At 33.9% G+C, this 57671-nt stretch carries 61 protein-coding genes and 1 tRNA gene (2 of these 62 cut by a window edge); 26 read left to right on the forward strand and 36 right to left on the reverse strand.

Features of this window, described 5'->3' with window-relative positions; translation table 11 throughout:
- The 6 genes from K8344_RS06815 to K8344_RS06840 form a co-directional block, all read right to left on the reverse strand.
- Positions 1-531 carry the 5' portion of a DUF6268 family outer membrane beta-barrel protein gene (locus K8344_RS06815; protein WP_237607994.1) on the reverse strand. 390 nt of this gene lie to the left of the window's left edge, so the window shows 531 of its 921 coding nt (coding positions 1-531); its start codon is at positions 529-531; the stop codon falls past the left edge of the window.
- Between the two features lie 7 nt (positions 532-538).
- Positions 539-1462, reverse strand: a complete 924-nt coding sequence (locus K8344_RS06820) for a mechanosensitive ion channel family protein (protein WP_237607995.1) — start codon at positions 1460-1462, stop codon at positions 539-541.
- A gap of 5 nt (positions 1463-1467) precedes the next feature.
- Positions 1468-2775, reverse strand: coding sequence for an ABC transporter permease (locus K8344_RS06825; protein ID WP_237607996.1), 1308 nt, complete (start codon positions 2773-2775; stop codon positions 1468-1470).
- A gap of 6 nt (positions 2776-2781) precedes the next feature.
- Positions 2782-3708 (reverse strand): ABC transporter ATP-binding protein, encoded by a 927-nt coding sequence (locus K8344_RS06830; RefSeq protein WP_237607997.1) that lies wholly within the window; start codon positions 3706-3708, stop codon positions 2782-2784.
- 275 nt (positions 3709-3983) lie between these two features.
- Entirely contained in the window at positions 3984-5102 is a 1119-nt protein-coding gene (dnaJ, locus tag K8344_RS06835; protein ID WP_237607998.1) for a molecular chaperone DnaJ, read from the reverse strand.
- A gap of 1 nt (position 5103) precedes the next feature.
- Positions 5104-5652 (reverse strand): nucleotide exchange factor GrpE, encoded by a 549-nt coding sequence (locus K8344_RS06840; protein WP_237607999.1) that lies wholly within the window; start codon positions 5650-5652, stop codon positions 5104-5106.
- Positions 5653-5806: 154 nt separating this feature from the next.
- Here K8344_RS06840 and K8344_RS06845 point away from each other — a divergent pair, with 154 nt between their 5' ends.
- Positions 5807-6460, forward strand: coding sequence for a YceI family protein (locus K8344_RS06845; protein WP_237608000.1), 654 nt, complete (start codon positions 5807-5809; stop codon positions 6458-6460).
- 57 nt (positions 6461-6517) lie between these two features.
- On the opposite strand, the gene K8344_RS06850 is transcribed toward K8344_RS06845, so the two are convergent.
- From K8344_RS06850 to K8344_RS06860, 3 genes are all read right to left on the reverse strand, one after another.
- On the reverse strand, positions 6518-7432 hold the full coding sequence (locus K8344_RS06850; RefSeq protein WP_237608001.1) for a TIGR01777 family oxidoreductase: 915 nt from the start codon (positions 7430-7432) through the stop codon (positions 6518-6520).
- Positions 7433-7577: 145 nt separating this feature from the next.
- Positions 7578-8252 carry a tRNA (5-methylaminomethyl-2-thiouridine)(34)-methyltransferase MnmC2 gene (mnmC2, locus tag K8344_RS06855; protein ID WP_237608002.1) on the reverse strand — a complete coding sequence of 225 codons (675 nt, stop codon included), beginning with the start codon at positions 8250-8252 and terminating at the stop codon, positions 7578-7580.
- A gap of 4 nt (positions 8253-8256) precedes the next feature.
- Positions 8257-8772, reverse strand: a complete 516-nt coding sequence (locus K8344_RS06860; RefSeq protein ID WP_237608003.1) for a DUF4920 domain-containing protein — start codon at positions 8770-8772, stop codon at positions 8257-8259.
- Between the two features lie 110 nt (positions 8773-8882).
- Between K8344_RS06860 and K8344_RS06865 the strand changes: the two genes are divergently transcribed.
- Entirely contained in the window at positions 8883-9953 is a 1071-nt protein-coding gene (locus K8344_RS06865) for a branched-chain amino acid aminotransferase (protein ID WP_237608004.1), read from the forward strand.
- 100 nt (positions 9954-10053) lie between these two features.
- On the opposite strand, the gene K8344_RS06870 is transcribed toward K8344_RS06865, so the two are convergent.
- Positions 10054-10440, reverse strand: a complete 387-nt coding sequence (locus K8344_RS06870) for a nucleoside triphosphate pyrophosphohydrolase family protein (RefSeq protein WP_237608005.1) — start codon at positions 10438-10440, stop codon at positions 10054-10056.
- 142 nt (positions 10441-10582) lie between these two features.
- Between K8344_RS06870 and K8344_RS06875 the strand changes: the two genes are divergently transcribed.
- On the forward strand, positions 10583-10771 hold the full coding sequence (locus tag K8344_RS06875) for a hypothetical protein (RefSeq protein ID WP_237608006.1): 189 nt from the start codon (positions 10583-10585) through the stop codon (positions 10769-10771).
- 76 nt (positions 10772-10847) lie between these two features.
- On the opposite strand, the gene K8344_RS06880 is transcribed toward K8344_RS06875, so the two are convergent.
- A complete protein-coding gene (locus K8344_RS06880) occupies positions 10848-12887 on the reverse strand; it encodes a dipeptidyl peptidase 3 (RefSeq protein ID WP_237608007.1) in 2040 nt (679 codons plus the stop codon).
- A gap of 152 nt (positions 12888-13039) precedes the next feature.
- Here K8344_RS06880 and K8344_RS06885 point away from each other — a divergent pair, with 152 nt between their 5' ends.
- Complete coding sequence (locus K8344_RS06885) at positions 13040-14098, forward strand: SRPBCC family protein (protein ID WP_237608008.1); 1059 nt, start codon at positions 13040-13042, stop codon at positions 14096-14098.
- Position 14099: 1 nt separating this feature from the next.
- Positions 14100-14471 (forward strand): fluoride efflux transporter CrcB, encoded by a 372-nt coding sequence (gene crcB / locus K8344_RS06890; protein ID WP_237608009.1) that lies wholly within the window; start codon positions 14100-14102, stop codon positions 14469-14471.
- On the opposite strand, the gene K8344_RS06895 is transcribed toward crcB, so the two are convergent.
- The 3 genes from K8344_RS06895 to K8344_RS06905 all read right to left on the reverse strand — a co-directional run bounded on the left by K8344_RS06895 (position 14468) and on the right by K8344_RS06905 (position 16099).
- The gene (locus K8344_RS06895; protein ID WP_237608010.1) at positions 14468-15073 is read right to left on the reverse strand and encodes a DUF1684 domain-containing protein; all 606 of its coding nucleotides are present in this window, start codon (positions 15071-15073) and stop codon (positions 14468-14470) included. The genes crcB and K8344_RS06895 overlap by 4 nt on opposite strands.
- A gap of 290 nt (positions 15074-15363) precedes the next feature.
- Positions 15364-15561, reverse strand: a complete 198-nt coding sequence (locus tag K8344_RS06900) for a DUF1328 domain-containing protein (protein WP_139855061.1) — start codon at positions 15559-15561, stop codon at positions 15364-15366.
- 94 nt (positions 15562-15655) lie between these two features.
- Complete coding sequence (locus tag K8344_RS06905) at positions 15656-16099, reverse strand: Lrp/AsnC family transcriptional regulator (protein WP_139855060.1); 444 nt, start codon at positions 16097-16099, stop codon at positions 15656-15658.
- Positions 16100-16216: 117 nt separating this feature from the next.
- On the opposite strand from K8344_RS06905, the gene K8344_RS06910 reads away from it, so the two are divergent.
- Positions 16217-16612 (forward strand): hypothetical protein, encoded by a 396-nt coding sequence (locus K8344_RS06910; protein ID WP_237608011.1) that lies wholly within the window; start codon positions 16217-16219, stop codon positions 16610-16612.
- Between the two features lie 79 nt (positions 16613-16691).
- Positions 16692-17297, forward strand: coding sequence for a hypothetical protein (locus tag K8344_RS06915; RefSeq protein WP_237608012.1), 606 nt, complete (start codon positions 16692-16694; stop codon positions 17295-17297).
- A gap of 78 nt (positions 17298-17375) precedes the next feature.
- Here the strand turns inward: K8344_RS06915 and K8344_RS06920 are convergent, their stop codons facing one another.
- Positions 17376-20801: a methylmalonyl-CoA mutase family protein gene (locus K8344_RS06920; RefSeq protein WP_237608013.1), complete on the reverse strand. Its 3426-nt coding sequence runs from the start codon at positions 20799-20801 to the stop codon at positions 17376-17378.
- Between the two features lie 155 nt (positions 20802-20956).
- Here K8344_RS06920 and K8344_RS06925 point away from each other — a divergent pair, with 155 nt between their 5' ends.
- The 4 genes from K8344_RS06925 to K8344_RS06940 all read left to right on the forward strand — a co-directional run bounded on the left by K8344_RS06925 (position 20957) and on the right by K8344_RS06940 (position 24081).
- A complete protein-coding gene (locus tag K8344_RS06925) occupies positions 20957-21892 on the forward strand; it encodes a T9SS type A sorting domain-containing protein (protein WP_237608014.1) in 936 nt (311 codons plus the stop codon).
- A gap of 163 nt (positions 21893-22055) precedes the next feature.
- Positions 22056-22979: a T9SS type A sorting domain-containing protein gene (locus K8344_RS06930; protein WP_237608015.1), complete on the forward strand. Its 924-nt coding sequence runs from the start codon at positions 22056-22058 to the stop codon at positions 22977-22979.
- 87 nt (positions 22980-23066) lie between these two features.
- A complete protein-coding gene (locus K8344_RS06935) occupies positions 23067-23780 on the forward strand; it encodes a DUF4197 domain-containing protein (RefSeq protein ID WP_237608016.1) in 714 nt (237 codons plus the stop codon).
- Positions 23781-23901: 121 nt separating this feature from the next.
- Positions 23902-24081 carry a Lacal_2735 family protein gene (locus K8344_RS06940; RefSeq protein ID WP_237608017.1) on the forward strand — a complete coding sequence of 60 codons (180 nt, stop codon included), beginning with the start codon at positions 23902-23904 and terminating at the stop codon, positions 24079-24081.
- Positions 24082-24093: 12 nt separating this feature from the next.
- Here the strand turns inward: K8344_RS06940 and K8344_RS06945 are convergent, their stop codons facing one another.
- The 13 genes from K8344_RS06945 to K8344_RS07005 form a co-directional block, all read right to left on the reverse strand.
- A complete protein-coding gene (locus tag K8344_RS06945; RefSeq protein ID WP_237608018.1) occupies positions 24094-24873 on the reverse strand; it encodes an ABC transporter substrate-binding protein in 780 nt (259 codons plus the stop codon).
- The gene (gene pyrF, locus K8344_RS06950; protein ID WP_237608019.1) at positions 24860-25681 is read right to left on the reverse strand and encodes an orotidine-5'-phosphate decarboxylase; all 822 of its coding nucleotides are present in this window, start codon (positions 25679-25681) and stop codon (positions 24860-24862) included. Before pyrF ends, K8344_RS06945 begins: the two co-directional genes overlap by 14 nt.
- A 126-nt stretch (positions 25682-25807) precedes the next feature.
- Positions 25808-26884 carry a peptide chain release factor 1 gene (gene prfA, locus K8344_RS06955; RefSeq protein WP_237608020.1) on the reverse strand — a complete coding sequence of 359 codons (1077 nt, stop codon included), beginning with the start codon at positions 26882-26884 and terminating at the stop codon, positions 25808-25810.
- Positions 26885-27009: 125 nt separating this feature from the next.
- Positions 27010-28014: a DUF3078 domain-containing protein gene (locus K8344_RS06960; RefSeq protein ID WP_237608021.1), complete on the reverse strand. Its 1005-nt coding sequence runs from the start codon at positions 28012-28014 to the stop codon at positions 27010-27012.
- 10 nt (positions 28015-28024) lie between these two features.
- Positions 28025-29203 carry an AIR synthase related protein gene (locus K8344_RS06965; protein ID WP_237608022.1) on the reverse strand — a complete coding sequence of 393 codons (1179 nt, stop codon included), beginning with the start codon at positions 29201-29203 and terminating at the stop codon, positions 28025-28027.
- A 77-nt stretch (positions 29204-29280) separates the two neighbouring features.
- Positions 29281-30795, reverse strand: coding sequence for a carboxypeptidase regulatory-like domain-containing protein (locus tag K8344_RS06970; protein WP_237608023.1), 1515 nt, complete (start codon positions 30793-30795; stop codon positions 29281-29283).
- 30 nt (positions 30796-30825) lie between these two features.
- Positions 30826-32271 carry a CsgG/HfaB family protein gene (locus K8344_RS06975; protein WP_237608024.1) on the reverse strand — a complete coding sequence of 482 codons (1446 nt, stop codon included), beginning with the start codon at positions 32269-32271 and terminating at the stop codon, positions 30826-30828.
- 7 nt (positions 32272-32278) lie between these two features.
- Positions 32279-32641, reverse strand: a complete 363-nt coding sequence (locus K8344_RS06980) for a curli assembly protein CsgF (RefSeq protein ID WP_237608025.1) — start codon at positions 32639-32641, stop codon at positions 32279-32281.
- A 123-nt stretch (positions 32642-32764) separates the two neighbouring features.
- Positions 32765-33556: a CsgE family curli-type amyloid fiber assembly protein gene (locus tag K8344_RS06985; protein WP_237608026.1), complete on the reverse strand. Its 792-nt coding sequence runs from the start codon at positions 33554-33556 to the stop codon at positions 32765-32767.
- 4 nt (positions 33557-33560) lie between these two features.
- The gene (locus K8344_RS06990) at positions 33561-34073 is read right to left on the reverse strand and encodes a hypothetical protein (protein WP_237608027.1); all 513 of its coding nucleotides are present in this window, start codon (positions 34071-34073) and stop codon (positions 33561-33563) included.
- Between the two features lie 187 nt (positions 34074-34260).
- A complete protein-coding gene (locus tag K8344_RS06995) occupies positions 34261-35538 on the reverse strand; it encodes a hypothetical protein (RefSeq protein WP_237608028.1) in 1278 nt (425 codons plus the stop codon).
- A 632-nt stretch (positions 35539-36170) separates the two neighbouring features.
- Positions 36171-38357: a glutamine synthetase III family protein gene (locus K8344_RS07000; RefSeq protein WP_237608029.1), complete on the reverse strand. Its 2187-nt coding sequence runs from the start codon at positions 38355-38357 to the stop codon at positions 36171-36173.
- A gap of 136 nt (positions 38358-38493) precedes the next feature.
- Entirely contained in the window at positions 38494-39447 is a 954-nt protein-coding gene (locus tag K8344_RS07005) for a calcium/sodium antiporter (protein WP_237608030.1), read from the reverse strand.
- Between the two features lie 151 nt (positions 39448-39598).
- Here K8344_RS07005 and K8344_RS07010 point away from each other — a divergent pair, with 151 nt between their 5' ends.
- From K8344_RS07010 to K8344_RS07020, 3 genes are all read left to right on the forward strand, one after another.
- The gene (locus K8344_RS07010) at positions 39599-39955 is read left to right on the forward strand and encodes a BlaI/MecI/CopY family transcriptional regulator (RefSeq protein ID WP_237608031.1); all 357 of its coding nucleotides are present in this window, start codon (positions 39599-39601) and stop codon (positions 39953-39955) included.
- Between the two features lies 1 nt (position 39956).
- Positions 39957-41666 (forward strand): M56 family metallopeptidase, encoded by a 1710-nt coding sequence (locus tag K8344_RS07015; RefSeq protein ID WP_237608032.1) that lies wholly within the window; start codon positions 39957-39959, stop codon positions 41664-41666.
- 61 nt (positions 41667-41727) lie between these two features.
- Positions 41728-41880: an SsrA-binding protein gene (locus K8344_RS07020; protein WP_237608033.1), complete on the forward strand. Its 153-nt coding sequence runs from the start codon at positions 41728-41730 to the stop codon at positions 41878-41880.
- Here the strand turns inward: K8344_RS07020 and K8344_RS07025 are convergent.
- Entirely contained in the window at positions 41877-42389 is a 513-nt protein-coding gene (locus tag K8344_RS07025; RefSeq protein WP_237608034.1) for an adenine phosphoribosyltransferase, read from the reverse strand. The two genes, K8344_RS07020 and K8344_RS07025, sit on opposite strands and share 4 nt — an antisense overlap.
- Positions 42390-42462: 73 nt before the next feature.
- On the opposite strand from K8344_RS07025, the gene K8344_RS07030 reads away from it, so the two are divergent.
- Both K8344_RS07030 and K8344_RS07035 read left to right on the forward strand, forming a co-directional pair.
- Positions 42463-42536: transfer RNA gene (locus K8344_RS07030), tRNA-Arg, on the forward strand.
- A gap of 187 nt (positions 42537-42723) precedes the next feature.
- Positions 42724-42882, forward strand: a complete 159-nt coding sequence (locus K8344_RS07035; protein ID WP_179951778.1) for a hypothetical protein — start codon at positions 42724-42726, stop codon at positions 42880-42882.
- Here the strand turns inward: K8344_RS07035 and K8344_RS07040 are convergent.
- The 3 genes from K8344_RS07040 to truA form a co-directional block, all read right to left on the reverse strand.
- Positions 42879-43154 carry an ATP-dependent Clp protease adaptor ClpS gene (locus K8344_RS07040; protein WP_139855877.1) on the reverse strand — a complete coding sequence of 92 codons (276 nt, stop codon included), beginning with the start codon at positions 43152-43154 and terminating at the stop codon, positions 42879-42881. The genes K8344_RS07035 and K8344_RS07040 overlap by 4 nt on opposite strands.
- A 113-nt stretch (positions 43155-43267) precedes the next feature.
- Positions 43268-44098, reverse strand: coding sequence for a 50S ribosomal protein L11 methyltransferase (gene prmA / locus K8344_RS07045; RefSeq protein ID WP_237608035.1), 831 nt, complete (start codon positions 44096-44098; stop codon positions 43268-43270).
- Between the two features lie 57 nt (positions 44099-44155).
- Positions 44156-44908 carry a tRNA pseudouridine(38-40) synthase TruA gene (truA, locus tag K8344_RS07050; RefSeq protein WP_237608036.1) on the reverse strand — a complete coding sequence of 251 codons (753 nt, stop codon included), beginning with the start codon at positions 44906-44908 and terminating at the stop codon, positions 44156-44158.
- A 149-nt stretch (positions 44909-45057) separates the two neighbouring features.
- On the opposite strand from truA, the gene K8344_RS07055 reads away from it, so the two are divergent.
- Positions 45058-45552 (forward strand): metallophosphoesterase family protein, encoded by a 495-nt coding sequence (locus tag K8344_RS07055; RefSeq protein WP_237608037.1) that lies wholly within the window; start codon positions 45058-45060, stop codon positions 45550-45552.
- A 120-nt stretch (positions 45553-45672) separates the two neighbouring features.
- Here K8344_RS07055 and K8344_RS07060 read toward each other — a convergent pair whose 3' ends face one another.
- Positions 45673-46083, reverse strand: a complete 411-nt coding sequence (locus K8344_RS07060) for a DUF4293 domain-containing protein (protein WP_237608038.1) — start codon at positions 46081-46083, stop codon at positions 45673-45675.
- A gap of 202 nt (positions 46084-46285) precedes the next feature.
- Between K8344_RS07060 and rho the strand changes: the two genes are divergently transcribed.
- Positions 46286-47998 carry a transcription termination factor Rho gene (gene rho / locus K8344_RS07065; protein ID WP_237608039.1) on the forward strand — a complete coding sequence of 571 codons (1713 nt, stop codon included), beginning with the start codon at positions 46286-46288 and terminating at the stop codon, positions 47996-47998.
- A gap of 355 nt (positions 47999-48353) precedes the next feature.
- On the opposite strand, the gene K8344_RS07070 is transcribed toward rho, so the two are convergent.
- Positions 48354-49259, reverse strand: a complete 906-nt coding sequence (locus tag K8344_RS07070) for a T9SS type A sorting domain-containing protein (RefSeq protein WP_237608040.1) — start codon at positions 49257-49259, stop codon at positions 48354-48356.
- A 159-nt stretch (positions 49260-49418) separates the two neighbouring features.
- On the opposite strand from K8344_RS07070, the gene K8344_RS07075 reads away from it, so the two are divergent.
- A complete protein-coding gene (locus K8344_RS07075; protein WP_237608041.1) occupies positions 49419-51176 on the forward strand; it encodes a M14 family metallopeptidase in 1758 nt (585 codons plus the stop codon).
- On the opposite strand, the gene K8344_RS07080 is transcribed toward K8344_RS07075, so the two are convergent.
- Positions 51138-51767 (reverse strand): NUDIX hydrolase, encoded by a 630-nt coding sequence (locus K8344_RS07080; protein ID WP_237608042.1) that lies wholly within the window; start codon positions 51765-51767, stop codon positions 51138-51140. The two genes, K8344_RS07075 and K8344_RS07080, sit on opposite strands and share 39 nt — an antisense overlap.
- 7 nt (positions 51768-51774) lie before the next feature.
- On the opposite strand from K8344_RS07080, the gene pyrE reads away from it, so the two are divergent.
- Positions 51775-52416, forward strand: coding sequence for an orotate phosphoribosyltransferase (gene pyrE, locus K8344_RS07085; protein WP_237608043.1), 642 nt, complete (start codon positions 51775-51777; stop codon positions 52414-52416).
- A 45-nt stretch (positions 52417-52461) separates the two neighbouring features.
- Positions 52462-52854, forward strand: a complete 393-nt coding sequence (locus K8344_RS07090; protein ID WP_237608044.1) for an SRPBCC family protein — start codon at positions 52462-52464, stop codon at positions 52852-52854.
- A 64-nt stretch (positions 52855-52918) separates the two neighbouring features.
- Here K8344_RS07090 and K8344_RS07095 read toward each other — a convergent pair whose 3' ends face one another.
- Positions 52919-53650 carry a biotin--[acetyl-CoA-carboxylase] ligase gene (locus K8344_RS07095; protein ID WP_237608045.1) on the reverse strand — a complete coding sequence of 244 codons (732 nt, stop codon included), beginning with the start codon at positions 53648-53650 and terminating at the stop codon, positions 52919-52921.
- An 89-nt stretch (positions 53651-53739) separates the two neighbouring features.
- Here K8344_RS07095 and rsfS point away from each other — a divergent pair, with 89 nt between their 5' ends.
- From rsfS to K8344_RS07120, 5 genes are all read left to right on the forward strand, one after another.
- Positions 53740-54111, forward strand: coding sequence for a ribosome silencing factor (gene rsfS / locus K8344_RS07100; protein WP_237608046.1), 372 nt, complete (start codon positions 53740-53742; stop codon positions 54109-54111).
- A gap of 15 nt (positions 54112-54126) precedes the next feature.
- On the forward strand, positions 54127-56082 hold the full coding sequence (gene ftsH / locus K8344_RS07105) for an ATP-dependent zinc metalloprotease FtsH (protein WP_237608047.1): 1956 nt from the start codon (positions 54127-54129) through the stop codon (positions 56080-56082).
- Positions 56083-56197: 115 nt separating this feature from the next.
- The gene (locus K8344_RS07110; protein WP_237608048.1) at positions 56198-56818 is read left to right on the forward strand and encodes an LUD domain-containing protein; all 621 of its coding nucleotides are present in this window, start codon (positions 56198-56200) and stop codon (positions 56816-56818) included.
- A gap of 1 nt (position 56819) precedes the next feature.
- Positions 56820-57653 carry a phosphatidate cytidylyltransferase gene (locus tag K8344_RS07115; RefSeq protein WP_237608049.1) on the forward strand — a complete coding sequence of 278 codons (834 nt, stop codon included), beginning with the start codon at positions 56820-56822 and terminating at the stop codon, positions 57651-57653.
- Positions 57643-57671: the beginning of a phosphatidylserine decarboxylase family protein gene (locus K8344_RS07120; RefSeq protein WP_237608050.1), read on the forward strand. The gene runs 622 nt beyond the window's last position; 29 of the gene's 651 nt are visible here — the first part of the coding sequence; it begins with the start codon at positions 57643-57645; its stop codon lies off the right edge, out of view. Before K8344_RS07115 ends, K8344_RS07120 begins: the two co-directional genes overlap by 11 nt.

Here is a 57671-nt window from a genome sequence, read left to right on the forward strand (position 1 = left end):
AATTGGCAATGGCAACCATCTTCCTGGTGTGGTAGAGTAAGTAAGTCCAGCAATTAATCTATATGGATTTTTACCCTTTGGTACATTTTTTCTTTTATCATTAATAGCGTAAACTCCAACTTCATACGTAAAATCATCTGCTATTAAACTACTTTCAAGATCACTCTGAACTTTAGCCCCAACCTTCATTCCTAGGCGCCATTCATCACTATATTTCCATGTATACCCCAAGTAAAGAGATATACGTTTTATAGAACTAACCTGATGTGATCCAAATGCAAGTTTATCATTATCATCTTTAATATTTACATCAAGATAACGATACTCTGCACCAACAACAAAAAAATCACTTCTACCCTTTTTCAAAGGAATTGGAGATTGCATCAAAATTCTATATCTCTGAATGGAATTATCGGATTTTGATAGTGGTACATTCAAAAACTCAACTCTAGCCAAATCGGTAGTTTGAGCATTCACTCCCAAACCGATTAATTCGATAAAGACAATTAACAAATTGAGCCTATAGTTCATAAATGTTTTATTCTTCTGAAGAAATCTTTAAATCTTTATTATTACTTGTTGTTCTTGCGAACATATGTATGTCACTTTGGGGGTAGGGTATTGCAATTTTATTTTCTCTGAGCTTAGCGTCGATTTTAAATCGTAATTCACTTTTTATTTTTGGCTCGGAAAAACTGTCGTTAATAAAGAAATATACACCAAACTCAAGAGCCCATTCCCCAAACTCATTAAAGAAAACAAATGGTTTTGGATTCTTTAGTACTCCTTTTTGAGTAGACACTGTTTCAATTAAAATGCGCTCTACTAACCTTGTATCGCTTCCGAAAGGAATTCTCACTTTAATAAACTCCCGCGTTGTTGTATGATTTTGAGTGTAATTCTTAAAAGTATTAATTAAAAACTTGTGATTAGGAATAATTAATATTTTATCATCACGTGTTATTGCTCTGGTACTACGAAGTTTTATTTCTATAATCCTACAAACCTTATCTTCAATTTTTATAATGTCGCCAATTAAAAGCGACTTATCCATAATGATATAAATTCCTCCAATTATATCTTGAAAAAGTTCTTTTAAAGCTAACCCTAAACCAACTAATAAAGCAGCAGAAGCAGCGAGTATAGGAGTTATATTAAAATTTGCTAAACTTAAAACCGTAAAAAAAACAATTATATAAACGGCTGCTTTAATATATTTAAACAAGCTGATAAATTTTTGCTTATCAGTTGAGTCCATTTGCCTAGTAATAAGCGAACGTGTAATTTTTAAAGCGAAATGAGTTATAATGTAAGAAACTATAAGTAATAACAATAATCCAATGGTGACTCCCACTTGGTTATCACCTTCACCAAAGTAGAACCCTAGATCCAAAAATCTCTTTATTGTACCTAGAATATCTTCTTTAACTACTGCTTCTATTTTAGTTACTTTATTATTCACATCTATTAATACTTAAGCCATTTAAAAATTTCTTTATACGACGGCTTCTTCCCATACATCAAAATTCCTACACGATATATTTTTGCAGCAAACCAAACCATCCCTATGAAAGTACCAAATAAAATTAATACTGATAGAACTTGTTGCCAGATTGGTACACCAAAAGGTATACGCATAAGCATCACTACGGGAGATGTAAAAGGAATATAAGAAAAAACTTGTGATACTGTACCATGTGGATTATCTATCACTGTAAAGAAACCTACGTAAACTGCTAAAATAAGGGGCATTAAAATAGGCATCATAAATTGTTGGGTATCGGTTTCGCTATCAACAGCAGCTCCCACAGCGGCATATAATGAAGCATACAATAAGTAACCTCCAACAAAAAATAGAACAAACATTATAATAAGGTTTGTAATTGGCAAATTATTAATTTCTATTAAAATATCGTTTAAAACCTGCTGAGTCCCTCCGTCTATAGTACTTTCAATTGCTTGTTGAGAGGGTGAGCCAGCTGAAGGGTCTATTCCGAAAATTGATGTCACTACCGTCATTAATACCAATATTAAAATTACCCAAATTAAAAATTGGGTAATACCGGCAAGCGTGGTTCCAAATATCTTTCCTAACAATAATAAACGAGGTTTTACCGATGAAATTATCACTTCAATGACCCTACTCGTTTTTTCTTCAATAACACTTCGCATTATCATATTACCATAAATTATGATAAACATAAACAGCAGATAACCTGCCGCTCCACCGAAGATTAGTTTTAAGCCTGAGCCTAGTTTTGACGTTTCCTCGCCTTTAAAAGTTTCTTGATTAGCATTAATGTTAATACGAAGGTTTTTTATAATATCAGAATCCATTCCGGCTTCTTTTAACTTCAGCGTATTCACTTTACTTTCAAGCATTTTATTAATACTATTCATTAAAGGAAGCGACGGTGATTCTTCAGAAAAAAATGTAATCCCTTTTGAAATAGATTCTAGACTTTCTGAATCGGGAATGTATAAAAGCCCATAAGTTTCATCGGTTTGAGCACCTTTTTTAGCTTCATCTAATGAAATATTTGGCAGTAATTTATAATGCGTTTGTGCTGTACTTTTAAATTCAGTTAAGAACAATCCGCTCTCGTCCAAAACTGAAATCTTGCGAACTGTGTCATTATTTAAATTAGATAAATAAGCAACTAATGCAAAAATCCCAACGAATATAATGGGACTCAAAAAAGTCATAATAACAAACGACTTGTTGCGGACCTTGGTAAGGTATTCTCTTTTTATAATTAATGGAAGATGATTCATCTATAATTAGTTGTTTTGGATGGTTTCAATAAAAATGTCGCTCGCTGATGGAATTACTTCAACAAAGTGAGTTAATTGTCCTTGAGACGTAAGATAGTTCACAAACTCATTAGTAGATACCGAGGCTGGCAACTTCACTTTGTATTTAAGTTCCTCGTTTATACTTTTGAATGTTGTAGGGAAAATTTCAAACTTCTCTTTTAAGGAAGCAGTTGTTGCTGTGTGATTAGGAGTTATTAGTCCAATTTCAAAAATGTTGTTTTTGTATTGTCTTTTAATATCCACTAGCTTCCCATCTAGAATTTTATTGGATTTATTAATTAACGCAATATGATCGCACATTTCTTCTACCGATTCCATTCGGTGTGTAGAAAAAATAACAGTTGCTCCATCATCGCGTAATTTTAATATTTCATCTTTAATTAAATTGGCGTTAATAGGATCAAAACCACTAAAAGGCTCATCAAATATCAATAATTTTGGGTTGTGTAGAACGGTAACCACAAATTGAATTTTTTGTGCCATTCCTTTTGAAAGTTCTTGGATTTTTTTATCCCACCAATCCCCGATATCCAGTCTATTAAACCAATATTTTAATCTTTCCTTAGCTTCTCGTTTTGAAAGTCCTTTTAATTGAGCCAAATACAATGCTTGCTCCCCTACTTTCATGGTTTTATACAAACCTCGTTCTTCAGGCAAATATCCTATATATCTTATATGATCTGGTTTAAGTGGTTCACCATCTAATATTACCGAACCAGTATCTGGCATTGTAATTTGATTGATGATTCGAATTAAAGTTGTTTTTCCAGCACCATTTGGCCCTAACAGCCCAAAGATACTTCCTTTTTCCACCGCTATAGAAACATCGTTAAGCGCCTTGTAATCTCCGTAGTTTTTGGATACATTATTAACTACTAAAAGTTTTTCCATAAAATTTATTTGTAAGATGTAAATATATTGATTTGAGAGCCTAACAGCACTTTTTACAGTTAACTTTTAAGAAATTTTTAGACTCTAGTATAATAACAATATTTGTAGACTAATTGATATAGTTATCTAAAAGACAAAAATGCTATAAATGCAAAACCCACCCAAAAACCTAAGCTTTTGGGTGGGAAAAAAATTGCTATGAAAAAGAAAAATTGCCGCCTCTTAGACGAAGCGACAATTCAAATATATACAAATTATTTTAATTTAACGTTTGTTTAAGAAAACATGTCTTTAACTTTTTCAAAAAATGACTTGTCTTCCTTTTCTGGGTTTGGTTCAAAATGTTGATCGTTGGCCATTTTTTCAAAAAATTCTCTTTGCTCTTTCGAAAGAGATTTTGGTGTCCAAACATTAACGTGAACTAGCAAATCACCAGTACCGTAACCATTTATACTTGGTATACCTTTACTGCGGAGTCTTAATATTTTTCCACTTTGTGTACCCGCTTCAACTTTAATTCTAACTTTTCCTGTTACAGTTTCTATTTCTTTGGAAGTTCCTAAAGCTGCATCAGAAAAACTTATATATAAATCGAAATGTAAGTTGTCGCCTTCACGTTGTAAACTTGGATGCGGTTTTTCTTCAATAGCCACCAATAGATCGCCAGGAACTCCATTTCCCGGAGCATCGTTTCCTTTTCCGGAAACCTTTAACTGCATTCCATCTACAACACCAGCTGGAATTTTAATTGAAACTGTTTCCTCAGTCGCTAACATTCCGTCAGCATCTGCATTTGCAGGCTTTGAATCTACAATTTGCCCTAATCCTCCACAAGCATTACAAGGAGCTGAAGTTTGCATCCGCCCCAGAATTGTATTTTGGATACGGGTAACTTGCCCTTGTCCATTACAAGTAGGACAAGTTTTATAAGTTGTTCCTTGGGCTAGTTTCTTGCGTTTTACTTTAATTTTCTTTTCTACACCGGTAGCAATCTCTTCTAAGGTAAGTTGTACACGAATACGCAAGTTACTCCCTTTTACAGTTCTACGTCCGCCGCCTCCGCCGAAGCCACCGCCTCCGAAGCCACCACCGAATGCGCCGCCAAAGATATCGCCAAACTGGCTGAATATGTCATCCATATTCATACCACCGCCTCCGAAGCCACCACCGCCTTCAAAGGCTTGATGACCAAATTGGTCGTAACGTGAACGTTTGTTGGGGTCGCTAAGCACTTCGTAAGCTTCTGCAGATTTTTTAAACATTACTTCCGCTTCATCATCCCCAGGATTTTTATCAGGGTGATATTGAATTGCCTTTTTACGATATGCCTTTTTTATTTCGGCAGTCGTTGCATTTTTTGAGATTCCTAATATTTCGTAATAATCTTCCTTCATATTATTGTCCTATAACCACTTTTGGGTAGCGGATAATTTTCTCACCTAAAGTGTATCCCTTTTCTACCACATCAATTATTTTTCCTTTTAATTTTTTGTCTGGAGCTGGAATCTGAGTAACTGCTTCGTGTGCTTCAGAATCAAAAGTGTCGCCCTGCTTAACCTCCATCATCTCTAATCCTTTAGAACGAAGAGTTTCACGCAGTTTATTATTGATAAGTTCTACACCCTTAAAGTGATCGTCTCCTATTTTTTCAATTTCTTTTAGCGCTCGTTCAAAGTCGTCTAAAACTGGTAATAATGAAATTATCACCTCTTCACCTGCTGTTTTAAACATTTCTATGCGTTCGCGAGAGGTACGCTTTTTATAATTTTCAAATTCTGCGAAAAGACGCAAGTAGCGATCTTTTTCATTTTGAAGTTGATCTTGCAATTCAGCTAAAGGATCTGTTTCGTTTTCTTCAGCAATCTCCTGCTCATTATTCATTTGTTCGTCTAAACCTACTTCTTCCTGAAATTCGGTTTCTTTGTTTTTATCATTTTTGCTCATAGCGAGAATTCTTTCAGTTTTTCAAGAGGGAGCAAAAGTACTGCCAATTGTTGTAAAATGTCAAAATGTCACAGCTTTTAATTTAATATTAATTTAAGATATAATGATTCAATTAATATTACTTTTGCGCTCCATTAAACATTTAAAATAAACTATGAAACCTACAACCTTAAAAATTACATTACTAGCCTTTTTGGCAGCAGCAACATTCTCTTGTAAAAATGCTGAAAAAGAATCTGAAGTTGCAGTAGAAACTCCAGCAGAGGCAACTGAAGCAGCAGTAGAATACAACGTAGACCCAGCAGCTTCTGAGATTAAGTGGGAAGGTGAAAAGCCTACTACAAAACACTTCGGAACTATTTCACTTAATTCTGGTGTATTCCATTTAAACAATGGAGTTGTTGAAGCTGGAAAATTCGAAATAGATATGAACACAATCAACGTTCAAGACTTAGAAGGTGAATACAAAGATAATTTAGAAGCTCACTTAAAAGGAACAGTTGAAGGTAAAGAAGGAGACTTTTTCAATATTAAAAAATATCCAACTGCAAAATTTGAGTTGACTGGTATGGAAAACAACATAGTGAAAGGTAACTTAACTATTAAAGGTAAAACTAACGCTATCGAGTTTCCTGCAACTGTTGTTACTGAAGGAGATAAAATGACATTAAAGAGTGATGCTATTGAATTGGACAGAACAAAATGGGGTATCAACTTTGGTTCTAAGTCTATATTTGACAACCTAGGAGACAAATTTATTAGCGACATTATGAAAATAGAAGTTTCTTTGGTAGCTAATAAAGCTTAATCAGAAAAAATTTTATAAACTAAAAAGAGGCCATTTTGGCCTCTTTTTTATTTCGTATTATTCCTTCAAAACATCTTCTAGCGCATTGTCTAGATTATAATATTTAAATTGATACCCTAGCTTTTCTAATTTCTTAGAACTAACAAGCTGCCCTTCTAAAACTAATACAGACATTTCCCCTAAAACTAATTTCAACACAAATGCCGGTATGTTTGGCAACCAAAGAGGACTGTCAAGTTTTGAAGCTATCATTCTTGTCATTTTTTTATTCTGAACGGGATTTGGAGCTACAGCATTAAACTTTCCTTCTAACTGATTATTGAGTAAAAAAAGATAAATTGCTGCAATATCTTCAATATGTATCCAAGACTGCCATTGCTCGCCACTGCCTAGTGGAGCGCCTACCCCTAATTTAATAGGCTTAATTATTTGGGGTAATGCACCTGCTCCTTTTGCCAAAACCATCCCCGTACGAACTTTGGTAACCTCCATCCCGGCATTTTTAAATTTTGCTGTAGCAGCTTCCCAAGAAGAGACCACATTTGCTAAAAATGAGTCATCGGTTACTTTATCTTCTTCAGTGTAAAGTTTTGTTTTGGAATTGGGGTAGATATTTATTCCACTAGCGGAAATAAAGTGGACTATATTGTGATCGATCTTTTGAAGCGTATCATAAAGTAAGTTAATTGACATTACCCTACTGTCGATAATAGTTTTTTTATAACTATCTGTCCACCTTTTTGCAATAGATGCTCCTGCCAAATTTATTATAGCAGTAACATTTTCAAAAACTTTAGTGTCTATTTCACCTTTTTTCGGGTTCCAATAAAACCCTTTATAGTTTTCGGTATTTTCAATTTTTTCTTTACTTGTGGTAAGATAATGAACAGCGATCCCATCATTGTGACATTGTTTTACCAATTCACTTCCCACAAGTCCTGTAGCTCCAGTTATCAACACTTTCTTCTTCATAATTTTAAATTTATAAATTCAAAAAGGAACTACAAAGTGTCTTAACGGAAGATTGTGAAATATGCATCGCAATCTAATTAATTGAAGTTTATCAACTACTTTTTAATGAGGAAAACAAAAAAGCAGATTAAGGATTTTCTAACTTTTAAAGTTCCAATTTTGTCGCTCTCATCATTTCTTTTTTTCCTGGAGGACCAGGAATTCGTTCAACAGAAAAGCCAACAGCTTGCATTGCACGACGGGCATTTCCGTTTGCGGCATAAGTAACTAATACTCCGTTGGGTTTTAAAGCATTGTACATTAATTGAAAAATTTCTTCAGTCCATAAATCTGCTTGCACACGGATTCCAAAAGCGTCGAAATAAATTAAGTCTATGCTACTATCAAGCGTAATTTCTGAGAAGTACATTTTATTTTTCAGAAGGTGAAAATTATCTGAAATCGATGATTTTTCTTCCCAAGGAGTATTGTGCAGTGTTAAAAACCCTTCTTCTGAAGTATTTAATAGTTCTGGGTAATTTAAGGTTTCAATTTCAGAAACTTCTAAAGGATAAGCTTCAACGCCAGTGTATGTAATATTGAAATTGTGCGTTTCTGTTTCTAATAAAGTGAGAAATGCATTTAACCCTGTGCCAAAACCAATCTCTAATATAGAAATATCTTTAGATGAATTATTGTCAGTCCAATAAAAAAGCCCTTCTTTTATAAAAACGTGAAGAGCTTCGGCTATCGCCCCGTGCTTGGAATGGTATTGTTCATTCCATTCTGCTATATGCAAAGTGTATGAGCCATCGCCTGTTTTAAGAATTGAACGTTTCAAAATACTATTCCTTTTCTACTTTTGAAATAAGCACACCATCAGCTTCAAAAGCTAGTGTTCTTTTTACTTCGGTAATCGCTGCTATTTCTTCTTTTGATTTTCCACCATCTTCTGCGTAGTGACGCTGATCTTCAATACTCATCTCCTCTATATAGGCTTTTCCGTTAACAATAATTTCTTGTCCTGCAATATCTTTCGGCATGAAAAAACCATAATCTTTAAAACGAACCATAGCTTCATCATTACCTAAATCAAGGTTCATCCAACAGCCTTTTTTCTGGCATACATCTTTTACAGTTGTAGTAAATTTCACATTTATAGTATCTCCAGGTTTTAAAGCGTTGTATTTTTCAATCATTTCAGTCTTTGTCAATACACCTTCATCTGTAATTTCATCTCCAAAAGACTGATAATGTATCGCAACCTCTTCCACTTGCGAATTAGATGACTCCTCTTTTTGCTCATTTTTACAGCTAAAAAAGGCAAATGAAATTGCGAGTACTAATAATATTTTTTTCATTTTTAAATAATTATTATATTATTGATTGTTATTGTATTGCAATTTTAAGGATTTTTTAAATTTTTAATGGTCTAAATTTTACCTATTTTTACCGAATAAATGAAAATTAAATGAATTCTTCAATTACTCCAAAATTAAATATACTTAAAACAGAAACTTCTAGAGTTAAAGAAGTTGATTTTGACAACCTTGTTTTTGGAAGCACATTTACCGATCACATGTTCGAATGCGATTTTAAAGATGGCGAATGGCAAAATCCAACAATTAGACCGTACGGTAATTTATCAATCTCACCTGGTGCGAAAGTCTTTCATTACGGCCAAGCCGTTTTTGAAGGAATGAAAGCCTATAAAGATGACGATGGTAGAGTTTGGTTATTTAGACCAGAAGCAAATTTTGAACGAATTAATAAATCGGCTAAGAGGTTAGCCATACCTGAATTTCCTCGTGATATTTTCTTTGAAGCTTTGACCACACTTGTACGTATGGATAAAGAGTGGATTCAACCAGGACTTGGAAACTCTTTGTACATTCGTCCATTTGTAATGGCGACTCAAGTTGGGGTTTCTGCCTCTCCTTCAGACGAATATAAGTTTATGATTTTAGCAGCACCTGCTCAAGCATATTATACAGGTGATGTAAAAGTTGTTATTGCCGACCATTATAGTCGTGCTGCAAACGGTGGTGTAGGTGCTGCAAAAGCGGCTGGAAACTACGGGGCACAATTTTACCCAACAAACCTTGCACGCGAAAAAGGATTCCACCAAATAATTTGGACAGACGATAGTGAACATAAATATCTAGAAGAGGCAGGTACAATGAATGTTTTCTTTAGAGTAAATGACACTTTGATTACCGCTCCTGTCAGCGATAGAATTTTGGATGGAGTAACCCGAAAGAGTGTTATTGATATTGCAAAACACAATAACATAGATGTAGAGGTGCGTCCTGTTTTAGTATCAGAAATTGTTGAAGCGGCAAAGGATGGAAGTTTAAAAGAAATTTTTGGTGCGGGAACTGCAGCAGTTATAAGCCCTGTAAGTGCTATTGGCCATAAGGAGAATGTTTACGAACTCACTAAACCTGAAGACAGCTACTCTGCTCGATTTAAGAAAGACTTAATGAGTATCCAACACAATATTACTGAAGATCCTTTTGGTTGGAGATTTGAAGTTAAGTAAAAAGAAACCATAAATTAAAAGTGCCGGCTGGGCAATTAAAAATAAAATCCAAATTTCAAAGGTTCTAACCCTTTGAAGTTTGGATTTTTCTCTTTATAATTTATTTTTCAAGTATCTCTTTAATTTTTGGCTCAAAATAACTCGGGCCTTTTAACACCTTTCCATCTTCTCTGTAAATAGGTTTACCATCTGCTCCTAACTTACTCATATTACTTCGTTGAATTTCGTCAAAAACCTCTTCAATTTTATGTTGCATACCATGCTCAATTATGGTTCCACATAAAATGTAAAGCATATCACCCAAAGCATCTGCAACCTCAACTAAATCGTTATTATTTGCAGCTTCAAGGTACTCTTCATTTTCTTCTCGCATTAATTTGTAACGCAACAGATTTTTATTAATTCCAAGATCAGCAGTTGGAGCGTCTTTCAAACCAAGACCAAATGCTTTGTGAAATTCTGTTACTGCAGCTATTTTGTTTTTCATTGTATTCTTTTGAGGTTAGACTTCTTCAATTATTGAAAAAAGAATTAAAATACAGGTTTTCAGAATTTACATTGATTCTTGTGAATCCTGAATCTTGTTTGCACTTTAATCCTTACTTTTACAGCCATAAAACTACAAATTTATGTTCACAACTGGTCAATGGGTTTTTACTGCTTTGTTTTTTATTGTTTTCGTGATTATCATAGCTTTTAGCTATCGAAACGATAAAAAACTTCATAAAAAATACTACAAAGGAAGTATTTGGGTTTTGATTGGTTTTATAGCTTTTGTATTACTCTTAGTTATGGTTAAAACATATTTTAAACCTTAAATTGAATTCAATTTATCTTAAAACAAAAAGCGCTTCGGAATTTCCGAAGCGCTTTTTTTTATGTTGAAAACTAAAATTAGTTTACAGCAGGCAAATTACTATAGTTTTTGGCATAGTATAACATCTGCTCAGCAAATGTTTTTGGCTGCTCAATTGTAAAGCTTTCAATTTCGCCACTATCTTTCATTTTTGGAACAATTACAGGATTAACAAATCCGCTATATGGCGCAGATGTAAACTGCTTGTTACGCTCTAAAATTTCTTTATGAAGGTCGTAATCTACTTTTACACCGTATGTTTCAACAAGTTTTTCTACAGCTGCATAATCTCCTTCACTCTTAATTCTTTGAGTCTCGCGTAATAACTGTCCGAATAAATCGTGTAATTTATCATAATTGTTAATATTGTAGTAGGTTTTGCCATCACGAGTAACTTTTTCAATTACGTTGTCCTCTTTTCCTTTTTCGTAAACCCAAGAAGACACCCACTGACGGTTACGCATATGTGCTTGTACAACATCATCACCAAGGTTAAGACGAATTAACTGCGTCATTAAACCATTTCTGATATAACCATCATAGGCAGCCATTCCCACTTTTTTCCAGTCATCAACTAATCCTAACTCTTGCAATTTTGGAGTGTATAGGTAATATAATCCTACTAAATCTGCACGACCTTCTTCTAATGTTGAAGCGTAATTCTTAAGCGTTTCTTTTGTTTCACCTACACCAGGGTTTAATTGTCCTGAAGCGTGACCAATTACTTCGTGAAGTGCTGTGTGAAGTTTATCGGCTACTTGTCCGTATTCTTTTTCTAATGCTAGCTCTTCGTCATCGTGAACAAATTCTTTTAATCTACCTGAACTACCAGCGTTATTGTAAGCTTCAATAATGTTACCCAATGAAACCGACTTACTTCCTACCGCTGCCCGAATCCAGTTAGCATTTGGAAGGTTTACACCAATTGGTGTACTTGGAGAAGCATCACCAGCTTCGCCTGCTACGTTTACAACTTTATAAGTAACACCTACAACATTTTTCTTTTTGTGCTCTTCCATCAATGTTGAATTATCTTCAAACCATTGTGCGTTTTCAGAAAGAACAGCCATTTTTTCAGACATATCAAAGTCTTTAATCTGTACGATGCTTTCGTAAGTCCCTTTGTATCCTACTGGATCTTGATAAACTTCAATAAAACTGTTGATGTAATCAATATTTCCTTCCGTAGCAGCTGTCCAAGCAACGTTGTAATCGTCCCAAGTTTGAAGATCACCTGTTTTGTAATATTCTATTAACAAACCAATTGCATCACCTTGAGCTTTATTTTCAGCTACACCTTGAGCCTTTTCAAGCCACTCGATTATTCTATCAATTGCTTCGCCATATAGTCCACCCGACTTATACACCAATTCTTTTACCTCACCATTCTCCTTAACTAGTTTTGAGTTTAAGCCAAAAGACAATGGTTTATTCGGGTCTGGAGATTGCTTTTTTGAATAAAAATTTTCTACATCTTTAGTGGTAACATTAGCTCCGTAAAAGTTTACCGCGCTTTTAGCTACGTTATCAATACCTTTAGACTGATCAACTTTTGTAGCATCTTCGTCATTAAAGATTACTTCAAAAGCTTCACCTTCTAAAGTAGTGTTTGTATCATTTAATAATTGCTTTAGATAATCTGAAGAGAACTCAGGTTTTATCTTGTTGCTTGCATAATGATGGTGAATACCATTACTAAACCAAATTCTTTTTAAGTAGGTTTCAAAGTTATTCCAATTATCAGAAGACTTATCACCCTTATAATTTTGATACACATTTTCTAATGCCTTTCTGATTGTAAGGTTGTGTCTATAATTCTGATCCCAGATTATATCTCTTCCTTCTAATCCTGCTTGAGTAAGGTAATAAACTAGTTTTTGTTCTTTCAAAGATAGTTTTTCCCATCCTGGAATTTGGTAACGCAAAACTTTGATATCTGCAAATTGCTCTACTGAATAGTCAAAATCTTTACTCTCTTCAGTTTCGACTTGTGCAGTTGGTTTTTCATCTTTTTTCTCATTACAAGAAAAAAACAACAAACCACTCATTGCCATTGCAATAAATAAGGTTTTCTTCATTTTATTTAAATTTTTATTAAACGCAAATGTACTAAAATAATGGACTCTATATTAATTGGTTTATCACGAATGAAATAGCAGACGTCTATATATAAAAGCTTAGATGAAATTTCCGTATCTTAGCACCTACAACCAACTCCAACCTTAAAAACATGAAAATAATTAAGTATTTACTTTTTCTTATTCTCCTGATAGTAATTGGCGGTGCCATTTATTTTGGAACACAGGACGGCTCTTACGACATTAAAGATTCAATGGTTATTAAGGCTCCTCCAGAAGTGGTATTTAATAAAGTAAATGATTATAGAAATTGGGAAACTTGGGGACCTTGGAAAAAAGAAGATCCTACAATTAGGTTTACTTACGCCGAAAAAACTGCAGGCGAAGGTGCTTCCTATTCTTGGGATGGTGAAATGAATGGTTCAATGACAACTACCAAGGTAATCCCTAATAAAGAGATCGAACAAGATTTAACGTTAGAAACTCCAGGAGGAACGCGTCACCCTAAAGTATTTTGGAGTTTTGAAGAAGTTCCTGAAGGAACCAAAATAACTTGGAAAATGAAAGGAGAACACACCCTACTTGATAAGTTCTTTTTCTCGATAAGTGGAACCGATTTTAAAGCTCAAGTTCACGAAATGAATATTACTGGTTTGGAAGGAATTGCCAAAGAAGTAGTTGAGGATATGAAGAAATATTCAATAAATGTAGATGGACTTACGCAATACGGTGGTGGATATTATATGTACACAACTTCCGTAGCTAGAATGCAAGAATTAGGTGATAAAATGGAACCTATGATGACACAAGTATTAGACTTTGTTTCTAATAATAATTTAAATATGTCGGGGAAACCTTTTACCTTATACAATCAAGTTGACGAGGCAAACAATACTGTTATTTTCTCAACAGGTGTTCCAGTAAGAGAAAAAGTAATTACCCCTGAAGGTAGCCCCGTAGTTTGTGGATTTATGGAGCCTATTTCTGCAGTTAAGATTTCTCTAAAAGGAAACTATAACCACTTGCCAGAAGCATATACCGAAGGTAATGAATATATTAAAAAGAATGGTTTAGAAATAGACCCTGAGGGTAAAAAATTTGAAGTATATATTACAGATCCAAATGAAACTGCGAACCCTGCTAATTGGGTAACAGAAATTTACATACCAATCATAACGACCCCAAAACCTGATTTAGAAGAAGGTATATAAAATGAAGCAACTCGTTTTAGTTTTTATTGGTGGGGGTTTAGGAAGTACAATGCGCTATGGACTTTCTAAGCTTCTAAACAATACTGCAACAGGAATACCTTACGGTACGTTTGCTGCCAATATTCTTGGAAGTTTATTAATTGGAATAATACTAGGACTCGCTTTAAAAAACCAAACCCTTTCTCAGAATACAGTTTTATTTCTAGCTACTGGATTTTGTGGTGGATTTACAACATTTTCAACCTTTGCTTATGAGAATCACTTATTCTTAAAAAGCGGGGATTTTATGTTATTCGCTTTATATACTATCGCTAGTTTTATAGTTGCACTTGCAATGGTTTTTATCGGTTTGTGGACCGTGAAGTTTTTTTAATATTTTTTAAAATTTTTAACCCCAGCTTCAATTCGAATTAATAAATCGTTTTCTTTAGGAGGTATAGGGCAAGAATATTTTGGGTTATATGCACAATAAGGATTATAGGCTTTATTAAAGTCGATAATAATAGTATCTCCTTCAGGAATTCGCTGATCCAAATACCTTCCCCCACCATAGGAGCCGTCTCCGCTTGTTAAATCGGTAAACGGCAAAAATAGATAATCCTCGTATCCAGGTTCATTATAGGGTTGTGTGTTTTTAAAAAGACTTAAAACAAACTCCTTTCCATCTATACTAAAATGGGCTTCTCCATATTTTACATATTCTGGAGTTCTAGCTGTAGTGGTTGGCATTAAAAATGGCTTTTCATCTGGAGTACGCACAAATCTAGCGTTCACAATATATTTCTCATCTATTGGATAAAAATCTAACGCTTTAAAAGTTCGAAAATCTTCGGGAGTGAGAATTGTTGTTTCAGGATTAGCGAATTCACTATTTAGTTTAACCTGTGCCTTTAGACTTTCTAAGCGTAAGGCTTCACTCTGAGCAAAACCTAAGGTAGTGATTAGTAAAAATGAAAAGAGAAATAAATTCTTCATAAAAAGTTTTTAGTAAAATTAGAAAAGAATTTTAAAATTCGTAATTTTTTATCGATAAGACAAAAATTTATAAAACATCTAAAATTCTCATCAGTTTATTTCACTTTTACCGCAAATTTTACACAGAATTTCTTTAATTTGAACACTACTCACCTACACAAAAATGAAGAAAATCGCTATTAGCCAAATGAAAAAAAGCTATAGATTGGGAATAGGAATACAACAAAAATATAGCTCCACCTTAAGCTTAAATTATTCATATAAATAAAAAGGTAGACGAAATTCCGGCTTTAAGATTGTGATTCCTTTTTAAGCCTTTTATTTTTTCGACTAACAATTACCGCATCTAAACAAGAAATCATCAAAGCAATTCCCGCAAACAAACAAATAATTCGAACCAACTTATCACCAGGAAACTCTAATCCTGTAAAACCCAATAATGCTGTAACAATAGTTATAATCAAAAAATGAATCGTATAGTTTTTCATGGTATATGTTTTAATTAGAGAATCAAAAATACTTCATACATAGCTCCACAAGTCTTAACAAGATTCTAATTATAACAATTTTAACATCAGCTAGCTACTTCACAGGTTTTAGTGCATTGTTTTTTACAACATGTGAAAGTACTATCTGAGTTTTAGTTTCACCATAAAAAATAAGTTGGTCTATAAAAGACTCTAAGTGTTTTTGATTTTTTAAAACAACTTCCATTACAATATTTTCATTTCCTGTAATCCGATAGCAGTTTATAACCTCATCGTATGTTTTTACTATTTCAAGAAAAGGTTTCAATTTACCCATAAAAGCGCGAAGAGTGATAATGGCTTTAAATTGATACCCAGCTTCCATAGGAGAAACATCTGTAAAATAACCAGTTATAATATTAGAGTCTTCCATTTTTTTAATACGTTCAGAAACTGCAGGAGAACTAATACCTACCTCCCTCCCGATTTCGGTGTTTGGCTGACGTGCATTTCTTTGAAGACACTTCAGTATTTTCCAGTTTAATGAATCTATACTCATATTAAAGTTTTAATCAATTTTTACTTAATATTTAAAGCAAATATACATTTTTACTTTAATATCAATTATGAATTAAAATTTCTTGTCGCTAAATTTGATACACTTTAAAATTATAAAATGTCAGCTCATACTTACGGAAATAATAAACATTCAGCGATGTACCTAAAAGCAATGGAAATTTTTTCATTAGCTCGTAACATCTCTACATACCTAAGTTATGATTTAGCAGGAATTCAGAAAAACGGAAAAGAAGATCCTAATATTTATTTCAGTGGCGATATTGTTCAACAATCAGTATCACTTGGACCTAAAATTTTAAAAGCAGAAAGTCAACCTTTATCTGAAGAAAAACACAAGCATGCAGCTTCTGTGATTCACTTATCTAATTTGTTATACAAAAACTGCGAACGCTTAGAGAATGTTAATAGCAATGGTAAGGATTTTCTACCGTTATTAAGAAAAGAAATCAAGAAGTTTCGCAAACTTCAACATACCTGGCAATTAACTCTTTAACATTTAGAGCACCACTTTTCATTTTCTATATCAGAAACCTATCGTTACCTTTGTAAAAGGAATATACTAATGCCTTTTTATGTTTGAAGACGACGATTTTGATTCTATGGAGCACCACAACCACGTGAGGCAAATGCCTATTTATATAAAAGCCGAGGAAATTTCAAACCTTGTCTATCACCTTGTAAAATCTGTAGAAAACACCGATATAAATTATAAACGCAAAGGCGAAAAGAAATTAATGGAGTATAATTTGAGTTATATGATGGAAAACTCACTTATTATTCCAACCAAAATTATGGGTGCAGAAAGCGTTGATGCTTACGACCTTAAAATGGAAAATGCCACCATAATTCGTAAATCAGCTCGCGAAATTATCAACGACCTTCAAGGAATTGAAATGTTAGGCTTTGATGAAATTGAATACCTTGATTTACTTCGAAAAGAAGTTGAAAACTTCCGTGTTCTTTTTGCTGAATGGGTGAAGACCTTTGATCCTTGGGATTACACTATAGATCGTTGGGGGCTATTTAATCCGCCAGGTATAAATTACGACGACCACAGTCCTGAAGATGACATCCCTTTTGATTCAGAAAATATTTTTGAAGATTTTTTTGATGATTATGAAGACGAAGATTGGGAAGATCTAGAAGATGAAGATAGTGAAACTGAGGAAGAACAATAACAACAATTTTTAATTTTAAAATATAAACCCCGACAATCTAATTAGAATGTCGGGGTTTATTATTATTAATTATTATTTCTACATATTACGTCTATACTGCCCACCTACTTTAAATAAGGCTTCGGTAATTTGCCCTAACGAACAAACCTTTGTTGCTTCCATAAGTTCTTCAAATATGTTTTTATTGTGAATTGCTGCAGTCTGCACTTTTTCAATTGCATCCGTTGCTTTTCCATCATACATTTTATGAAGACTTTGAAGTGTTTTAATTTGAACTTGCTTCTCTTCCTCAGTTGCGCGAATTACTTCAGCAGGAAGAACGGTTGGCGAACCTTTACTACTTAAAAAAGTATTTACTCCAATAATCGGGAATTCACCATTGTGCTTTAAAGTTTCATAATACAAACTCTCTTCTTGAATTTTGCTGCGTTGGTACATAGTTTCCATTGCACCAAGAACTCCTCCACGCTCAGTGATACTATCAAATTCTTTTAATACTGCTTCTTCTACTAAATCGGTTAACTCTTCAATAATGAAAGATCCTTGAATTGGGTTTTCATTTTTAGCAAGCCCTAATTCCTTATTGATAATTAACTGAATTGCCATTGCACGACGTACACTTTCTTCTGTAGGTGTTGTTATAGCCTCATCGTAAGCATTTGTATGCAGTGAATTACAATTATCGTAAATAGCGTAAAGCGCTTGTAATGTAGTACGAATATCATTAAAGTCTATTTCCTGCGCGTGTAATGAACGTCCAGAAGTTTGAATGTGATACTTCAGCATTTGAGCTCTTGGGTTTGCACCATACTTCTCTTTTAATGCTTTTGCCCAAATCTTTCTAGCTACTCGACCAATAACTGCATATTCAGGGTCGATACCATTACTAAAGAAAAATGAAAGGTTTGGACCAAACTCGTTGATGTCCATTCCACGGCTCAAGTAATATTCTACATAAGTAAAACCATTTGCTAGAGTAAATGCCAACTGAGTAATTGGGTTAGCTCCTGCTTCGGCAATGTGGTAACCACTAATAGAAACAGAATAGAAGTTTCTTACTTTCTTTTCGATAAAATACTCCTGAACATCCCCCATCAATCTAAGTGCAAATTCGGTAGAGAATATACAAGTATTTTGCGCTTGATCTTCTTTTAAAATATCTGCTTGAACGGTACCGCGAACCTGTTGTAATGTTTCGTATTTAATTTTGTTGTAAACATCAGCATTTAATACTTGATCTCCCGTTACACCGAGTAGCATCAATCCTAAACCGTTATTTCCTTCTGGTAACTCTCCATGGTATTTAGGACGTTCAATACCTTTATCCTTGTAAAATTTATTGATTTTCTTTTCAACATCTGCCTCGAGACCATTTTCAACAATGTACTTCTCACAATTCTGATCAATAGCTGCATTCATGAAGAACCCTAAAAGCATAGGCGCAGGACCATTAATCGTCATACTCACAGATGTCATTGCGTGACTTAAATCAAAACCAGAGTAAAGTTTCTTGGCGTCGTCTAAACAGCAAATAGAAACTCCCGCGTTACCGATTTTTCCATAAATATCCGGTCTTAAATCAGGGTCATTACCATATAAGGTAACACTATCAAAAGCAGTAGAAAGCCTTTTTGCAGGCAATCCCATACTTACGTAGTGAAAACGTCTATTTGTACGCTCTGGTCCACCCTCACCTGCGAACATTCTTGCAGGATCCTCACCAGTTCTTTTAAAAGGATATAAACCAGAAGTATAAGGGAATTCTCCAGGAACATTTTCTTGAAGCACCCATCTTAAAATATCGCCCCAAGCTTGATATTTTGGCAAAGCAACTTTTGGGATTTGTGAATGTGAAAGCGATTCGGTATGTGTTTCAATCTTAATTTCTTTGTCGCGAACTTTAAAACTATAGATTGGATTTTTATATTTATTTACTTTTTCATTCCAACCGGTGATTACTTCCCAGTTGTAGGGGTCTAGATTCAACTTTTCACGATCAAATTCAGCAAGTAATAATTTTAATAGATCTTTATTGGCTTCCGAATCGTCAATAAATTCAGAAACTATCCCAGCTTTATCCAATTCTGGTGTTTTTCCAGAAATCGATTCTATAGCTTTGTAGATTCCATAAAGTTTTTGGGCAACTTCAGATTGCTCTGAAGCATTTTTGTCGTAAGCTCTGTTGTTTTCAGCAATTTCAGATAAGTATCGCGTTCTTGATGGTGGGATCACAAAAATCTTCTCATCCATTTCTTCTGGAACTTGAAAATCACTTTTAAGATCTCCCTCAGTTTTTTCTGAAATAGTTTCCATTATTGCTTTATACAGCGTGTTCATTCCAGGATCGTTAAACTGGGACGCTATTGTTCCATAAACAGGGAGCTCGTCTTGTGGAGTTTCCCATAGGTGATGGTTACGTACATATTGTTTTTTAACATCGCGTATTGCATCTAAAGAACCGCGCTTGTCAAACTTGTTAATTGCTACTAAGTCGGCAAAATCTAACATATCAATTTTCTCAAGCTGAGTTGCCGCCCCAAATTCAGGTGTCATAACATATAATGAAACATCACTGTGTTCTAATATTTCGGTGTCGCTCTGCCCAATACCTGAAGTTTCTAGTATGATTAAATCGAAGTTAGCAGCTTTTAAAACCTGAATAGCTTCAGCTACGTATTTAGACAAGGCAAGATTACTTTGTCTTGTAGCCAAACTACGCATATATACTTTTGGAGAGTTAATAGCGTTCATACGAATTCGGTCTCCTAATAAAGCCCCACCCGTTTTTCTCTTTGATGGATCTACAGAAACAATCCCAATAGTTTTTTCAGGGAAATCAATTAGAAATCTTCTTACTAATTCATCAACTAATGAAGATTTACCCGCTCCTCCTGTTCCGGTAATACCTAGTACAGGAGTTGTATTTTTTTCGTTTATTTCGTGAATTTTATCCAACGCATCTTTTGCGATTTCTGGGAAGTTTTCAGCAGCAGAAATTAAGCGAGCAATAGAACCGATTTCCTTATTTGGAAGATTCTCTAGTTCATTATTAAGTTTATCACCAATAGCAAAGTCTGATTGTTTAACTAAATCGTTAATCATTCCCTGCAACCCCATTTCTCTACCATCATCAGGCGCATAAATACGAGTGATACCGTAATCCATCAATTCTTTTATCTCTGATGGAAGAATAACACCACCACCACCACCAAATATCTTAATATGACTAGCCCCTTTTTCCTTTAGAAGGTCGTACATATATTTAAAGTATTCGTTGTGCCCTCCCTGGTAGGAAGTCATAGCTATAGCATTCGCATCTTCTTGGATTGCCGTATTTACCACTTCTTCTACACTGCGGTCGTGACCTAAGTGTATAACCTCAACACCAGTGGACTGAATAATTCGTCTCATTATATTAATAGCGGCATCATGTCCATCAAAAAGAGATGCTGCAGTTACAATACGTACTTTATGTTTAGGGGTATATGGCTTAATGTTTTGCATAATAATTTCTACTTGTAAATTAATAGGCAAATTTAATTAAAACCATACGAACTAAACAGCTATATGTAATAATGATAATTTTAAAAAATATTATGACAATAAATCATTTTATCGTATCTTAGAGTATTAATTTTTTAATCTAAATATAAAATATTATGAAAAAAATCTACTTATTAGCATTTACTTTAGGAGCATTTGCTTTTTCTACTCAAGCTCAAGTAGAATTAACCGACGATTTCGAATCTTATACGGTGGGCGATGTGTCACCACAAGCAGATCATTGGCGTACTTGGTCTGGTAATAGTGGAGGTGCTGAAGATGCAGACGTAACAGACGATGAAGCCTTGTCTGGAATCAAATCATTACATATTGACGGATCTGGAATTACAGATATGATTCTATTAACTCCTACGGCCCCTATGTTTGGAACATATACAATTCAATGGTACTCATATATTCCTGCTGGAGCTTCTGGTTATTTTAACATGCAGGCAGCATTGAGCGCAAGTGGTTCGGCATGGACACAAGCTCTTATGGGAGGAAACGTTTATTTTAATTGTAGTGGTTCAGAAGCTGGACAAGGAGGAGTAACTGGACAAACAGATTGCTCTACCTATGACCAAGTTTTTACTTTTCCAGAAGACCAATGGTTTAAAACAACCTGTGTTTATGATTTAGATAACCAGGTTTGGGACATGTTTATAGATGGACAACAAGTAATTTTCGCACAAGTATTTGAATTTGGAGGTCAAGTATTTACAGAATTAGCTGGAATTGACTTCTATTCCGCCAGCCCAAACAACGATATGTATATAGATGATATAACTATGGCTTCTGGAATTTTAAGTACAGAAAATTTTACTGAAGATAAATTCTCTGTATATCCTAACCCTGTAAAAGACATACTAAACATAGAATCTGCAGCTTCAGTAGATAAAATAACTGTTTATGATGTTTTAGGAAAAGTTGTGCTTCAAGAGAAGCCAGGAAAAATTTCTCCTACAGTTAATATGGGCAGCCTTTCTTCAGGAACATATATGGTTAAAGTAACTATCGGAAACAACTCAAAAATTGTAAAAATCGTAAAATAAAAAAGAGTTTTAAATGTTTAATTTTAAAAAGGTCCTTAAGTTTTAAGGGCTTTTTTATTTCATAAAACTTATTTTTTTTCAATAAAAACATCAAAACATCCTTTTTTTAAATCATTTTATTATATCTTAGACCCTCATAAAATCAAACAAACTATAAAATATTATGAAAAAAATTTACTTATTAGCATTTACCTTAGGAGCATTTAGTTTATCTACATCTTATGGTCAAATTGACCAACAAGATGATCTTGAAAGCTATTCTCCTGGTCCTATTTCATCTCAAGCTGACTATTGGAAAACTTGGTCTGGAGAGGAAGGTGGCCCAGAAGATGGTATCGTTGCTTTAGACCAATCTAACTCAGGGTCACAGTCTTTATTAATTGATGAAGTTGGGGCTCCTGCTGGTAAAGACCAATTGTATCTTATCGATAGCCAACCAGACACCGATATCTATACTGTAAGATTTAGCATGTACATTCCATCTGGAAAAGAAGGATATTTCAACTTACAAGGAGAAACACCTGCAGGTAGCCAAGGCGATGGTTCTTTCTTAAGCCCTGATATTTATTTTAATCCAGACAATACGACTCCAGGTCAAGGTCAAGTTGCTGATGGATCTGCTACTTGGGCTTTCCCTCATGACGCATGGTTTCCAGTAGAATTAATTCTAGATCTTGACAATAAAACACTTCAAATGAATGTAGATGGTTTACCAGCTATTTTAGAAGGAACTCCATTTAACGATATGGCAGTACCTTATTTTGGAGCTATTGACTTTTACGCACCTAGCGAGTTTACAACTTATTACATTGATGATGTAGTTACAGCTTTTGGCTTACTAAGCACTGAAGATTTTAAAGCTGATAAATTCTCTGTATACCCTAATCCAGTAACAGATTTCTTGAATATAGAAACTGTTAATGCTGTAGACCAAGTAGTTATTTATGATGTATTAGGAAAAGTTGTTCTTCAAGAAAACCCAAGCACTATTTCACCAAGAATCAACATGAGCAACCTTCCAACTGGTGCTTATTTAGTTAAAGTAAAAATTGGAAACAGCTCTAAAACTGTAAAAGTTCTTAAATAAGAATTTTAAAAATAAGTTTATAATTAAAAGACCCTTCGCATTGAAGGGTCTTTTTTTATCTTTGAGGTTTCTATAAAAACAATCAAGATGTATTTAAAAAAATTTATTCTTTTTATTAGTGTATTTACGCTAGTTTCATGCGCTGAACTACAACAAGTAGTAAACACCCTACCAACTGACACAGGTATAGGCATGGACCCTCAACTAATAGGAAACGGTCTTAGAGAAGCTTTAGACAAAGGAATAGATAAGCAAGTAACAAAGCTAACAAACAAGGATGGGTTCTATAAAAATCATCTCGTGAAGATTATGTTGCCTTCAGAGTTGCAAAAGGTAGATCAAACCCTACGCGATATAGGCCTTGGAAGTCTTGCCGATGAAGGGATAAAAGCGTTAAACCGCGCTGCTGAAGATGCTGTAAAAGAAGCTACACCTATATTTGTGAGCGCAGTAAAGCAAATTACATTTACGGATGCAAAAAACATTCTTCTAGGTCCAGATAATGCAGCCACTAATTATTTAGAACAACGCACTAATACCGCTTTATATTCAAAATTTAATCCTGTAATAAAAAACTCTTTTGCTAAAGTTGGAGCAGATCAAATTTGGACAAATATTATTAAAAGATACAATTCAGTTCCTTTTGTTACTAAAGTAAATCCAGATTTAACTGACTATGTAACCAACGAAGCTTTAAAAGGTGTTTATACGATGATTAGTGTAGAGGAGAAAGATATTAGAAACAATATCGGTGCAAGAACCACAAAATTACTCAGACAGGTATTTGCTATGCAGGATTAATATCCTTAATTAATTAACAGTATAAATCACTAAGCAACTTTATTTTAGGAGACTATTAACCAAGCCTTTGTAACATTTTAGCTTTATACAAATTAACTTTGCATTTGTAAAAAATGCGGCAATGACTAATTTGTTTAGAAAAAAATCGAAGCTTGAAAAACTAGAAGAAAAATACACTCTTTTAATGAAAAAATCTTTTGAAACTTCTCTAAAAGATGTCGATAAAAGTGAATTAATTCAAAGTCAAGCCGATAAAATTAAAAGTGAAATAAAAAGACTTTCATTGAACAGCCATTCTTAATTGATTCACATATTAGCTTTCGTGCAGTCTTTTAAAGTACTCAAACGCTTTTGTCATTCTACTACCATACCAACTAAAATATTCTCCATCTACTAACTTAACTTCAGCCTTAAATTCTTTTTGAAATTCTGAAACGTGTTTTTGTTTAAAAGGAAATGGTTCTGTGGAAAGCAAAATGGTTTCAGCCTGCCGTAATAATTCTTCTCGAACTTCAGGATAACGGGAATTTTTATCCGTAAAGAGGTTTTCAAACCTATTTAATTCTAGCAATTCATTGATAAACGTATCTCTACCTGCAGCCATATATGGATCTTTCCATATTAGGTAAACTACTTTTTTTATAGGAAGCTTCTCAGAAAATGCTCTGAAGGCTTTCAATTCGGATAGAATTTTTGAACTTATTTCTAATGCAGATTGCGAGACTTTAAATACCTCCCCTAACTTATTTATCATCTCAATACATTCAGAAATATTTGAGATATCACTTACCCAGACAGGAGCTATTTTCTCTAACTCAATTACTATTTCTTCGGTATTTTCTTCTTTATTACAAATTACAATATCTGGAGTAAGGGCTCTCACCTTCTTATAGTGCACATTTTTTGTACCTCCAACAATTGTCTTTTCCTTCCTTAGCGCATTAGGGTGCACGCAAAACTTGGTTACCCCAACTATCTTATCGCGTAAACCTAAATCTACCAATAATTCGGTTTGCGAAGGCACCAAAGAAACAATTCGGGTGGGAGTTTTGCTAAGTTGTACAACTCTATTTAACTGGTCAATGAATTCCATCTAAAATGGTTTTCATTTCAATTTGCAATTTCATTGCTACTTCAGCAGCAGCATCGGCAAAATTATTTTTATTTGAAGCGTAAATTATTCCTCTTGAAGAGTTTATCAATAAACCAATGTTTTCAGACATTCCATATTTACAAACATCTTGTAGATTTCCGCCTTGAGCTCCTACACCAGGAACCAATAAAAAGCTATTAGGCACAATTTTGCGAATGTCTGCTAAGTACTCTGCTTTAGTTGCTCCAACTACGTACATTAAGTTTTCACTATTGCCCCAAGCTTTAGAAGTTTCCAAAACTTCTTTATAGAGTTCTTGTTGCCCAACATTTTTTGTTTGAAAATCAAAAGCACCTTCATTTGAAGTAAGTGCAAGTAAAATTGTATGGTTGTCTTTAAAGGCTAGAAAAGGTTCTACAGAGTCTTTCCCCATATAGGGAGCAATAGTAATCGAATCGAATCCTAAGTCTTCAAAGAAAGCTTTTGCATATCTTGAAGATGTATTGCCTATATCACCGCGTTTTGCATCTGCAATGGTAAAGATTTCTGGATAATTTTTATTTAAATAAGAAATCGTCTTTTCCAAGGATTTCCATCCTTTTAAACCATAAGCCTCATAAAAAGCAGTATTTGGCTTATACGCCACTGCATATTGATGTGTAGCATCTATAATAGCTTTATTAAATGCAAAAATCGGGTCTTCTTCCTTTAAAAGAAATTCCGGAATTTTATCAAGATCTACATCAAGTCCTACGCAAAGAAAAGATTTCTTTCTTTTTATTTCTGAAATTAGTTGTTGGGTAGTCATTAAGATTAATTTAAATCGGACGAATGTTTATTGTTAAGCATCGGTAAATAATAGAAGTAAAATTAACCAACTACGATAAATAGTTGCTTAATCCCCACTTTATAAAACTTGTAACACCAAACTATTTTAGAATGTTTCGCCTGCTTCTTTTAGCTTTTCTGTATTACTCACCAATTGTAATTCGTCTATTATTTCTTGGATATCTCCATTCATAATATTACCCAGGTTGTAAAGAGTAAGGTTTATTCTATGGTCGGTCACACGCCCTTGCGAGTAGTTATATGTTCTAATTTTAGCACTACGATCTCCACTTGTTACCATAGAACCTCTTTTAAGAGCATCTTCAGCTTGTTTTTTAGCCAATTCCATATCATACAAACGTGAACGAAGCACTCTAAAAGCTTTTTCCTTGTTTTTGTGCTGTGATTTTTGATCTTGACACTGCGCAACCAATCCTGTTGGAACGTGAGTTAAACGCACAGCAGAATAGGTTGTATTAACCGACTGCCCACCTGGACCAGACGAACAGAAGAAATCTACTCTTACATCTTTTGGGTTAATTTCAATATCAAATTCTTCAGCTTCTGGAAACACCATAACCGTAGCAGCACTAGTATGTACACGTCCTTGAGTTTCGGTTTGTGGTACTCGTTGTACACGGTGTACACCAGCTTCAAATTTTAAAGTACCATAAACATCATCACCTTCAATTTCAAACTGAATTTCTTTAAAACCTCCACTAGTACCTTCACTTAAATCTATAACGTTTGTCTTCCAACCTTTACCTTCACAATATTTTGTGTACATCCTGAAAAGGTCTCCTGCAAATATACTTGCTTCATCACCACCTGTACCCGCGCGAATTTCCATAACGGCATTTTTAGAGTCTTCAGGATCTTTAGGCACTAAAAGGAATTTTATTTCCTCTTCTAATTGAGGCAAACGAGTTGACGCTTCGTCAAGTTGCAACTTGGCCATTTCAACCATTTCAGCATCACTTCCATCCGAAATGATTTCTTCAGCTTCATTAATATTATCAGTAAGCTCAAGATATTCTGATCTTTTATCCATCAAAACTCTTAAGTCTTTATATTCTTTATTCAATTGAATATACCTCTTTTGGTCACTGATTATATCTGGTTGAATGATAAGGTCACTCACCTCATCGAAACGTTGTTTTATTATTTGAAGCCTGTCTAACATATATTTTTATAATGAATGGCAAATTTACAATTTTTTAGTCGAAATTATTTCGATTGAAAAAATGAAATTTTTTAATGAAGACACCTAAAAGTATCAAAATCTATTTTGTGGTGTTTTAATATAAATTACGAGGTTTCTTTCGATTTAGATAACTTATCAAAATCGATAACCACCCCTATACCAAGTATTTGTTTCCATTGCACACTTGGTCCTTCAAGAATGATTTCTTCGTTTGTGATTTCATTTCTTTTAGACTCTACTTTAATATCATTATCATATCTGAGGTGAGATCCTAAAGTTGCTTTTACAAACTTATTTACTTTCATATCTATATTCACCTCCCAATCAATATCAATATTACCAAAACTATTCACGTAATCTGTATATAATCTTAAATGACTATTCAGTTTAATATTTTCGAAAATTTTCTCTTCGTATTTATTGGTTAATAGAATACCTACTTCTTGCTTTATATTATTACCTTTACTCAACATATTTCCATCCATATCGTAAATAGCTGGATTTACACCAAAAGCACCTCTATTTGCTAAATGATCATCCATTACAAAAGTGGTTTTTAAAGTAAAAGGAGAAGCATAAAATGATAAATGTTCAATTTTTTTACCGTATTCCATCCCAACGCCAAAAAACATATAACCAGGCGCTAAAAACCTAGATATAGCTTCATCTTTATTAGGGTATTTATAACCATTAGAAAACTGAGTGTTAAAGCTAAATCTTGCAGAATAAAACCAATTGCTTATAGAATCGGTTTGCAACACTACGTTGGAATTTAAATCTATAACATCTTCGGTTTTTTTTACACCATTATCTTCTTGCTTATTTAAACCGTATTTGAGGTTTAATTCAGAGTTCCAAAGCCAATTTTCTTGCTTATATCTTGCAACAGACTTCGTAGAAACGATACCCGAAATAGAGTTTGTTCCTCCAGAATTCCAATTAGTAAAAGATACTTGATTTAGTAATAAACCAACCTCATTTTTGGTTCTCCAACCTAAGTCAACGGTATCCTTTTTTTTTATTTTTACCTTTAATGAATCTGTATGCGCTTTTAAATTATAAGAGTTAAGAATCAGAAAAGGAAAAATTAACCAAAGAGTATATTTCATTGCAACCTATTTAATATGTAAACGTGCCGTTTTCACCAGTTATTGTAAGCTTCTTTGTTTCTGAAGCCTCAACTCTACCCACTATTTGGGCGTCTACATTAAATGACTTTGAAATTTTTATGATTTTCGCAGCAGTTTCTTCTGGAACGTATAACTCCATTCTATGCCCCATATTAAAAACCTTATACATTTCTTTCCAATCGGTCTTACTTTCAGCCTGAATTAGCTTGAAAAGTGGTGGAACATCAAAAAGGTTATCCTTTATAATATGAAGGTTATCTACAAAGTGAAGAATTTTAGTTTGTGCCCCTCCACTACAGTGTACCATTCCATGAATCTCTTTGTTGGAAGACTGCGATAAAATTTCTTTAATTATCGGCGCGTAGGTACGGGTTGGAGACAAAACTAATTTCCCAGCATTTAAAGGACTGTTTTCAACAGTATCTTGTAGTTTTTTAGAACCAGAATAAACTAACTCAGACGGTACTGACGAATCAAAACTTTCAGGGTATTTATCACTTAGGTATTTTTCAAATACATCATGTCTAGCTGAAGTAAGACCATTACTTCCCATACCTCCATTGTATTCTTTCTCGTAAGTTGCTTGACCAAAAGAAGCCAAACCAACAATTACATCTCCTGGTTTTATGTTTGCATTATCAACTACATCGCTACGTTTCATTCTTGCAGTTACGGTAGAGTCTACAATAATCGTTCGTACTAAATCGCCCACATCGGCTGTTTCACCACCCGTTGAATATATGTTTACACCAAACTGTTTTAATTCGGAAATCAATTCTTCTGTACCATTAATTATTGCCGAAATAACTTCACCTGGAACTAAGTTTTTATTTCTACCTATGGTTGAAGAAAGCATAATATTATCTACAGACCCCACGCAAAGTAGGTCGTCTATATTCATAATAAGCGCATCTTGAGCAATCCCTTTCCAAACAGATAAATCTCCCGTTTCTTTCCAATACGCGTATGCAAGTGAAGATTTTGTCCCAGCACCATCGGCGTGCATAATTAAACAATAGTCATTATCACCCGTAAGATAATCGGGGACTATTTTACAAAAGGCTTTAGGAAATAAACCTTTATCGACATTTTTGATGGCGTTGTGTACATCTTCTTTACCAGCTGAAACACCTCTTTGTGCGTACCTATCTGAATTTTGTGAGCTCATTTAATAAAAATTTACGGCAAAAATACGCATTAAAAAAAGCCCAGCAAAGTGGGCTTTTTGAAATATAATTAATTAGGTTATTCCCAATCAGGCATAAATGCATTTTCAAATAGAAGCGTTCTACTTTCGCTATCACCTATTTCTAATTGATAAACATCTTTTTGAGAAATACCATCGTTAGAGGTATTCGTAAATATTACAAAGGCTTCATTTGGTGAGAATATGGGTTCTAAATCGTTAGTACCATTAGGTTTTTCACCAGAAATATCTGTCGTTGTATTTGTAACTATATCGTATAGGAATATTCTAGAATTCAATCTTCTATAATCTAATGGTTCAAAGCCATCCACATCATAGGAATATACGATTTTAGAATTTGTTACAGAAATATCCAATCCTCCCGCACCGCCAGGAAGTCCCGTAATAAGAGTATCTAACACTGTCCCACTAAAATCTATAGTAAAAATTGAAATATCATATCCACTTAAATTATTTGTTTTCAACACTATCAGATCGCTATTTTCACTAACAGCTATCTCAGAAATTAAAGAACCATCGGTTGTTTGATATACTAGTTCCAAGTCTTGTCCGCTTGAACGAATTCGATATAATTTATCCAATACTGGGAAGTATATACGATCACTCGTTGGAGGCCAAGATATATTTATTTCATTCAAATTAAAACCATTAGGCCTTACGTTTGAGGTAACTTTAACCTTATCAGTACCATCACGGTTCATAGTATATATATCGGCTTGGGCACCAGTTGTTTGTAGGTAAGCAATTCTATTTGCAGCAACATTTCTACGTGGCCTGTAACTATTTGTGTTTTCGGAAGTTAACTGAAATTCATTACCTTCTTCGTCAGCTGAAAATATCACATTATTCCCATTGATGTTTCTGACGAAAAGAAATCTATTCTCTATGGGTGCTGGTTTTACCTTAAAAGTTCCGACAGGGCTTAATACGGGCGGATTATACTCATCTGCGGCTGTTACTTGCCAGAAATATTGTGCTCCAAGTATTAATTCTGGATATAAATATATAGTATCATTTAAATCGTCAAATCTTTCTACCACATCATTTTGATCGTTTCGCAATTCTAATTCGAATGTTATTGGATCTCCTTCTGGATCTATTGAACTCCATTGAAATAGTGCTTCTACACCGTCAATAACCTCATTTTCTGCTGGCATAAGTAATTCAGGTGCAGAAGGTGGTCTATTGTTTGCAGTAGAAACCTCCATATCGAAGATTACATTTACTGTTTTATTTGCTATAACAGTTGCTGGCTCATAACGCGCTAAATATCCATCTAAACGAGCTAAAACCGAATATTCACCCGCGGGAACGTTTTCTAAAATAAAATATCCCGCATTATCTGTAAATATCGTGCTGGTAACTGGACTTGTAGATATTCTTACATTTTGCAATGGTTCGTTTGTTCCTTCGATTACAGCCTTCCCGATAATTTTACCATAGGCATTTTCGTCAATTCGGTCTTCATTACAGCCAACCAAAACGACAAATAACAAGCATAAGAACTTTATATATGTATAACCTCTTCTCATCTGTATGTTATATTTGTTCATTAATGTTATTTTCTAAAAATCGCTCACCTATTAATTGTTAAGCGGTGATATTTCAAGTTGTTCTCCTTTATTATAAATTTTCTTTTTTGATCTAGAAGAACCGAAGTGATAACTCAAACCTAAACTCATTGTATAGTAAAAGTCATCCCGCCTTCCGTGAGGTAAATTGTCTATTTTATCTGAAAATGTAACATCCCATTCTCCATTAAGCACAAATGACACTCTAGGAGATACACGATATTCTAAGCCCGCTCCAAATTTTAAATTAAAGAAGCTATCCCAACGTTGAAGGTGGCCTATAGGACTATCATCTGCGAAAAGCAAAATTCCTGGACCTGCGTAAAAAATAGGGCTTAACCTATCATTTGGCAACATATTATACTCAACATTCAAGCCTTGAGTAAGCCACCAATGATTAATTTCTGGAGTAGAATTGAGCCTAAAGAACTGAAAATCCGTCGCTACCCTTAATTCTGGAATAATAGAGTATTTATATATAAATCCAAATTTGTAATCTAATATTCCAGTTGAATAATCGCCATCCACTAAAGCCATTCCGGCATTAAAGTTAAACTGGCTGTTATAATTATTCTCTAAATACCGTCTTTCGTATAATCCTGTTGATTCTTCAACTTCTTTCTCAAGTAAATATGCATCAACAATTTCTTTATTTTTTTCAACTCCTTCTTTAGTCGACCACAGTTTATCTTTTATTCCTTCGATAATTAACATCTCCACAGATTTTTCAATAGCTTCTTGCACTGCCATTTGCGCTGGTTCATTTTTAGTAAAACCAGTTTCAACTTCAAGTAAACGTTGAAAATTTACGTATTTAAAAAGACTAACATCCACAGCCTGCGATAGAACGGTTTTAGACACATAAACTGTTTTTAGCACTTCCCCAGTATTTGTAGATACTGCACGTAAGTAAACCGTAATTCTATCTTGTCTATATTGTGTAGAACCTCCTACCCCAAAATATTTTGCCCCAGCACCACCAGTTAGAATATTGGAATCATAAGAAACAACGCCACCTTCTAATAAAACACCAGCAAACAATAGTGGAGGTAGTCGTGTAGGAGAATTATCGTTAACCCTTCTATGTTCCTCACGGGTGGACCGTATAATCTGACGTTCATTTAAAAGGTTACTAATATTTTCACGTTCTATAGGTCTAAACCACTTAGAATCCTCTAAAGCTTTAATCAAAATTGTAGTTGCACCTTGTGTAATTGCGGTACTAAATGTACTTCCATTTTCTATATTCTTATATTGCCCGGTTTGGTCTTTAAAATTATAAACACCAGCAATAATCGCTTCTTCTGGCTCAGGAAGAGTATAAAGGGTTTTCGTTTGTTTGGTAATTTCACCAATACGTGCTTCTTGTGGACCTAATGGTTGGTTAAAATATGCGCCACAACCCCAAAAAAAGAGTGAGAGAGCTACAATACAAAACTTTGTAAGTGTATTCTTCATATAAACTTTAATTTGGTATGATTATTTGGGTTGCTTCACCGGTGACAATATTTAAAACGTTTATCACTAATCCACCCGATGAATCAAATACTTCATACTGAAAATCCCCACTAATACTGGTCCCTTCAGGTGGAGCATTTTCTTTGGTAAACTGATTCCCACCGAATCCCCCAAAGCCTCCTAACCGATCAAAAGCATCAAACTGAGAATCGTCTTGAAATGAGTTTTGAGCATTTGCTGAATTAAGCAACCATGCTCCATTAAACGAATCTCCGCCTACAAAAGAAGGATTTATAGGCTTATATACTAACTGTTGCCCAAAGCTTACAGTAGAAAAAGTAATAAATAAGAAAAAAATAAAGTATTTCATCTTCAGTTGTATTAATTAATTTGTATGAGATATTGAATCACTAGCTTATTAAGGAAAAGATAAGTATTTTTTACTGAATTTTAACTAAAAATATCAAAAATTGTATTAATACATTAAAAATTTCTAGTAATACTTTTGAGTGTGTTTTCTCTCTTTGTATTGTTGTAAAAACCAATAAACTCTTCTTACCGCAATGTCGGCCATCTGTTTTAAATACTCTGTTTGGGGTCTAACAAAAAATTCCAAAACTTTTTCATTGGCCACTAAAACTTCTATTTTAGTGTTATTGTTTAACGACAAAACCTCTTTAATAGTAACAATTTCTGACCCGTTTATATTATTCAATCTGTAATTTTGATCAAACATTTTATAAAAATCCCTACCTGGTTTAGTCTTGGTATCTTCGGTAACAATTCCGCCTATCATAATACCATCCACAGGCTTTGTACTAACATCAGGCGAAGGGTTTACTGCCCTTTCTCTTTCTATACTATCATTTTTTTGCAAAGCCAAATCTTCTTCTGTCGGATTAATTACTTTTCGATCCATACCCAATGGTGTATCTTTGTCGTCATAAATTAATAACAACACAATTACCCGTTGGTTCTCACTTACATTTATAGAGGTTGTAGAAAGATTTTTTTTCTCCCCGATTTCAAGCACAAATCTACCTTTTTGATCGTTTTTAGAAGTGTTGGAATTATCGTCTTGATTTTTAATTACAGAAAGCGTATAATGTAAACTTTGGTTTGATACAGTTTTATTTACAGCTAAGCCAGTAATATTATATGTATTGCCATACTGCTGTATATTAATTTCAGCTTCAATTTGAGAATTATACATTTGCGAGTAAGCAATGCTAGAGAAAAACAGCAACAAGTATATGGGTAGGCTATATTGTAAAATTTTGTACAAAATTTTAATTTTTTAAATTCCGAATAATAACCGTCTGATTTCTACCTTTCATAGTAACCATCATTTTATCGGACATTGAATTTTGGCTGCCAAGCCGAATTAAGTTCTGGTTTGCGCCGAATTGCACAACATTTGCGGCATGAAAACCATTTTTATTGCCACTAATATCTGTAAAGCTATGATTGTCACCTATTTGAAGAACATCTTCGGATACCTTATTTGCAGATACAAAAACACCTATATCATTTCGGTTACCAATTTGAAACAATCGCACATCACTTTGATTTGATTTTGTAAAGGTAAATGCGGTATTCTCATTCCCAATTTGTTGAACAAAAACACTTTTACTAGTATTACTTGCAGGAAGATTTTGAGATGCTACGACATTATAAAGCGAAGGTTTAGCATGAATTTTTTCTAAAGCTTTATTGTCCTTGTCTTTATATGTTTGAGCAGAAGACACATTTACAAAACAAAAATGAGCTAAGACTATAATTATAATATTGAAAGTTTTCATCTTTATATTTTTTAATGGTCTTGTTGAAGATATTGATTTTTTTGAAAATTAACAACTAGAACAAATCCTTATTAATTTTAATTTTTATAATCCCTTTATAAAATAAGTATAAGAGCATTGTTTAGATGCTCTTATACCATTTTTATTATAACTGATAATATATGAGCTTATTAACTCGATAAATTATTTAGTTCTGAAAAGTAACATCAACGTTACCATTACCAATTTGATCTACATGACTCCAGTTTCCTAGACCTACTTGACCTACAAGGCTAAAGTTACTATTTCCATATTGATGGTTGTAACTTGTATGACCGAAACCAGCCTGTCCAACTAAACTTATGTTGTCATTACCAGATTGTAACACTTCAGAATAATTAGCCAAACCTACTTGAGCAACAATACTTGTATTATCATCACCAAATTGGGTCACCATAGATGTATTAAATGCGCCAGCTTGTCCTACATAGCTATAGTTGTCATTTCCAATTTGAAAAACATCAGAGTCATTAAAGAAACCTACCTGACGCGTTGTACTTTCGTTATCATCACCTAACTGAATAGTCAAAGCATTGTTATCATTACCTAACTGATAAGTAGTAGATTCATTATCGTTTCCATATTGACCTGTACCAGCCCAGTTATCGTTACCGATTTGATCAACATCACTATCATTAAGATCTCCAATTTGCTCAACGATAGAAGTATTGTCATCACCTATTTGATCAACATCACTAGTATTGGCAATACCATCCTGATAAACCATTGAGCTATTGTCATCACCTAATTGATAAACATCACTACTATTAAGGATACCATATTGTTCAACTTGTGAATCATTATCATCACCAATTTGTTCTACTTCGCTATCGTTAAACCAACCATCCTGCATTACTGAAGAAGTGTTGTCGTTACCACCTTGAAATACATCAGAGTCGTTAGCCCATCCGTCTTGCATTACAGAAGACGTATTGTCATCACCCCACTGCTCTACTGTCGAGCTATTGGAAAGACCAATTTGCAATACTGAACTCACGTTATCGTCACCCCACTGATCTACATAAGAGTCGTTATCAATTCCATATTGTTCAGTTGTACTTAGGTTATCATCACCATCTTGCCAAGTATATGCATCGTTATCATTGCCAACCTGCAAGGTACCAGCGGTGTTGCGATCACCTTCTTGTAGCGTTCTAGCATCGTTATCATTTCCTAATTGAGCAGTTCCTGCAAGATTCAAATTACCTTCTTGATCAGTATCAGAATCATTTCTGTCTCCTAATTGCATTGTTCCATTTACATTTAGGATTCCCGTTTGGTCAACATCAGAATTGTTGGAGTCCCCCACTTGTATCGTTCCATTAACATTTAAAAGTCCAGTTTGAGTAACTGTACTTGTGTTGTTCTGCGCGAACATTACCGTCCCCGCCATTAGCGCCATAGCACTTAGAATTACTTTTTTCATAATTTAAAGATTTAAAGATTATTAATAATTGGTTAAAAATTCTTTTTCTTGCAAGGAAAAATTTCCTTGAGGTTTTTCAGGAACACGTGAAAGCATTCCATCAAAATTAAATTATGGGGATGGATGTAAAAATGAACTTAGTAAAAGAACATTTTAAAAATTAGGGATTTTTTCTAATTTACAAAACGCCGGGGACAGGTTTGTTTTTTTTGAGGAGGAATTGCAGCTCGAGAAAACTTATCTCCTTTTGAACTACACAACAAATATGCAATAAATATTATAAAAAAACAAACAAATTTAATCTTTTTATGCAAATAGGGGGAAACAACTATTTTTAACAAATTAAGCCCTATTTCAATAATTATCTATTAATAAAACCCACAGCACTTAGCGTCCAATTAAATCTTAATTTTCTACGCTAAACAAAAGAAATTTAAAAAAGGTTTAAACTTAAAATAACCTTAGACCTAATTAAGCAATCTTTAATACGAATATATTTCTTAGATTCATCGCTTTAAAAGTACACACAAGTAAATACCATTAACTGCGTAATAAAATACCAATTTTTTAAAATAAAAAACCCCTCAACAAAAGTTAAGCGGTTTAGAATGATCCTTATATAATAAGGTATGTTATTTTGTAAATAATAACTCTCTGTATTTAGTTAATGGCCAAAGCTCATCGTCTACTAAAAGCTCTAGTTTATCACAGTGATACCTTATAATTTGGAAATAAGGTTTTACTTCGTGACAATATGAAAGGGCACGTTTTTCGGCGTTTTCAATTTTATTAGCTTTTTTACGCTCTTCAATCATATCGGTAATACCTTTATTAATTTTAGCAAGGTGCTCACTTATTTGTTCAATAAGGTGCATTTGTTCTGTAGCAAACTTTTTGAAATCGGTGCCGTATATATTCTTTAACCCTTGAACATTTTCTATCAATATGTTTTGATATTGAATAGCTGTAGGAATAATATGGTTTCTAGCAATATCACCAAGTACACGTCCTTCAATTTGAATACGCATAGTGTATTCTTCCATTTCAATTTCATAACGAGCCTCCATTTCCACTTTGCTCATAATTCCTAAAGTTTCAAAAAGATCAATGCTTTTCTTAGAGATTTTCGCCTTTAATGCTTCCGGAGTTGTTTTGTGATTGCTAAGTCCACGTTTTTTTGCTTCCTTCTCCCAGGCTTCACCATAACCATCACCTTCAAAACGAATTCTTTTTGAGTCTTTAATATACTCTCTAAGCACATTGAAGATGGCGTCGTCCTTCTTCATCTTTTTGCTCTTTATCAATCCGTCAACTTTTGCTTTGAAGTCGATAAGTTGTTTAGCAACAATCGCATTCAACACAGTCATAGGGTTTGCACAGTTAGCTGTTGAACCTACTGCACGAAATTCAAACTTATTACCTGTAAACGCAAAGGCTGAAGTACGGTTACGGTCGGTATTATCTAGTAAAATTTCTGGAATTTTACCTACAACATTTAACTTAAGCTCTGTTTTTTCTTGTGGCGAAAGTTTCCCGTTAGTTACTTTTTCAAGCTCATCAAGAACCTCAGTTAGTTGCGAACCAATAAAGGCCGAAATAATTGCTGGAGGCGCTTCGTTAGCCCCTAATCTATGATCGTTACTTGCACTTGCAATAGAGGCTCTAAGCAATTCTTCGTGATCGTTTACGGCTTTAAGCGTATTGATAAAAAAAGTTAAGAACTGAAGGTTCTTCATTGGAGTACTTCCAGGTCCTAAAAGGTTTATTCCTGTATCTGTAGCTAACGACCAGTTGTTGTGTTTTCCACTTCCATTTACATTTGCAAAAGGCTTCTCGTGAAACAACACCTTAAAATTATGCTTTTCGGCAATTTTATGCATCAAATCCATCAATAAGGAGTTGTGATCTACCGCAAGGTTTGTTTCTTCAAATATAGGAGCCAGCTCAAATTGATTTGGGGCAACTTCATTATGACGTGTTTTTACTGGAATACCCAATAACATACATTCAGTTTCCAAGTGTCTAATAAAGTTTAAAACACGTGCAGGAATTGAACCAAAGTAATGATCGTCTAATTGCTGTCCTTTGGCAGAAGAATGCCCAAGTAGCGTTCTTCCCGCCAATGAAATATCAGGACGAGAAGCTGCTAAAGCGCTATCTACTAAAAAGTATTCTTGCTCCCAACCTAGAGTTGCATTTACTTTAGTTACATTTTTATCAAAATATTTTGCCACTGCAGTAGCAGCATTATCAATAGAAAGTAATGCTTTAAGCAAAGGAGTTTTATAATCTAATGCTTCACCCGTATACGACACAAAAACTGTTGGTATACACAATGTCGTTCCGTAAATAAATGCAGGAGATGTTGGATCCCACGCGGTGTATCCACGAGCTTCAAATGTATTTCTAATCCCACCATTAGGGAAACTTGAAGCATCTGGTTCCTGCTGTACTAATTGACCGCCACCAAATTTTTCGATAGCGTGACCATCTTCCATTGTTTCAAAAAACGCATCGTGCTTTTCAGCAGTTGCGCCAGTTAAAGGTTGAAACCAATGAGTATAATGTGTAGCACCTTTAGCAATTGCCCATTCTTTCATACCTGTAGAGATATGATCGGCAATGTTTCTTTCTATTTTAGCGCCAGCATTAATAGCTGCCATAACACTATTAAATGAATCTTTGGTAAGATATTGACGCATAGCATCTCTATTGAAAACATTTTTCCCAAAGATTTCGGAACGCCTTGCTGGTTCTATTACAGGAACTGGAACTCTATCGAAGGTCTTTTTTAGTGCGTGAAATCGCAATGTTGGCATCTTGTAGTTTTTTTAGTTTGACATTGCAAAAATAAAAAAAACCAACATACACCCCTTCATTTTTAAATTTTTTTTGAAAAAAAACATATTTTCCTGTGAAGACCCCCTAAAAAATAGGGGTTAAACCAAGAAAAGACTACTTTAAAATTGTTAAAGCAATAAAAACAGCATAAGCCGATAAAAGTAAAATCCCCCTTTTACGGCCAAGTTCGTAAGCTTTTGGAAGAAATGCTAAAGGCAAAAGTATCCCCGCAAAACCGATCATCCAGAATATGTCGTTTGTGAGCACCTCTTCGCTCATAACTGCTATAGGTTGAATAATAGCAGTAATTCCTAAAACTGAAGCAATATTAAATATGTTAGAACCTATAAGATTCCCAAGCGATAAAGCCTTTTCTTTTTTAAGTGCTGCAATTACAGAAGCAGCCAGCTCTGGGATACTTGTACCTACAGCTATCATCGTAACCGCGATTACTCGTTCTGTAACTCCAAAACTTTGTGCTAAAGAAACCGCTCCGTTTACCAACAATTCACTTCCGCAATATAATGCTACACCACCAATAACAAGCCAAAGAATAATCTTAAAATTAGATGTGGTTGCAAGACTTTCATCAACTTCTTCATCAACTTGCACTACCCCTCTATCCTTTCGAGCTTTTCGTATTAAAATCCACAGATAAACTACTAACATTAGTAGTAATGCAACCCCCTCGGAACGGGAGATTATATCTCCACTCTTTAGTATAAAATACAGCCCAATTGAAAGTATCATCATTACAGGCCAATTAAGCTTATAGAAATCTTTATCTATGGCCAAAGGTGAAATTATTGCCGTTATACCTAAAACAAGTCCAATATTTGCAATATTTGAACCGATTACATTTCCTAAAGAGATATCAGAAAACCCATTTAAAGCGGCTTGTAAACTCACTAACAATTCTGGAGCTGAGGTAGCAAATGAAACTACCGTCAGCCCTATAACCATTTTTGACAAATTCAATTTAAAGGAAAGCGCCACGGAAGACCGCACCAAAAATTCTCCTCCAATTACTAATAGTGTTAAGCCGATAAATACAAATAAATAATCCATAAACCTTATTGAGTTCGCGAAGATACTAATTATGAAAAAAGCACAAGTTTTGATAGTATTTTTTTTAACGAATACAATAAACAACTAAAAAAGAAGTTATATAACTATAAAACTAGTTGTCTAACTATAAAACTAGTTCTTATTTTTATCTATGGAAAACCTCACAAATAAAGAAGAAGAAGTAATGCAAGCCCTTTGGAAGCTTGAAAAGGCTTTTGTTAAAGAAATTTTACAGATTTTACCGAGCACTAATCATTACAACACAATATCTACTATAGTTAGAAATCTTGAAGATAAAGGCTATGTAGCTTTTAATGTTTATGGCAAAACGCATCAGTACTATCCTATTATTTCTAAGGAAGAATACAGCAAGGGATTTATGAATCTCGCCTCTAAACGCTACTTTAATAATAGTTATAAAAACATGGTTTCATTTTTTGCTAAACAAGAAAAAATAAGCGCTCAGGATCTTCGAGAGATATTGGAGTTAATTGAAAACAAAAAATAAAATGGAAACAATTCAATACATTTTAAAATCTGCTGGAATTCTTTCCTTATTTTATTTGGTTTATATTTTTCTATTAAAAAAAGAAACGCACTTTACGTTCAATAGGCTCTTTCTTCTTATCGGAGTCCTTGCTGCTGCAATATTTCCTATTATACAGTTTACCAAAACCATAATAATAGAAGCTCCCGCTTTAGCATCATTTCCTTCCACTGAAACGGCTTCAGAAACTTTATCTTCCTCAGCATTTAACTCAAACTATTCAATTGAAAATATACTATTGTACATATATGTATTAGGAGTAATAGTATTTTCATTAAGATTCATTTATCAGCTTATTTCTCTTTTTATTATATTAGAAAATCATCCTTACAAGTTAAGTAACAATTGTAAGATAATTGAAGTATCTGAATCAATTTCACCCTTTTCATTTTTCAATTATATCGTTTTCAATCCCACTCTTCATACTAACAATGAACTTGCTATGATATTAGCACACGAAATAGCACACATAGAACAACTACACACAATTGATGTATTGGCAAGTAATCTACTTCTTATTATACAATGGTTTAATCCATTAGCATGGGGCTATAAAAGTAGCATTGTAGAAAACTTAGAGTATTTAGCAGACCGAACAACCATTACTCGTATTAATTCAAAAAAGGAATACCAATTAGCATTGCTAAACACCTCATTAGCATCGCCTTTATCTGCCCCAACAAATAAATTTTATAATTCATTCATCAAAAAACGAATCATTATGTTAAACAAAGCAAATTCAAATAGACAAAACGCCTTTAAGGCTATGGTAGTAGTTCCCTTATTAACGATATTTTTATGGGGTTTTAATGTAAACGAAGTAAAAAAATACGTGGAAATTCCTTCAGAAAATAATAAAGTAAAAACAGATAAAGTTAAAGAAAAAGCTTTCCAACCTGTTTTAGACAAGAAGGATATAGCTGTTATTACAACTATTGAGCCTGTAACAGAATCAATAGCTCAGAAAACACCAAAAGCTATAATCAAAAAACAATCACCATTACAGGAGACCTACCGTGTGAAAATTGACAAGAACACAACCGATGCTTCACTTCAAGAAATTAAAGAAGAGGTTAAAAGTAAATATGGTTTAGAATTAAGATATGCTGCCATTCGCAATAATCTCAACGAAATTACTTCACTTACTCTTACTTATACCGGAAACGGAAACAACGGAAATTACCAAGTAAGCCAGGATAAGGGCATTGATGAGTTTTTCTTTTTTATAGATAAAGATGGGAAAACAGGGTTTTGGTCTGAAGCAGTCGAAAAGCGCCGTAAGGAACGTATGCAAAGAAGAAGTTTAAAGAGGCGAGAACGTTCCCAGGATATGAACGAACGCAAAATGGAAATGCAAGAACGCATACAAAAGAGAAAAATGGAAATTGAGAAACGCAGATCTAAAATGAAAATTAACCATCCTACTCCTTCAGCCTCACCAAATAATGAAGCACAAGAAGTGCAGGGCCAAGCGAAAGCAAAAAGACAGATAAATAAAAAAGCAAGTAATACACTTTATTTCATCGATGGTATAGCCTCTACTAAAAAGCAAGTAGAATTATTATTGCCAGAAAACATTGATAAAGTAAATGTTTTAAAAAGTGAAAAAGCGCTTAAGAAATATGGCGGCAAAGGAGTCAATGGCGTTATTGAAATTACCACAAAAAAATAGAAATCTATTAAATTTCATAAACCTTCTTAATAACTAGAAGGTTTTCTTATTTTTATACAATATGAAAAAGAGATTTTTTAAATTTTTAGCAAAGGTAAATAAGAAGATACTTCCTAGTTTCACCAAAAAAGGAGTGGATCTAGCTAAAGCGTCGAAACTACAAATGGCGATTTTTGGTTACAAACTATGGGTTACCAAAAATTTGTTAGACTAATACTTTAGTAAGGATTTTACATTTTGATTTTTTAATTTCTGCACACCTTTTAAAAACGCTATTTCAAGCAAAAAATTACACTGCACAATTTCACCTCCAAGATTTTCGATAAGCTTACAAGCTGCTCTTGCTGTTCCACCCGTAGCTAGTACATCGTCGTGCAAGAGAACACGTTCACCCTTTTTAATTGCGTCCTCGTGTATTTCGAGGGCATCCATTCCATATTCCAACTCATAAGGCTCTTTAAGAGTATTAAACGGGAGCTTCCCCGGCTTTCTAATAGGAACAAAACCTGCTTTAAGTTCTTTTGCTAATAATGTTGCAAAGAAAAAACCACGGGACTCAATACCTACTACTTTATCTATCTTTTCATCTTCCAACAATGCTACTAACTGCTGTAAACAATAGACGGTTGCATCAGGGTTTGCTAGCAGTGGGGTTATATCTTTAAAACGCACTCCAGCTTTGGGGAAATCCTCAATATTTCGAATATATTTACTTAAATTCATTTTTTTATTGATTTTATTTGTCTTGCAATTTAAAAATAAATATATTTGCAGCCGCCAAAAGCAACAACAAAATGGCCTTGTGGCGCAACTGAATAGCGCACCTGATTACGGCTCAGGAGGTTCCAGGTTTGAATCCTGGCAAGGTCACAAAAAAACCACACTCAATTGAGTGTGGTTTTTTCGTTTTAGGAGAAAATTTTGATATTTCACTTCTATAAATTCCTTCTGTCATTAACAAAGCCCCCAATCAATTAGCCGCAATATGTAACTTTTATGATTTCTTTTTAATTTATGTAATTCATTATCCGTAATTTAATACTCTAACATAAACCTTATGACGAAAATTGTAAAAGATTCAGACGACAAAAAAGAAAGAGATTATATATTACAAGACAATAAAAAAACCCGCTATGGCGCAGGTTTTATTTTGATAGTGCTATTTTTATTAATTATTGGAGTAATTATTTCAGGAATTTACTTTGAGTGGTTTTAAATAATTTCAGCACTCAAGCCAGCTTCCAACAACATTGTACAACGAGGTTTTAATTCCTCATATTCTCCAGTTTTCACTGTACACTTACCTTTATAATGAACAATTATGGAGCATTGTTCTGCTTGCTCAGGTGTATGCTCGCAAGCAAATATTAAACAATTTATTACATGGTCGAATGTATTTACATCATCATTGTAAAGTACTATTTCATTTTGGTTGCTCTCCATCTCAGCAACATCTACATCTTCTTGTATTTTTTCTCTTGTACTCAAATCGTGAAATAATTTAACGTTAATAGTTATTCATTAGTAAAACCTTTGTCAAAAAACTCTGTTTAACCTTACAACAGATGTTTCAACTACTAAACTAATTAATAATAAGCTAATTACGAAATTAAAAATTTCGCAGCAACCCATCTATTTTTCTCTTTATTCTCAACGTAGGTCAGCCCCAAATTATTGCAAGTTTCTGTAATAATTGGTAAATCCTCTATGTAAAAGCCACTTAAATATAGTTCGCCTTTAGCGTTTAAACACTTGACATAACTAGCCATATCATTTAATAAAATGTTTCTATTAATGTTAGCAATTATAATATCATATTTTTGGTCTTTCAATAAATCTGCATCGCCTTGATATACCGAAATATTAGCACAATTATTTCGTTCTACATTTTCCATAGAATTTTCATAACACCATTCATCAATATCGAAAGCATCAAGTTGTGTAGCACCACGCATTTCGGCTAAAATTGCCAAAACAGCAGTACCACATCCCATGTCGAGAACAGTTTTATTTTTAAAATTATTTTCTAATATAAACTGAAGCATCATATAAGTAGTTTCGTGATGCCCCGTCCCAAATGACATTTTAGGCTCGATAATAATTTCGTATTCAAACGATTTTGCAGGATGAAAAGGTGCACGTACCGTACATTTTCCATCAACTTCAATAGGATCGAAGTTCTTTTCCCACTCTGCATTCCAATTTACCTGAGCTATTTCTGAAAAGGTATATTCTACTTTAAATTCATCAGAATCTAAAATATTTATATCACTCAAAACATCTTCATTCCACTCATCTTTCTGAATATACGCTGTAACACCTTCTTCCGTTTCAACGAAACTTTCAAAACCTGCATAACCTAATTCGGCAGTTAGAATCTCAGCTCCTGGCTGTAAAGGAGACACTTTAAAAATATATTCTATGTATATCATTGGTAAGTTTATTTGTCAATTAATCAATACTAATTGACGGTCAAAATTAATTTTATTTTATTCTATCGGAAGAAATATTTCTTCTGGATACTTCACTTTTGTAAGATACAATCCGTGAGCTGGTGCCGAAGCCCCTGCCTTAGATCTATTTTTACTATTTAAAATTGCTTGAAAATCTTTTGCACTCGTTTTCCCAAATCCAACATCCAATAAAGTTCCTACTATAGCTCGAACCATATTGCGTAGAAATCGATCTGCGGAAATTGTGAAGGTTAATTTATTATCAATCAATTCCCACCTTGCTTTACTGACAACGCAATTATATGTTTTCACATCAGTTTTAGACCGCGAAAAACATTGAAAATCTATATGATTAAATAATAATTCAGAAGTTTTATTCATTAAATCTACATCAGGAATTTTATTTAATTGATAAGCAAAATCCTGAGAAAAAGGATCTTTCCTCAATGATATCACGTACTCATATTCTCTTGCAACAGCATCAAAACGGGCGTGTGCGTTGTCTTTTACTTGAAAAATATTTACCACAGAGATATCCTTAGGAAGAAAGGAATTTATTCTAAAAACTAAAGCTTTCGTATCATTTATAGCTTCAAAATCAAAATGAGCAAATAGTTGTTTTGCGTGAACACCAGCATCTGTCCTACCCGCTCCCGTAATTTTTATATCCTCACGAAGTAAAGTAGATAGCGACTCTTCAATAACTTGCTGAACACTCATCTGCTTTGGTTGGCGCTGCCACCCAAAATAATTTTTCCCATTATATGCTATCTCAATAAAATATCGCAAACTTAATTGTTTTTACAATTTGCAAAATTACAACATACTACGGAGCTTCTTACTTTCAAAATTGAAAATATTAATTTCAATGCTATCAAGGCTTAGAGCTTGATTTTATATAAATTTGAAAACTATTACAATCAAGCAAATCCCACACTTTGAAAAAAATTCTCCTTCTTAGCGACACACATAGTTATATTGATGAAAAAATCTTGAAATACGTGAAACAAGCCGATGAAGTATGGCATGCTGGCGATATAGGAGATCTAGCTGTTACCGATGCTATAAAAGCATTTAAGCCACTTCGTGCTGTTTATGGCAATATAGATGATCATGAAGCGCGCAGAGAATTTCCCTTACACAATCGCTTTATGTGCGAAAATGTTGATGTTTGGATTACTCATATTGGGGGATATCCAGGTAAATACAATCCATCGGTTAGACAAGAGTTATATGCCAATCCTCCAAAAATATTTATTTGCGGACATTCTCATATATTAAAAGTTATGCCTGATAAAACTACAGGTCTGCTCCATATGAATCCAGGTGCAGTGGGTAAACACGGATTTCACAAGGTAAGAACGATGTTAAGGTTTGAAATAGATGGCGAGAAAATTGAGAATTTGGAAGTTATTGAATTCGAAAAGCGTTAGAAATTACTTATTGCACGGCTATTAAGCAGTTTTTACTTTGTATTGACTTTGTCCTAAAAAGCAAAAAACCCCCTAAGGTGGCATCCTGAGGGGGTTTTGCACTAATATACCAAGATTGGTTTACCGTAAACGATCAACAGATTTTACGAGGTCCTCGTCCTTTTTAATGGCCTTATTGGCCAGCACTAAAAATACGATAGAAATGATAGGAAAAAGAACCCCAATACCCTTCTCTGAAACAATAGTTTCTCCGGATAAAGTTAGTAATCGATAAACGAAAACTCCTAGTAATACAAAATTTGATACTATATTTAAACGGTTTAACACAAATTGCTGTTGCCGTTTTTTAAATGATATAATCGAAATAATCGCCAATGCTATAGACAAAAATATAAGTCCAAAAATCACAGGCTCACTGCGTTCCATAATAATTTGCCCATCCGTTCCTACTACTTCAGGAAACCATAAATATAACCCGCCCATTACCAGGGCTGAAACGATTAAAAAAACAGTTTGTATACGTTGTATCATTACTATTAACCCAATTAAGCAGCAAAAATACATTATCTTTTTAAAAAAAATAACACTAGTTTTTAAAATATTATTGTATTATTGCATTATCTATTCGTAACCACCTCAATAAAGGTTACTTAGTCTTCAAAAAACATTTTCAACGTACCTACCTTCTCAAAAGGAATTAAATAGTATAAATTTTAACTACAGCATTCATTACATGTTTGAAATTTCAGAATTAAAAAGTAAAAAGCTTCCTGAATTACAGGAAATAGCCAAAGAACTTAAAGTGCCAAAATTCCGCACACAAAAAAAATTAGATTTAGTTTATCAAATACTCGATTATCAAGCTGCTAACCCTAAGGCTGTTAAAGCTGTACTTGGGTCAGATGATTTTTCTTCATCTCCTAAAAAGGAAGAGAAAAAAACTGAGTCTTCAAAAAATAGTGGCAACAAAGAAAAGCAGGCAAATCCTAAAAAGGATGAAAGCAGAGGTAATAAACCTCAAACTAATAAGCCACAATCGCAAAAGAAACATCACGATAAGAAGAGTGACGACGATAAAAAGGATGATGTGAAGAAACCTTCTAAATCTGATAATAAAGATAGCGATAGAAAACCACAACATCAGAAATCTTCTCCTTCAAATCGTGCAAATAAATCAGACGACAGAGATAAAAATCAACGTTCTGATAAAAACAACACAGACAACAGACAAAAACATCAAAGCCACAAACAAAAAGATGGCAATACACACGATAATCGCAACAACGGGAATAAAGATTCACGTAATCGTTACCGTGAGCCAGATTACGAGTTTGCAGGGATAATAGAAAGCGAAGGAGTTCTAGATATAATGCAAGACGGATACGGATTTTTACGTTCTAGCGACTATAATTACTTATCTTCTCCTGATGATATTTATGTTTCACAATCACAAATTAGACTTTTTGGCTTAAAAACCGGAGATACAGTTTTAGGTGAAGTACGTCCTCCAAAAGAAGGTGAAAAGTATTTCCCTTTAATTAAAGTAAATAAAATTAATGGATTAAACCCAAATGTAGTTCGCGATCGCGTATCATTTGAACATTTAACGCCACTTTTTCCACAGGAAAAATTTAAACTAGCTGAAAAGCAAAGTACAATTTCTACAAGAATAATTGATCTTTTTGCTCCTATTGGAAAAGGACAACGTGGTATGATTGTTTCTCAACCAAAGACTGGGAAAACAATGTTGCTAAAAGATATTGCAAATGCAATTGCGGCTAATCACCCAGAAGTTTATCAAATTATTTTATTAATTGATGAACGTCCTGAAGAAGTTACCGACATGCAACGTAACGTTCGAGGTGAGGTTGTAGCTTCTACTTTTGACAAAGAAGCAACAGAACACGTTCGTGTAGCAAACCTTGTAATAGATAAAGCTAAAAGATTAGTAGAATGTGGTCACGATGTTGTGATTTTATTAGATTCTATAACTCGTTTAGCTCGTGCCTATAACACAGTTCAACCTGCAAGTGGTAAAATATTAAGTGGAGGTGTTGATGCAAATGCACTACATAAACCAAAACGTTTCTTTGGTGCTGCCCGTAATATTGAAAACGGTGGTTCATTAAGTATTATAGCAACAGCCTTAACCGAAACCGGCTCTAAAATGGACGAGGTTATTTTTGAAGAATTTAAAGGTACAGGTAACATGGAGCTTCAATTGGATAGAAAGATTTCAAATAGAAGAATTTTCCCTGCTATAGATCTTACCTCTTCAAGTACTCGTAGAGATGATATTCTGCTTGATGAAAATACCATACAGCGTATGTGGGTTCTTAGAAAATACCTAGCCGATATGAATCCTATAGAAGCTATGGAGTTTATTAACGATCGAATTAAGCAAACCAAGAACAATGAAGAGTTCCTAATTTCTATGAACGGATAGAACTCTTTTCAATATAAATTTAAAATCGCCATTGAAAAAAATTTCAATGGCGATTTTTTTTGTTCGGAAGTCAATAATAACCTTAGCCCCCACGATTTATATTTATAATCAACACTATACCTATAATTATATCCCCAGCAAATCAATAAGCATTAACGTTACATTCTTTTAACATCAACTCTACCAATTACCATTCAACCCTTATAAGCTTAAATAGAAGCGGTTTTAGGCACAATTTACTCAAGATTAACATAGCTAGCCAATCCCATTAAATACAACTTTAGAAACGCTAATCTATAAACAAAAAAATCCCGACCATAAGGCCGGGATTTTAATATTTAGAATTTTATAATTCTTATTGCTTTACTACTTTTTGAGTAAGAGTACCTGAAGTAGTTTCAACTTTTAAAGTGTAAACACCTTGTGCAAAAGAAGAAGTATTGATAGTTCCGTTGCTGTATACAGCACCTACGTTTTTACCTAATACATCATACATAGCTACGTTAGTAACTTCGATGTTTGAAGGAATGTTCAAGTTAAGAACATCAGTAGTAGGGTTAGGGTAAACAGCGATCATTTCAGCAAGGTTGTCACCGATAGATGCAATTGGCTCATCAGTTAAGTTCCAAGCAAAACTTGGGAAAGGCTCACCAATTAATCCAGCGATGTTAGTCCAATCAGTCGCACCAGCACCAAAAATATCAGATGGGTCAATTAACACAGGCTCTTCATTAGGAAAAGAAGATAAAGAACCAAACCAGTTCCAACGTCCATCACCATCCGGTCCACCTTCTACACTTGGAAACACTGATAACCAGTAAATATTACCTGCTTCTAGTACAACTTGATTACCACCATTAGCATCAGTAATATTAACAGTAAAATCTGTGTTTTGTCCATCCTCAGTAATTGTATATAATGAAGGATCGATATCACCTAACTCTAAAATACCCGATCCAGCCACTTCTGGATTTCCAGCAGGTACCGCCCCAGAGATTTCATATAGGTAAACATTGAATCCAGTTACAAAAGGTTCAATTGGTGTAGCTGATGCGTTATTAAGACCATAAAGCGTAAGTTCTCCAAGAGCAACATCGCTAGTAACAGAAAAGTAATCAGCACAGTAAACACCAGTACCGTCATCACCTTTTGTAGAAATTAATCCTGTATTATTATCCTGAATACGTTCAATAATAAGGTTTTGACCAAAAGTCGCTGCGGTCATTAAAAGAGCCGAAGCTAAAAGAGTAATTTTTTTCATAATAAAAAGTTTTAAGTTTAATTAATAGTAGCAAATATAACCAACCAAATAAGATTTACAAATAATTTTGTGCTAATTTTTCTATTTTTACCTTGTTAAATTTAAAGCAATCATAGGTTGAACACCGAATTTAACAAATTTCCTCATAATTATTAGCAGATGAAAAATTACCTCTTAGCATTTAGTGTTATACTTTTTGGTTATTCTTTAAATCTAAACGGACAAACGCAACAGAACCAACTTAAGACAATTATTGATTACCCAGATTTAAATAAAACTTCAACATACAACGAAAGCATTGCGTTTTATAAAAATTTAGCTGTCAGAGATAAGAGAGTACATATTTTTGAAATGGGAGAAACCGATAGCGGACAACCTTTACATGTAGTAATATATAATTCAGAGATTATCCAAAACAATCTAAACCACAGCTCCTTTGCAAAAAATGATAAAAACCTTTTATTAATAAATAATGGAATACATGCTGGAGAGCCTGATGGTATAGACGCCACTATGCGGCTTTTTGGAGAATTATCCAAAAACAGTATTCCTAGTCCGAAAAACACTATTATAGCTACAATACCTATTTATAATATAGGAGGGGCACTAAATAGAAATAGCACAAGCCGAACAAATCAAAACGGCCCTAAGGAATATGGGTTTCGTGGGAATGCTAGAAACTACGACCTAAATAGAGATTTTATAAAATGTGATACTAAAAACGCAAAATCATTTGCTGAAATTTTTCACTGGCTCAATCCAGATCTATTTATCGACAATCACGTTAGCAATGGCGCAGATTACCAATACACACTCACCCACCTATTTACGCAACACAACAAACTAGGTGGTGAATTAGGTAGCTATCTTGAAACTTCATTTATTCCTGAATTTGAGAAATCTTTAAAGCAAAAACAATGGGACATCACACCTTATGTTAATGTATTCAACAATAAACCAGAAATCGGATTTTCACAATTTATGGACTCTCCTAGATATTCAACAGGTTATAGCGCGTTATTCAACACTATGGGAATGATGGTAGAAACTCATATGCTAAAACCCTATAAAGATAGAGTTGAAGGAACTTATGAATTAATGAAAAGTTTTATAGCCATTGCAGATTCAAATGCCACAAAAATTAAATTATTAAGACAAGATGCTATTAAAAAGTACAAAATTGGAAGCTACTACCCTATTTCTTGGAAGGTTGATTCAACCAAAACAACTTCACTGAACTTCAAAGGCTATGAAAGTGATTTTATACCAAGCAAAATTACAGGACAAAAACGATTAAAGTACAATAGAAATAAGCCTTTCGATAAAACTGTTACCTACTACAATAACTTTAAAGCAAACGATTCTATCAAAATTCCTTCGGCATATATAATTCCGAAGGGGTACTGGAATATTATCGAACTTTTAAAATTAAACAACATAACCTATTCAAAAATTGAATATGACACAATTATCACTTCCGAAATCTATAGAATTGCCGAATACCAAACAGTAGAAAGTCCATACGAAGGTCATTATTTACATTATAACACCAAGGTGGATAAGACTACAGAAAACGTTACAGTAAATAAAGGAGACATTTTAGTTAAAACCCAGCAACCGGGGTTAAGATATATAATTGAAGTTTTAGAGCCTTCAGCACAAGATTCATTTTTCAATTGGAATTTCTTTGACGCTATTTTACAACAAAAAGAAGGATTTTCTCCTTATGTATGGGAGGATTTGGCCGAGGCGTTTTTAAATAAGAATCCGAAAATCAAAGAAAAGTTTGAGACGAAAAAACAAAACCAACCTGAATTTGCACAAAATTGGTATTTGCAATTAGATTGGATTCACAAACAATCCCCTTATTACGAAAAATCACATCTTCGTTATCCTATCATTAGGGTGGGTAGTTAAATATTCCTTGGGAAAGAGGAGTTTAATGTTTTCATAAGAATTTTTTAAGGCATCCTGAGATTTTTCAAAATTCTTCCATTTTGCTTTTTTAATACCCTCTTCAGGCTGAGGAGTTAAAGGGCCGTCGTAATCGGTATACATTTCATACCAGTGGGTAATTTTAAGTCGGTATTTATTATTTCTAGTAAAAACGTGATAAGTTTTCATTATAAAGTTACGAATCTCAAGATCTTCTACCCCTGTTTCTTCTTCTACCTCACGAATTGCAGCTTCCCTATAACTTTCTCCCTTTTCAATTTTTCCTTTAGGCAGATCCCATTTCCCATTCCGTTTAATAAAAAGAATTTCTTTTTTACTATTATAAACTAATCCCCCAGCTGCTTCTACAACTTTTATTTTTTTTCGAAGAAAACGTTCTAATTTTTCGGCATTCTTGTGATAAAGATTAACATAGAGAAGTTCGCCGTTGTTAATCTTTTTAACCAATTTTTTAAAACGCGCTTGCTTTAAAGGTATGGTTGTATAGTGTTCGCCAATATTTTTTTCAGTAGAAAGAATAATGGGAATTTCTTTTACAAAAACTTTATACATTTGTAGTATGATATTAAATAAGGAAACGGCACAAAAAACCGCAGCATTATTATTGCAAATTAATGCAATAAAATTACAACCACAAAACCCTTTTACCTGGGCTTCGGGATGGAAATCCCCCATTTATTGTGATAACAGGATAACACTCTCGTATCCAACAATTCGAAATTACATTCGTGAAAACCTCGCTAAACAAATTGAAGAAACCTACGGAAAGCCAGAAATGATAGCTGGTGTAGCCACTGGAGCAATTGGTATTGGCGCTTTAGTAGCAGACTACCTTAACGTTCCTTTTTGTTACGTAAGACCTGAAGCTAAAGGTCATGGAAGAAAAAATAAAATTGAAGGTCACCTTGACCCCAATACCAATGTTATTGTAGTTGAAGATTTAATTAGCACGGGAAAAAGTAGTCTTATGGCTGTAGAAGCTCTAAAAGAAGCAAATGCTAATGTAAAGGGAATGTTCGCTATTTTCAGTTATGGCTTTAATATTGCAGAGGAAAACTTTAAGAATGCCAATGTAGAGTTAAACACTCTTAGCAATTATGAGATGTTACTTCAAGAAGCTGAAAAGTCGAAATATATAAGCACTGATGAAGCAAAGTTACTTGACAAATGGAGAACCAATCCTGAATCTTGGGGGCAGTAGTTGGCAGTATAAAAACAAAAAATAACAGACTTAATAATTTTAATAATGAAATTAAACAGTAAAAAAGTAACGGTTCAAAAATCAGCTTCAGAGTTGTGCGAATTTTTGGCAGATGTAAAAAACTATGAAGGCTTGATGCCAGACACCATTAGTAAATTTGAAGTAATAAGAGACAATGCTTTCGTATTTGCGTTAAAGGGAATGCCAGAAATAGCTTTAGAAATTAAAGAAGTAGACAGCCCGAATAAAGTGGTTTTAGGAGCAATTAGCGACAAACTTCCGTTTACTTTAAAAAGCGATATTGATAGGGTATCCGATACATCCTCTACTGCTGAATTACTTTTTGAAGGAGAATTTAACAGTATGATGGCTATGATGATAAAAAGTCCTATTTCAAAATTTATTGAAACGTTAGCCTCAAACTTAGAAAAGCTGTAGACTTTTTTATTGTAATATATATTGAAAACGGAGCTAAATCTGAAATTTAGGTCCGTTTTTATTTTCAGAAGATTAGCTTAACTTCCTTTAATTGATATTTTTTAATTTTTTCATTTTCAGTTTCTACTATAAGCTCTCCCAAGTTGCTAACTCCTTTTATAATTCCATTAAAACGAAACCCTTTTTGATCTTCAAATACCGATATAGCATTTTTCCTAAATAATCGATCTTCAAATAGCTTTTTCTTTTCTGCAAAATCTGCAACTGAAAGATTTTCCAAACTTTTGGTCAACGAATTTAAAACTTTATGTAAAACTTCATCTAAAATAAATTCCCTTTCAGACTCGAGCTTCATAGAACTCGCTTGAGGCAAATCCACAAAGGATATTATATTAACATTTAACCCAATTCCTATAACCGAATGCTGTACATTACTACCTTTAAGTACATTTTCAATTAAAATACCGCCAATTTTCTTTTTGGCTGACATTATGTCGTTAGGCCATTTTACGGAAAGATTAGGGATATTTAGGTCCTTTAAAGCATCATAAATAGCTGTTGAAACTGCCATGGAAATAACAAAATGATATTCTGCCGCCAGCCCTTTAAAATCCTTAAACACACTAAACGTAAGGCTTTGTCCTGGTTTTGAAAACCAAGAAGCTCCCATTTGTCCACGACCGGAAGTTTGTTGTTCAGCTAGTACAACCGTAAAATCTGAAAGCAGGTTTTCACGCAGCAATTCCTTCATATACGAGTTGGTTGAATGGGTGGCATTAAGTTTGATTATCTTCAAAACAATAATTTAGTTTAGTATTACTTAATTTAAGCGGTTCAAGAAACAAAAAAGTAATAACTTTGCGAAATAGAAAAGAAAGATATTTAATGCAAAAAAAACAAGCAGGAACAGATCAACTTATTGCTCAAATAATACGAGGGATTGAAGATGTTAAGGGACAGGATATAGAAATCTTAGACCTAAGAGAGATAGAAAACACAGTATGTGACTATTTTATAATTTGTAATGGTACCTCTAACACCCAAGTTAATGCCATTGTAAACTCAGTTCAAAAATCAGTAAGCAAAGAATTAAAGGAAAAGCCTTGGCACGTTGAAGGTAGCGACAACGCCGAGTGGATACTTATGGACTATGTTCACGTAGTTGTACACGTTTTCCAAAAGCATATCCGTGAATTTTATGATATTGAAGGGCTTTGGGGCGATGCAAAATCGGTTAAAATAGAATCAACTCATTAAAAAGAAAACTGCCTTATGGCTCAAGACAATAAAAACAAGAAAAACGAATCCAAAAAACCTAGACCAAATTATTATTGGATTTACGGTGCTATAATTCTATTATTTTTTGGTTTACAAATTTTTGGTGGTGGTAGCTGGTCTCAGCCTGCTAAAACCAATCAAGCGCAATTTGAAGAATTTTTAAAGGCTGGTGATGTTGAACGCGTAGAAGTAATCAACAAGAAAATTGCTAAGGTATATCTTACTGAAGAAGCCAAAGCAAAAGAAATACACGCTCCTAAAGGAAATACACCCTCTTTTTTAGAGCCAGGCACAAATGATGCAACTTACCAGTTTGAATTTGGAGACTTACAGTTATTTCAAAAAGATTTTCAACAAATAAAAGCTGAAAACGATTTAACCACAAGTTTAAACTTCAATACCGACACTAATGTGTGGGGGGATATCTTGATGGGAATACTTCCATTTGTAATTATTATTGCAATTTGGATCTTCATTATGCGTAGAATGTCTTCTGGAGCTGGCGGTGGTGGTCCTGGTGGACAATTGTTCAACATAGGAAAGTCTAAGGCTAAACTATTTGACGAAAAAACCGATATCAAAACTTCTTTTAAAGATGTCGCAGGATTAGAAGGTGCAAAGGAAGAAGTTCAAGAAATTGTAGATTTCCTAAAAAACCCAGATAAATACACGTCTCTAGGAGGTAAAATCCCTAAAGGGGCATTACTAGTAGGACCTCCAGGTACAGGGAAAACTCTTTTAGCTAGAGCCGTTGCAGGTGAAGCAAAAGTTCCTTTCTTCTCACTTTCAGGTTCAGATTTCGTTGAAATGTTTGTGGGTGTAGGTGCTTCACGGGTACGTGATTTATTTAAACAAGCTAAAGAAAAATCTCCAGCAATTATATTTATTGATGAGATTGACGCAATTGGTCGCGCACGTGGAAAAAATAATTTTTCAGGTGGAAACGACGAGCGTGAAAACACATTAAACCAGCTATTAACTGAAATGGATGGTTTCGGAACAGGTTCTAATGTTATTGTACTTGCTGCAACAAATAGAGCTGATGTCCTTGATAAAGCTTTAATGAGAGCCGGTCGATTTGACAGACAAATTTATGTTGATCTTCCAGACGTTCGCGAAAGAAAAGAGATTTTCGAAGTGCATTTACGTCCTTTAAAAAAGGGAGAAGACTTAGATACCGATTTCTTATCAAAACAAACACCGGGATTCTCCGGAGCCGATATAGCAAACGTTTGTAATGAAGCTGCTTTAATTGCTGCTAGAAAAGGTAAGCAATCTGTAGGAAAACAAGATTTCCTTGATGCGGTAGATAGAATAGTTGGTGGTCTTGAAAAGAAGAACAAAATAATGACTATGGACGAGAAACGCGCCATTGCATTCCACGAAGCTGGTCACGCCACTGTAAGTTGGATGCTAGAGCACGCTGCCCCATTAGTTAAAGTAACAATTGTACCACGCGGACAGTCGTTAGGAGCTGCTTGGTATTTACCAGAAGAAAGACTAATTATTCATCCAGAACAAATGTTGGATGAAATGTGTGCTGCCTTAGGTGGTCGTGCTGCAGAGAAAGTTATATTTAACCGAATTTCTACAGGAGCATTAAGCGACCTTGAAAAGGTTACTAAACAGGCTCGAGCTATGGTTACAATTTACGGTCTTAACGATAAGGTTGGAAACCTAACCTATTACGATAGCAGTGGTCAATCTGAATACAACTTCTCTAAGCCATACAGCGAAAAAACTGCTGAACTTATTGATCAGGAAATTTCGAAACTTATTGAAGAACAGTATGATCGTGCGGTTAGAATCCTTGAAGAAAACAAGGATAAACTTACAGAACTAGCAAATGTGCTCTTAGAAAAAGAAGTTATTTTTAAGGACAACCTTGAGAAAATATTTGGAGAACGTCCATTTCAAAAACCAGAAGAAGCTCCAAGAGTGACAACATAATTATGTTGTCACTTTAGCGTTGTTATGAATAATTACCGAACTAGTTGCTATACTTCAAAATGTATTTTATATCTTTGAAGTAAACGCATTTATAAACTCCTCAATTACTTGATTAATGAGTCTATTAAAAAGGCTTTTAAATCCAATATATAAAAAAACAGAAGCTAAGACTAAATCGTCTGAGTTGCCTGAGCACAGCACCTATTATCCTGAGCAAAAACTTCCTGTAGACGAGAAATTTACTTTTAATTTCAAAAGCAACGGAGGTAAATTTTTATATTGTGAAAACTGGGAGGAAATAAAAGAGGCTTTTGATAATATTCTTTTAGAAAATGATTGGTACGAGCAAGATGTTTTCTGCTTTAATGAAATGCTTTCTGAAAAATTTGATGGCTTCAACCTCAACTTTGTAAAAAATACTAATTCAACATTTTTTCTTACTACTTGTGAATCGCTTGTAGCTAAAAACGGTTCTATTCTACTTTCGTCTAACCAAATAAAAGAAAAAAAATTAAGTGAGTTTCCTTTTAGTATCGTAGTTTTTGCAACTACAAGTCAGATTGTTGAAACCATAAGTGAAGGTTTGCGAATTATTAAAAACCAAAGCTTAAAACACATCCCTAGCAACATTACCACGATTCAGGACTTTGACACTGAAAAAGAAAAAGAAAAGGATTTTATGAGTTATGGAAGTAGCACAAAAAACCTATATTTGCTGCTATTGGAAGACTTATAATATGAAAGAAACACTCGTAAGGACCCTTTCGGGCGTATTATACATTTCGATTATTATCATAGCAATGTTTACCTCGCGCGAATGGTTTATGGGGTTATTTTTCATACTTGCAGTGATTACCTTAAGCGAATACTTAAAACTTGTGCACTTAACTAGCTACCTAGCTTATTTTTTACTAGCAGCTGGTTTTTATTTTTTGAGCTATAACGTCTTCGACGATAACGCTATTTACCTTTTACTCATTCTAAGTGGTTTTGTAAATTTATTTCTTCTTAAAGACGTACTATGGACAAGCAAAATCCCGATGTTTGAAAAGAAAAAATACATTACAGTGGTATTTTATATTATTAGTGGTTTTGTATTTTTAACACTAATTCCCGTAATGAATATCGACGGTAGGTTTATGCCAGAACTTATAGTGGCTGTTTTTATATTAGTTTGGAGCAATGATACCTTTGCCTATCTAATTGGAAAGAATTTCGGCAAACACAAACTCTTAGAGCGTATCTCACCTAAGAAAACTATTGAAGGTTTTATAGGAGGTATGGCTGGAGCCTTGTTAGCAGGATATATTATATTTAAAGTCCTAGAACATTATAGCCAATTATACGCCTTAGAATATCCGCTATGGATGTGGATTGTAATGGCATTAATTGTAGCTATATTTGGAACGATTGGCGATTTAATTCAATCGAAATTTAAAAGGCAAGCCGGGGTTAAAGATAGTGGAATTATAATGCCAGGTCACGGCGGATTATATGATAGATTAGACAGTATAATTTATGCCAGCCCATTTGTATATGCGTTTTTATTAATAGTTGACAATGTTTCATAAAGAAGGTTTTAAAATTAT

This window comes from Aequorivita xiaoshiensis (assembly GCF_022008395.1).
Classification (GTDB): domain Bacteria; phylum Bacteroidota; class Bacteroidia; order Flavobacteriales; family Flavobacteriaceae; genus Aequorivita; species Aequorivita xiaoshiensis.

Coding starts and splice junctions, on each gene's coding strand:
- K8344_RS06825 (WP_237607996.1), bottom strand. CDS start 2,775: ATGAATCATCTTCCATTAATTATAAAAAGAGAATACCTTACCAAGGTC.
- K8344_RS06830 (WP_237607997.1), bottom strand. CDS start 3,708: ATGGAAAAACTTTTAGTAGTTAATAATGTATCCAAAAACTACGGAGAT.
- dnaJ (WP_237607998.1), bottom strand. CDS start 5,102: ATGAAGGAAGATTATTACGAAATATTAGGAATCTCAAAAAATGCAACG.
- K8344_RS06840 (WP_237607999.1), bottom strand. CDS start 5,652: ATGAGCAAAAATGATAAAAACAAAGAAACCGAATTTCAGGAAGAAGTA.
- K8344_RS06845 (WP_237608000.1), top strand. CDS start 5,807: ATGAAACCTACAACCTTAAAAATTACATTACTAGCCTTTTTGGCAGCA.
- K8344_RS06850 (WP_237608001.1), bottom strand. CDS start 7,432: ATGAAGAAGAAAGTGTTGATAACTGGAGCTACAGGACTTGTGGGAAGT.
- K8344_RS06860 (WP_237608003.1), bottom strand. CDS start 8,772: ATGAAAAAAATATTATTAGTACTCGCAATTTCATTTGCCTTTTTTAGC.
- K8344_RS06865 (WP_237608004.1), top strand. CDS start 8,883: ATGAATTCTTCAATTACTCCAAAATTAAATATACTTAAAACAGAAACT.
- K8344_RS06870 (WP_237608005.1), bottom strand. CDS start 10,440: ATGAAAAACAAAATAGCTGCAGTAACAGAATTTCACAAAGCATTTGGT.
- K8344_RS06875 (WP_237608006.1), top strand. CDS start 10,583: ATGTTCACAACTGGTCAATGGGTTTTTACTGCTTTGTTTTTTATTGTT.
- K8344_RS06880 (WP_237608007.1), bottom strand. CDS start 12,887: ATGAAGAAAACCTTATTTATTGCAATGGCAATGAGTGGTTTGTTGTTT.
- K8344_RS06885 (WP_237608008.1), top strand. CDS start 13,040: ATGAAAATAATTAAGTATTTACTTTTTCTTATTCTCCTGATAGTAATT.
- crcB (WP_237608009.1), top strand. CDS start 14,100: ATGAAGCAACTCGTTTTAGTTTTTATTGGTGGGGGTTTAGGAAGTACA.
- K8344_RS06895 (WP_237608010.1), bottom strand. CDS start 15,073: ATGAAGAATTTATTTCTCTTTTCATTTTTACTAATCACTACCTTAGGT.
- K8344_RS06900 (WP_139855061.1), bottom strand. CDS start 15,561: ATGAAAAACTATACGATTCATTTTTTGATTATAACTATTGTTACAGCA.
- K8344_RS06905 (WP_139855060.1), bottom strand. CDS start 16,099: ATGAGTATAGATTCATTAAACTGGAAAATACTGAAGTGTCTTCAAAGA.
- K8344_RS06910 (WP_237608011.1), top strand. CDS start 16,217: ATGTCAGCTCATACTTACGGAAATAATAAACATTCAGCGATGTACCTA.
- K8344_RS06915 (WP_237608012.1), top strand. CDS start 16,692: ATGTTTGAAGACGACGATTTTGATTCTATGGAGCACCACAACCACGTG.
- K8344_RS06920 (WP_237608013.1), bottom strand. CDS start 20,801: ATGCAAAACATTAAGCCATATACCCCTAAACATAAAGTACGTATTGTA.
- K8344_RS06925 (WP_237608014.1), top strand. CDS start 20,957: ATGAAAAAAATCTACTTATTAGCATTTACTTTAGGAGCATTTGCTTTT.
- K8344_RS06930 (WP_237608015.1), top strand. CDS start 22,056: ATGAAAAAAATTTACTTATTAGCATTTACCTTAGGAGCATTTAGTTTA.
- K8344_RS06935 (WP_237608016.1), top strand. CDS start 23,067: ATGTATTTAAAAAAATTTATTCTTTTTATTAGTGTATTTACGCTAGTT.
- K8344_RS06940 (WP_237608017.1), top strand. CDS start 23,902: ATGACTAATTTGTTTAGAAAAAAATCGAAGCTTGAAAAACTAGAAGAA.
- K8344_RS06945 (WP_237608018.1), bottom strand. CDS start 24,873: ATGGAATTCATTGACCAGTTAAATAGAGTTGTACAACTTAGCAAAACT.
- pyrF (WP_237608019.1), bottom strand. CDS start 25,681: ATGACTACCCAACAACTAATTTCAGAAATAAAAAGAAAGAAATCTTTT.
- prfA (WP_237608020.1), bottom strand. CDS start 26,884: ATGTTAGACAGGCTTCAAATAATAAAACAACGTTTCGATGAGGTGAGT.
- K8344_RS06960 (WP_237608021.1), bottom strand. CDS start 28,014: ATGAAATATACTCTTTGGTTAATTTTTCCTTTTCTGATTCTTAACTCT.
- K8344_RS06965 (WP_237608022.1), bottom strand. CDS start 29,203: ATGAGCTCACAAAATTCAGATAGGTACGCACAAAGAGGTGTTTCAGCT.
- K8344_RS06970 (WP_237608023.1), bottom strand. CDS start 30,795: ATGAACAAATATAACATACAGATGAGAAGAGGTTATACATATATAAAG.
- K8344_RS06975 (WP_237608024.1), bottom strand. CDS start 32,271: ATGAAGAATACACTTACAAAGTTTTGTATTGTAGCTCTCTCACTCTTT.
- K8344_RS06980 (WP_237608025.1), bottom strand. CDS start 32,641: ATGAAATACTTTATTTTTTTCTTATTTATTACTTTTTCTACTGTAAGC.
- K8344_RS06990 (WP_237608027.1), bottom strand. CDS start 34,073: ATGAAAACTTTCAATATTATAATTATAGTCTTAGCTCATTTTTGTTTT.
- K8344_RS06995 (WP_237608028.1), bottom strand. CDS start 35,538: ATGAAAAAAGTAATTCTAAGTGCTATGGCGCTAATGGCGGGGACGGTA.
- K8344_RS07000 (WP_237608029.1), bottom strand. CDS start 38,357: ATGCCAACATTGCGATTTCACGCACTAAAAAAGACCTTCGATAGAGTT.
- K8344_RS07005 (WP_237608030.1), bottom strand. CDS start 39,447: ATGGATTATTTATTTGTATTTATCGGCTTAACACTATTAGTAATTGGA.
- K8344_RS07010 (WP_237608031.1), top strand. CDS start 39,599: ATGGAAAACCTCACAAATAAAGAAGAAGAAGTAATGCAAGCCCTTTGG.
- K8344_RS07015 (WP_237608032.1), top strand. CDS start 39,957: ATGGAAACAATTCAATACATTTTAAAATCTGCTGGAATTCTTTCCTTA.
- K8344_RS07020 (WP_237608033.1), top strand. CDS start 41,728: ATGAAAAAGAGATTTTTTAAATTTTTAGCAAAGGTAAATAAGAAGATA.
- K8344_RS07025 (WP_237608034.1), bottom strand. CDS start 42,389: ATGAATTTAAGTAAATATATTCGAAATATTGAGGATTTCCCCAAAGCT.
- K8344_RS07035 (WP_179951778.1), top strand. CDS start 42,724: ATGACGAAAATTGTAAAAGATTCAGACGACAAAAAAGAAAGAGATTAT.
- prmA (WP_237608035.1), bottom strand. CDS start 44,098: ATGATATACATAGAATATATTTTTAAAGTGTCTCCTTTACAGCCAGGA.
- K8344_RS07060 (WP_237608038.1), bottom strand. CDS start 46,083: ATGATACAACGTATACAAACTGTTTTTTTAATCGTTTCAGCCCTGGTA.
- rho (WP_237608039.1), top strand. CDS start 46,286: ATGTTTGAAATTTCAGAATTAAAAAGTAAAAAGCTTCCTGAATTACAG.
- K8344_RS07070 (WP_237608040.1), bottom strand. CDS start 49,259: ATGAAAAAAATTACTCTTTTAGCTTCGGCTCTTTTAATGACCGCAGCG.
- K8344_RS07075 (WP_237608041.1), top strand. CDS start 49,419: ATGAAAAATTACCTCTTAGCATTTAGTGTTATACTTTTTGGTTATTCT.
- K8344_RS07080 (WP_237608042.1), bottom strand. CDS start 51,767: ATGTATAAAGTTTTTGTAAAAGAAATTCCCATTATTCTTTCTACTGAA.
- pyrE (WP_237608043.1), top strand. CDS start 51,775: ATGATATTAAATAAGGAAACGGCACAAAAAACCGCAGCATTATTATTG.
- K8344_RS07090 (WP_237608044.1), top strand. CDS start 52,462: ATGAAATTAAACAGTAAAAAAGTAACGGTTCAAAAATCAGCTTCAGAG.
- rsfS (WP_237608046.1), top strand. CDS start 53,740: ATGCAAAAAAAACAAGCAGGAACAGATCAACTTATTGCTCAAATAATA.
- ftsH (WP_237608047.1), top strand. CDS start 54,127: ATGGCTCAAGACAATAAAAACAAGAAAAACGAATCCAAAAAACCTAGA.
- K8344_RS07110 (WP_237608048.1), top strand. CDS start 56,198: ATGAGTCTATTAAAAAGGCTTTTAAATCCAATATATAAAAAAACAGAA.
- K8344_RS07115 (WP_237608049.1), top strand. CDS start 56,820: ATGAAAGAAACACTCGTAAGGACCCTTTCGGGCGTATTATACATTTCG.